This is a genomic window from Sphingomonas humi, assembly GCF_039536725.1.
In the GTDB taxonomy this organism is placed as follows: domain Bacteria; phylum Pseudomonadota; class Alphaproteobacteria; order Sphingomonadales; family Sphingomonadaceae; genus Sphingomicrobium; species Sphingomicrobium humi.
This window is the reverse complement of record NZ_BAAAZD010000001.1, coordinates 1-57,671: the sequence shown is the minus strand read 5'-3', so window position 1 is coordinate 57,671 and position 57,671 is coordinate 1. Positions and strand designations below refer to the sequence as shown.

The 57,671-nt window shown below is 65.8% G+C and carries 44 protein-coding genes, 1 tRNA gene, 1 pseudogene and 1 riboswitch (1 of these 47 running past the window's edge); of the genes and pseudogenes, 15 read left to right on the top strand and 31 right to left on the bottom strand.

The window, feature by feature from the left end; genetic code table 11:
* Positions 1 to 1,278: the 3' portion of a catalase/peroxidase HPI gene (katG, locus tag ABD729_RS00230; protein WP_344708144.1), read on the top strand. 960 nt of this gene lie to the left of the window's left edge; the window shows 1,278 of its 2,238 coding nt (coding positions 961-2,238); its start codon lies beyond the left edge, outside the window; it ends in the stop codon at positions 1,276 to 1,278.
* A 164-nt stretch (positions 1,279 to 1,442) separates the two neighbouring features.
* Here katG and ABD729_RS00225 read toward each other — a convergent pair whose 3' ends face one another.
* Together ABD729_RS00225 and ABD729_RS00220 are read right to left on the bottom strand one after the other, a co-directional pair.
* On the bottom strand, positions 1,443 to 2,336 hold the full coding sequence (locus ABD729_RS00225; RefSeq protein WP_344708143.1) for a hydrogen peroxide-inducible genes activator: 894 nt from the start codon (positions 2,334 to 2,336) through the stop codon (positions 1,443 to 1,445).
* A 349-nt stretch (positions 2,337 to 2,685) separates the two neighbouring features.
* Positions 2,686 to 3,279 (bottom strand): TetR/AcrR family transcriptional regulator, encoded by a 594-nt coding sequence (locus ABD729_RS00220; protein ID WP_344708142.1) that lies wholly within the window; start codon positions 3,277 to 3,279, stop codon positions 2,686 to 2,688.
* A gap of 48 nt (positions 3,280 to 3,327) precedes the next feature.
* Here ABD729_RS00220 and ABD729_RS00215 point away from each other — a divergent pair, with 48 nt between their 5' ends.
* Positions 3,328 to 4,218 carry a metal-dependent hydrolase gene (locus ABD729_RS00215; RefSeq protein WP_344708141.1) on the top strand — a complete coding sequence of 297 codons (891 nt, stop codon included), beginning with the start codon at positions 3,328 to 3,330 and terminating at the stop codon, positions 4,216 to 4,218.
* Between the two features lie 3 nt (positions 4,219 to 4,221).
* On the opposite strand, the gene ABD729_RS00210 is transcribed toward ABD729_RS00215, so the two are convergent.
* The 4 genes and pseudogenes from ABD729_RS00210 to ABD729_RS00195 form a co-directional block, all read right to left on the bottom strand.
* On the bottom strand, positions 4,222 to 4,758 hold the full coding sequence (locus ABD729_RS00210) for a GNAT family N-acetyltransferase (protein ID WP_344708140.1): 537 nt from the start codon (positions 4,756 to 4,758) through the stop codon (positions 4,222 to 4,224).
* A 168-nt stretch (positions 4,759 to 4,926) separates the two neighbouring features.
* Positions 4,927 to 5,211 carry a 50S ribosomal protein L27 gene (gene rpmA, locus ABD729_RS00205; RefSeq protein ID WP_344708139.1) on the bottom strand — a complete coding sequence of 95 codons (285 nt, stop codon included), beginning with the start codon at positions 5,209 to 5,211 and terminating at the stop codon, positions 4,927 to 4,929.
* Positions 5,212 to 5,373: 162 nt separating this feature from the next.
* Positions 5,374 to 5,733, bottom strand: a pseudogene (gene rplU / locus ABD729_RS00200) (50S ribosomal protein L21); the annotation flags it as partial.
* Positions 5,734 to 5,844: 111 nt separating this feature from the next.
* A complete protein-coding gene (locus ABD729_RS00195) occupies positions 5,845 to 6,318 on the bottom strand; it encodes an Lrp/AsnC family transcriptional regulator (RefSeq protein ID WP_344708137.1) in 474 nt (157 codons plus the stop codon).
* A 406-nt stretch (positions 6,319 to 6,724) separates the two neighbouring features.
* Between ABD729_RS00195 and ABD729_RS00190 the strand changes: the two genes are divergently transcribed.
* The gene (locus ABD729_RS00190) at positions 6,725 to 9,529 is read left to right on the top strand and encodes a TonB-dependent receptor plug domain-containing protein (RefSeq protein WP_344708136.1); all 2,805 of its coding nucleotides are present in this window, start codon (positions 6,725 to 6,727) and stop codon (positions 9,527 to 9,529) included.
* A gap of 72 nt (positions 9,530 to 9,601) precedes the next feature.
* Here ABD729_RS00190 and hspQ read toward each other — a convergent pair whose 3' ends face one another.
* Both hspQ and ABD729_RS00180 read right to left on the bottom strand, forming a co-directional pair.
* The gene (gene hspQ, locus ABD729_RS00185) at positions 9,602 to 9,949 is read right to left on the bottom strand and encodes a heat shock protein HspQ (protein WP_344708135.1); all 348 of its coding nucleotides are present in this window, start codon (positions 9,947 to 9,949) and stop codon (positions 9,602 to 9,604) included.
* A gap of 68 nt (positions 9,950 to 10,017) precedes the next feature.
* Positions 10,018 to 10,692: an SDR family NAD(P)-dependent oxidoreductase gene (locus ABD729_RS00180; protein WP_344708134.1), complete on the bottom strand. Its 675-nt coding sequence runs from the start codon at positions 10,690 to 10,692 to the stop codon at positions 10,018 to 10,020.
* 140 nt (positions 10,693 to 10,832) lie between these two features.
* Between ABD729_RS00180 and ABD729_RS00175 the strand changes: the two genes are divergently transcribed.
* From ABD729_RS00175 to ABD729_RS00150, 6 genes are all read left to right on the top strand, one after another.
* Positions 10,833 to 10,922 (top strand) — tRNA-Ser (locus ABD729_RS00175).
* A gap of 176 nt (positions 10,923 to 11,098) precedes the next feature.
* Positions 11,099 to 11,845 carry a TorF family putative porin gene (locus ABD729_RS00170; RefSeq protein WP_344708133.1) on the top strand — a complete coding sequence of 249 codons (747 nt, stop codon included), beginning with the start codon at positions 11,099 to 11,101 and terminating at the stop codon, positions 11,843 to 11,845.
* Positions 11,846 to 11,861: 16 nt separating this feature from the next.
* Positions 11,862 to 12,200, top strand: coding sequence for a P-II family nitrogen regulator (locus ABD729_RS00165; RefSeq protein WP_344708132.1), 339 nt, complete (start codon positions 11,862 to 11,864; stop codon positions 12,198 to 12,200).
* 13 nt (positions 12,201 to 12,213) lie between these two features.
* Entirely contained in the window at positions 12,214 to 13,620 is a 1,407-nt protein-coding gene (locus ABD729_RS00160) for an ammonium transporter (RefSeq protein WP_344708131.1), read from the top strand.
* A gap of 249 nt (positions 13,621 to 13,869) precedes the next feature.
* On the top strand, positions 13,870 to 18,288 hold the full coding sequence (gene gltB, locus ABD729_RS00155; protein WP_486387596.1) for a glutamate synthase large subunit: 4,419 nt from the start codon (positions 13,870 to 13,872) through the stop codon (positions 18,286 to 18,288).
* A 4-nt stretch (positions 18,289 to 18,292) separates the two neighbouring features.
* Positions 18,293 to 19,702 carry a glutamate synthase subunit beta gene (locus tag ABD729_RS00150; protein WP_344708129.1) on the top strand — a complete coding sequence of 470 codons (1,410 nt, stop codon included), beginning with the start codon at positions 18,293 to 18,295 and terminating at the stop codon, positions 19,700 to 19,702.
* Positions 19,703 to 19,705: 3 nt separating this feature from the next.
* Here ABD729_RS00150 and leuD read toward each other — a convergent pair whose 3' ends face one another.
* From leuD to ilvC, 7 genes are read right to left on the bottom strand one after another with little or no spacing between them, the layout of a single operon-like run.
* Positions 19,706 to 20,278, bottom strand: coding sequence for a 3-isopropylmalate dehydratase small subunit (leuD, locus tag ABD729_RS00145; protein WP_344708128.1), 573 nt, complete (start codon positions 20,276 to 20,278; stop codon positions 19,706 to 19,708).
* Positions 20,275 to 21,729 (bottom strand): 3-isopropylmalate dehydratase large subunit, encoded by a 1,455-nt coding sequence (gene leuC / locus ABD729_RS00140; protein WP_344708127.1) that lies wholly within the window; start codon positions 21,727 to 21,729, stop codon positions 20,275 to 20,277. The genes leuD and leuC overlap by 4 nt, the downstream gene beginning before the upstream one ends.
* Positions 21,726 to 22,820 (bottom strand): 3-isopropylmalate dehydrogenase, encoded by a 1,095-nt coding sequence (gene leuB / locus ABD729_RS00135; protein WP_344708126.1) that lies wholly within the window; start codon positions 22,818 to 22,820, stop codon positions 21,726 to 21,728. The genes leuC and leuB overlap by 4 nt, the downstream gene beginning before the upstream one ends.
* Positions 22,817 to 24,403 carry a 2-isopropylmalate synthase gene (locus tag ABD729_RS00130; RefSeq protein WP_344708125.1) on the bottom strand — a complete coding sequence of 529 codons (1,587 nt, stop codon included), beginning with the start codon at positions 24,401 to 24,403 and terminating at the stop codon, positions 22,817 to 22,819. Before ABD729_RS00130 ends, leuB begins: the two co-directional genes overlap by 4 nt.
* Complete coding sequence (locus ABD729_RS00125; RefSeq protein ID WP_344708124.1) at positions 24,400 to 24,654, bottom strand: ACT domain-containing protein; 255 nt, start codon at positions 24,652 to 24,654, stop codon at positions 24,400 to 24,402. The genes ABD729_RS00130 and ABD729_RS00125 overlap by 4 nt, the downstream gene beginning before the upstream one ends.
* Positions 24,651 to 26,342 (bottom strand): acetolactate synthase 2 catalytic subunit, encoded by a 1,692-nt coding sequence (gene ilvG, locus ABD729_RS00120; RefSeq protein WP_344708123.1) that lies wholly within the window; start codon positions 26,340 to 26,342, stop codon positions 24,651 to 24,653. Before ilvG ends, ABD729_RS00125 begins: the two co-directional genes overlap by 4 nt.
* 3 nt (positions 26,343 to 26,345) lie before the next feature.
* Positions 26,346 to 27,392: a ketol-acid reductoisomerase gene (gene ilvC / locus ABD729_RS00115; protein ID WP_344708122.1), complete on the bottom strand. Its 1,047-nt coding sequence runs from the start codon at positions 27,390 to 27,392 to the stop codon at positions 26,346 to 26,348.
* Between the two features lie 375 nt (positions 27,393 to 27,767).
* Here ilvC and ilvD point away from each other — a divergent pair, with 375 nt between their 5' ends.
* On the top strand, positions 27,768 to 29,468 hold the full coding sequence (gene ilvD / locus ABD729_RS00110; protein WP_344708121.1) for a dihydroxy-acid dehydratase: 1,701 nt from the start codon (positions 27,768 to 27,770) through the stop codon (positions 29,466 to 29,468).
* On the opposite strand, the gene thrC is transcribed toward ilvD, so the two are convergent.
* From thrC to ABD729_RS00090, 4 genes are all read right to left on the bottom strand, one after another.
* Positions 29,439 to 30,737: a threonine synthase gene (gene thrC, locus ABD729_RS00105; RefSeq protein WP_344708120.1), complete on the bottom strand. Its 1,299-nt coding sequence runs from the start codon at positions 30,735 to 30,737 to the stop codon at positions 29,439 to 29,441. The genes ilvD and thrC overlap by 30 nt on opposite strands.
* Positions 30,734 to 31,696 (bottom strand): homoserine kinase, encoded by a 963-nt coding sequence (locus ABD729_RS00100; RefSeq protein WP_344708119.1) that lies wholly within the window; start codon positions 31,694 to 31,696, stop codon positions 30,734 to 30,736. Before ABD729_RS00100 ends, thrC begins: the two co-directional genes overlap by 4 nt.
* Entirely contained in the window at positions 31,696 to 33,453 is a 1,758-nt protein-coding gene (locus tag ABD729_RS00095) for a homoserine dehydrogenase (protein ID WP_344708118.1), read from the bottom strand. The genes ABD729_RS00100 and ABD729_RS00095 overlap by 1 nt, the downstream gene beginning before the upstream one ends.
* A gap of 95 nt (positions 33,454 to 33,548) precedes the next feature.
* Positions 33,549 to 33,674 (bottom strand): hypothetical protein, encoded by a 126-nt coding sequence (locus ABD729_RS00090; protein WP_344708117.1) that lies wholly within the window; start codon positions 33,672 to 33,674, stop codon positions 33,549 to 33,551.
* A 216-nt stretch (positions 33,675 to 33,890) separates the two neighbouring features.
* Here ABD729_RS00090 and ABD729_RS00085 point away from each other — a divergent pair, with 216 nt between their 5' ends.
* On the top strand, positions 33,891 to 34,577 hold the full coding sequence (locus ABD729_RS00085) for a GntR family transcriptional regulator (RefSeq protein WP_344708116.1): 687 nt from the start codon (positions 33,891 to 33,893) through the stop codon (positions 34,575 to 34,577).
* Here the strand turns inward: ABD729_RS00085 and metB are convergent.
* Together metB and metX are read right to left on the bottom strand one after the other, a co-directional pair.
* Complete coding sequence (metB, locus tag ABD729_RS00080; protein ID WP_344708115.1) at positions 34,568 to 35,761, bottom strand: cystathionine gamma-synthase; 1,194 nt, start codon at positions 35,759 to 35,761, stop codon at positions 34,568 to 34,570. The genes ABD729_RS00085 and metB overlap by 10 nt on opposite strands.
* Positions 35,758 to 36,741, bottom strand: coding sequence for a homoserine O-succinyltransferase MetX (metX, locus tag ABD729_RS00075; RefSeq protein WP_344708114.1), 984 nt, complete (start codon positions 36,739 to 36,741; stop codon positions 35,758 to 35,760). Before metX ends, metB begins: the two co-directional genes overlap by 4 nt.
* Positions 36,742 to 36,822: 81 nt before the next feature.
* Positions 36,823 to 36,943: riboswitch (SAM riboswitch) on the bottom strand.
* Between the two features lie 262 nt (positions 36,944 to 37,205).
* On the opposite strand from metX, the gene ABD729_RS00070 reads away from it, so the two are divergent.
* From ABD729_RS00070 to ABD729_RS00060, 3 genes are all read left to right on the top strand, one after another.
* Positions 37,206 to 38,930, top strand: coding sequence for a 3-deoxy-7-phosphoheptulonate synthase (locus ABD729_RS00070; protein ID WP_344708113.1), 1,725 nt, complete (start codon positions 37,206 to 37,208; stop codon positions 38,928 to 38,930).
* Positions 38,927 to 39,496: a prephenate dehydratase gene (locus tag ABD729_RS00065; protein WP_344708112.1), complete on the top strand. Its 570-nt coding sequence runs from the start codon at positions 38,927 to 38,929 to the stop codon at positions 39,494 to 39,496. The genes ABD729_RS00070 and ABD729_RS00065 overlap by 4 nt, the downstream gene beginning before the upstream one ends.
* A 93-nt stretch (positions 39,497 to 39,589) precedes the next feature.
* Positions 39,590 to 40,870: a cation:proton antiporter gene (locus ABD729_RS00060; RefSeq protein WP_344708111.1), complete on the top strand. Its 1,281-nt coding sequence runs from the start codon at positions 39,590 to 39,592 to the stop codon at positions 40,868 to 40,870.
* On the opposite strand, the gene eda is transcribed toward ABD729_RS00060, so the two are convergent.
* The 10 genes from eda to ABD729_RS00010 are packed head-to-tail and all read right to left on the bottom strand — an operon-like array spanning position 40,859 to position 56,460.
* A complete protein-coding gene (eda, locus tag ABD729_RS00055; RefSeq protein WP_344708110.1) occupies positions 40,859 to 41,467 on the bottom strand; it encodes a bifunctional 4-hydroxy-2-oxoglutarate aldolase/2-dehydro-3-deoxy-phosphogluconate aldolase in 609 nt (202 codons plus the stop codon). The two genes, ABD729_RS00060 and eda, sit on opposite strands and share 12 nt — an antisense overlap.
* Positions 41,464 to 42,435, bottom strand: coding sequence for a glucokinase (locus ABD729_RS00050; protein WP_344708109.1), 972 nt, complete (start codon positions 42,433 to 42,435; stop codon positions 41,464 to 41,466). Before ABD729_RS00050 ends, eda begins: the two co-directional genes overlap by 4 nt.
* Positions 42,432 to 44,249, bottom strand: a complete 1,818-nt coding sequence (gene edd / locus ABD729_RS00045) for a phosphogluconate dehydratase (RefSeq protein ID WP_344708108.1) — start codon at positions 44,247 to 44,249, stop codon at positions 42,432 to 42,434. The genes ABD729_RS00050 and edd overlap by 4 nt, the downstream gene beginning before the upstream one ends.
* Positions 44,242 to 45,702, bottom strand: a complete 1,461-nt coding sequence (zwf, locus tag ABD729_RS00040; RefSeq protein WP_344708107.1) for a glucose-6-phosphate dehydrogenase — start codon at positions 45,700 to 45,702, stop codon at positions 44,242 to 44,244. The genes edd and zwf overlap by 8 nt, the downstream gene beginning before the upstream one ends.
* Positions 45,702 to 46,610 (bottom strand): alpha/beta hydrolase, encoded by a 909-nt coding sequence (locus ABD729_RS00035; protein ID WP_344708106.1) that lies wholly within the window; start codon positions 46,608 to 46,610, stop codon positions 45,702 to 45,704. The genes zwf and ABD729_RS00035 overlap by 1 nt, the downstream gene beginning before the upstream one ends.
* Entirely contained in the window at positions 46,607 to 48,640 is a 2,034-nt protein-coding gene (locus tag ABD729_RS00030; RefSeq protein ID WP_344708105.1) for a glycoside hydrolase family 97 protein, read from the bottom strand. Before ABD729_RS00030 ends, ABD729_RS00035 begins: the two co-directional genes overlap by 4 nt.
* Positions 48,637 to 50,262, bottom strand: a complete 1,626-nt coding sequence (locus tag ABD729_RS00025) for an alpha-amylase family glycosyl hydrolase (protein WP_344708104.1) — start codon at positions 50,260 to 50,262, stop codon at positions 48,637 to 48,639. Before ABD729_RS00025 ends, ABD729_RS00030 begins: the two co-directional genes overlap by 4 nt.
* Positions 50,237 to 52,030, bottom strand: coding sequence for an alpha-amylase family glycosyl hydrolase (locus ABD729_RS00020; protein WP_344708103.1), 1,794 nt, complete (start codon positions 52,028 to 52,030; stop codon positions 50,237 to 50,239). Before ABD729_RS00020 ends, ABD729_RS00025 begins: the two co-directional genes overlap by 26 nt.
* Before the next feature lie 5 nt (positions 52,031 to 52,035).
* Positions 52,036 to 53,556, bottom strand: a complete 1,521-nt coding sequence (locus tag ABD729_RS00015) for a tryptophan halogenase family protein (protein ID WP_344708102.1) — start codon at positions 53,554 to 53,556, stop codon at positions 52,036 to 52,038.
* 60 nt (positions 53,557 to 53,616) lie between these two features.
* Positions 53,617 to 56,460: a TonB-dependent receptor gene (locus ABD729_RS00010; RefSeq protein ID WP_344708101.1), complete on the bottom strand. Its 2,844-nt coding sequence runs from the start codon at positions 56,458 to 56,460 to the stop codon at positions 53,617 to 53,619.
* A gap of 142 nt (positions 56,461 to 56,602) precedes the next feature.
* Here ABD729_RS00010 and ABD729_RS00005 point away from each other — a divergent pair, with 142 nt between their 5' ends.
* Positions 56,603 to 57,628: a LacI family DNA-binding transcriptional regulator gene (locus tag ABD729_RS00005; protein WP_344708100.1), complete on the top strand. Its 1,026-nt coding sequence runs from the start codon at positions 56,603 to 56,605 to the stop codon at positions 57,626 to 57,628.
* The last annotated feature ends 43 nt before the right edge of the window (positions 57,629 to 57,671 follow it).

Below are 57,671 nucleotides of genomic sequence, written 5' to 3'. Positions count from 1 at the left end.
AACCCGACCAAATGGACCGGCGACTATTTCCGCCTGCTCTTCAAATATGACTATGAGCTGGTCGAGAGCCCGGCCGGTGCCAAGCAGTGGCAGCCGGTCAATCCCGATCCGGAGGACATGGCCCCCGACGCACGCGACCCCAACAAGCGCGTGCCGACGATGATGACCACCGCCGACATGGCGCTGAAGATGGACCCCGAGTTCCGCGAGATCTCGCTTCGCTTCAGGGACGACCAGGCGGCGCTCGACGACGCCTTCGCCCGCGCCTGGTTCAAGCTGACCCATCGCGACATGGGTCCGAAGATCCGCTACCTCGGGCCGGAAGTCCCGGAAGAGACGCTGATCTGGCAGGATCCGGTTCCCGAAGGCCGCGAGCCGGCCAAGGCCGAGATCGAACGCTTCAGCAAGGCGATCCTCGATTCCGGCCTGACCATCGGTCAGCTGGTCAAGACCGCTTGGGCCTCGGCCTCGACCTATCGCCGTTCGGATCACCGCGGCGGCGCCAACGGTGCCCGCATCCGCCTCGATCCGCAGGTCAACTGGGCGATCAACGAGCCGGAAGAGCTGAAGACGATCCTCGCCAAGATCGACGAGCTGCGCGGTGAGCTCAGCATGGCCGACGCCATCGTCCTCGCCGGTACGGCGGCGGTCGAAAAGGCGGCGCGCGATGCTGGCTTCAACGCCACCGTCCCCTTCACCGGGGGTCGCGGCGATGCCACGCAGGAATGGACCGACGTCGACAGCTTCAAGTGGATGGAGCCGCAGGCGGACGGCTTCCGCAACTATCTGAAGACGCACCAGCCGGTGCGGACCGAAGAGCTGCTGCTCGACCGTGCCGCGCTGCTCGGCCTTTCGGCACCCGAAATGACGGTGCTGGTCGGTGGCCTGCGCGTTCTCGGCGCCAACCACGGCGATATCCCCGAAGGCGTGTTCACCGACCGTAAGGGTCAGCTGACCAACGACTTCTTCGTCAATCTCCTCGACAACGACACCTTCTGGGAACTGGTCGACACGTCGAGCGACGAGGAATTCATCGGCTTCACCCGCGCCGGCAAGACCCCGAAGTGGAAGGCCACCCGGACCGACCTCATCTTCGGCTCCAACTCGCAGCTTCGCGCCACCGCCGAAGTCTATGCCGAGAAGGGCAATGAAGAGCTGTTCGTGCGGCACTTCATCAATGCCTGGGTCAAGGTGATGAACGCCGATCGCTTCGACCTGCTGCCGACCCGCAAGGTCTCCGCCGACCAGGCCGGCGACGCCTCCTACGTGGGCGCGTAAGAGGCCCCAGAACTGAAACGGGACCCCGGACTTGAGCCGGGGTCCCGTTCTCATTCGTCATTGCGAGCCGCAGGCGAAGCAATCCACGGCGCATTCCACCGACTGCCCCACCACCCGCGTCATCCCGGCCACGTCGCATCGACGAAGACCGGCGGCCCTCGACTCTAACGAAGCCGCCTCAATTCCTCGGCCAGCAGACGGAATTCGGCTTCCCGCCCGCTGCCACGCCGCCAGATCAGCGCGATGTCGCGTTTCGCATCCTCGGACTCCAGCGGCCGCGCCTCGACGCTGGTCCCCTCCAGCAGGCCCGCATCGACCGCCATCTGCGGCACCAGCGTCAATCCCAGCTTGTTGTCGACCATCTGCACCAGCGTGTGCAGGCTGGTGCCGAGCATCATCGCCGACGCGCGCAGGTCGGGGCGGCTGCACGCGCTCAAGGCATGATCCTTCAGGCAATGCCCGTCCTCGAGCAGCAGCATCCGGCTGGCGGTGATCTCGTCGGGCCGAACGCTGGCGCCCGACATCTCGCCCCCGGCGGAAGCGACCAGCAGCCGGTCCTCGAACAGGACGTCGACCTCCACGTCGCCGCAGTCGAACGGCATCGCCAGCAGCACGCAATCGACCGCGCCGCGCTGCAATCCGTCGCAGGCAGCGCCGCTGGTCTCCTCGCGCAGGAACAGCTTGAGGCTCGGGTGCGCGGCCCTGAGCCTGGGCAGCAGCGGCGGAAGCAGGAAGGGAGCAATGGTCGGGATCACCGCCATCCTGAGGTCGCCGGTCAGCGGTTCGCGCTCGGCTTCCGCCATCTCCGCCAGCTCTTCGGCCGAACGCAGGACAAGCCGGGCCTTGGTGACGATCCGCTCTCCCAGCGGCGTGAAGCGCGTGACCCGCCGCGACCGCTCGACCAGTGTCGAGCCAAGCAGCGTTTCCAGCTCGCGCAGCGATGCGGACAGGGTCGATTGCGTGATGAAGCAGCTCTCCGCCGCGCGGCCGAAATGGCCGTGGTCGTGGAGGGCGACCAGATATTGCAGCTGGCGAAGAGTAGGAAGGAAAGTTGTCATTGGCCCGATCGATCAATGAGGCCGTCTTAAGTCATTTGATTGTTCAAGGCAAAGTACCCAAATGCTGATCAACGGAGCGGTCGTTCCCCCCTGTCGTATCGCTCCGGGCCGCCGCCGCTTGAACCCGTTTCGGTCTACCCCTTGGACCAGCGCTTTCGCGGCGGCGGCTATTTATGCGACCGATCGGCGCACGACCGTCCACTTCGCCCGTCAGTCTGGCCTTGTAGGATATTCTGGGTTACTAACCAGAATGGTTATCGATGAGCCTTGGTCCGACGTCACGCACCTGCAATTTTGAAAGTGGACGAACTGGACGCGGCCGCTTCCTTCTTTATTTTCCGAGGGCCGGTCAGTCCCGCAACGGGCTTCCTGCAAGGCCTTCGATCGTGGCCGCCGCCACCTCGCGAATCGCCCCGCGGTCGAGGCCGCAGGCGCGCGCCACTTCTTCCCCGGCCAGGCTGTCGCCGATCGCCAGCAGGGTCAGCGCAAGGGTCATCCGGTCGACCGGCCGCGGGTCGCCCAGCGCCCGCATGGTGCGGATGATCCGCTCGATCGTCGCCACCACCGGCTCCAGCGCCTCGCGCTGGCGGGTCAGCGCGACCCAGCCGATCAGTTCGCCGGCCCCTTCGCGGCGGAACGCTTCGAACATCGCGTCGATCACATCCCGCTCGGTCGCCTGGCCCGCCCGGCGCTCCTTGATCACCCCTTCGATGGAGGAGGAGACGGTCAGCGCGATATCTTCGGCCAGCGCCCGCTGCAGTCCGGCTGCCGAACCGAAATGATGGAGGAGGTTGGCATGCGTGCGCCCGACGCGCGCCGCCACGGCCTGCAGCGTCACCGCCGCCGCGCCCTCGCTTTGCAGCAAGGTGCGCGCTGCCGACAAGGCCGCAGCCCGGCTCTCTTCCGGCGATACGCGCCGCCGCGTCAGTGGACTTATTGACATTATTGTAAGTTATCGCCAGTTATCGTTGCCGAGAAGGAGTGGAGAACGATGGTGAGCGTGGCAAGCCTTGAGCGTGTTTCGGTGACCCCGGAAGACCTCACCATTACGCCGCGCGACCGTCGTTTTGGCCGGGACGAGAAAACCCCGCGCTGGTGGCTCAACAACTCGCCCTTCGAAACCGCGCTCTACAATGCGCTGTCGGCAACCTTTCCCAAGGGCGAGGCCTATTTCATCGAAAGCATTCGCGCCTTCCGCGATCAGGCCGACGAAAAGCTGGCGGGAGAGATTCGCGCCTTCACCACGCAGGAAGTGATTCACAGCCGCGAACATCTCGCCTTCAATCGCCGCGCCGTGGAGTCGGGCTACGACCTCGCGCCGCTCGAACAGACCGTGCAGGAAAGCCTCGACCTGCTGAAGGGCCGCCCGCCAATCCTCGACCTCGCCGCGACCATGGCGCTGGAGCATTTCACGGCGATCATCGCCCACGAACTGCTCGCCAATCCGCGCCACCTTGCCAATGCCGACCAGGCGACGGCGGACCTGTGGCGCTGGCACGCGGTCGAGGAGATCGAGCACAAAGGCGTCGCCTACGACACCTGGCTCGCCGCGACCAAGGGCTGGACCCGCTACAAGCGCTGGAAGGTGAAGAGCATCCTGATGCTCCTCGTCACCCGCAATTTCGTCCAGCACCGGACCGAAGGCGTGCTCGAACTGCTCCGCCAGGACGGCATCACCGGCGTCCGCGCCTGGGCCGGTGCCCTGTGGGTGATGTGGGGCAGGCCCGGCATCTTCCGCAAGGTCGGCGCGGCGTGGCTCAGCTACTTCCTACCTGGCTTCCACCCCTGGAAGGAAGATGACCGCAAGCTCATCCAGGGTTGGGACGCGACCTACGACTATCGCCAGGAACCGCCCGCGCGCCGGGTGCGGCGGGCGGCCTGACCTTCAAGCCGCCATCACCTCGTCACCCGCCGCGAGGTCGAGGCTGAACAGCTTGCACGGCGCCTCGGCATTGCGGGCGCAGCTGTGCCGCGGCACGGTCCGCCCGATCGGCCGGAAGCCGAGCTTCTCCAGAACGCGCCCGCTCGCGGCATTGTCGGCGAAATGCCCCGCCTCCAGCCGCTGCAGGCCAAGGGTGCGGGCGATCTCGATCAGCTGCCGGCCAGCCTCATAGGCATAGCCATTGCCCCAGTGCGCGCGGGCGATCCAGTAGCCAATCTCCACCGCGCCATTGGCCTTGCGCGCGAACCCCGCGCCGCCGACCAGCTCGGGATCGCCGCTGGTGCGCCGGAACAGCAGGAAGCTTGGCAGGAGGTCGTCGGCAGGCTTCGCCAGGAACGCCCGCGCTTCCTCGAGGCCGTAGGGCCAGGGTGCGAGCGCGAGGTTGCGGACGATCGCCTCGTCGGCAATCGCCCGCGCCAGCGCCGGCGCGTCTTCGGCCCAGCCGGGCCGCAACAGCAATCTTTCGGTCCGCGCGAACATGGTTATCTCCCCTGAGCGAGACCCCTGACAGGGCCTCGTGACAATTTCGGGAGAAGAAAAAGAAAGGGAGAAGAGGGGGCTTCCCTCTTCTCCCTTTCCAAGTCCGCTGTTGAGTTCGGTCTTGTGCTGGGCTGCCCCCTCATGAGGCGGCCCTTTATCGACCAACCCCTATTCGGCTGCGTCCGCCATCGGCGCATTAATAAGCGCCGCTACGTGGACGTACTTGCGGCCTTGGCGGCCGTCGCGGAACTCGACTTTGCCGTCGGTCAGCGCGAACAGGGTGTGATCCTTGCCGAGGCCGACACCGGCACCCGGGTACCAGCGCGTGCCGCGCTGACGCACGATGATGTTGCCGGCGACGACAGCTTCGCCACCGAACTTCTTCACGCCGAGACGCTTGCTCTCGGAATCACGGCCGTTACGCGACGAGCCGCCTGCCTTCTTATGTGCCATGGTGTTTTAAGCCTTCGGAGTCTTCTTGGCCTTGCCCTTAGCAGGCGCAGCATCCTGAGTCGAGTTGGTGGCGTCCTGGGTGGCCTCGATGCCGGCGTCGGCAGGAACCACGCCTTCGCTCGAAGCAACCTTGCTCTCGTCGATATCCGACGGAGCCGGAGCGGCCTTGGCCTTCTTGGGTCCAGCGGCCTTGGCTTCGCCGTCGGCGGCCTTCTGCTGCTTCTCGCCGCCGATCGATACGATCTTCAGGATCGTATGCTGCTGGCGATGACCCTTCTTGCGGCGATAGTTGTGACGACGGCGCTTCTTGAAGACGATGACCTTCTCGCCCTTGGCCTGCGCGACGATCTCGGCGGCGACGGTCAGGCCATCTGTGCCCTTGAGGTCGCCACCGTCGCCGGCGAGCAGGACGTCGGAGATAGTGATGCTGTCACCGGCATTGCCGTCCAGCTTCTCGACGACGATCTTGTCTCCCGGTGACACGCGATACTGCTTGCCGCCGGTGCGCACGATAGCGAACATGGGCCTCTTCTCTTTTCTTTTGCTCAAGAGCGTTGATTTCTTGACCCATGCGGCAGCGTGGCGCCGACCCGCGCGGGAAAGGGTGCCCCCTAGGTTAGGATGGCGGACACGTCAACCGAGTGGTTGCGTCAGGACCGGATAGGCGGTCGAAGTCTTGCAGCGTTCCATAGCGAACTTGGACGTGACGTTCTTGAGCGGCCCGGCGGCGATCAGCTTGCCGTAGAAATCGTCGAAATGCGCCATGTCGCGCACCGCCACCCGCAGCCAATAGTCGGTTTCGCCCGCCATCCGCACCACTTCCAGCACTTCGGGCAGCACCGACACTCCGGCGAGGAAGCGCTGTTGCCACTCCGGGCTGTGGTCGCGCGCCTCCACCTCGATGAACACGATTAGCCCGAGGCCGAGCGCACGCGGATCGACCAGTGCCACCGTCTTCTCGATCACGCCGGCCGCGCGAAGCTTCTGAATTCGACGCCAGCAGGGGGTGGGGGACAGGCCAACACGCTCGCCGACCTCGGCGACGGGCAGGGTCGCATCCTCCTGCAGGATCGCAAGGATTTTGAGATCGGTCTGATCCATTTTCATCGTGCGCGGGTTTTGAGCATGAAGTTGCACAAACGCAAGGGCGCCTGCATCCTGCTTGTTATTTGCTGCGGCCCCTTGCCTGCCTCTATATTCGAAGGCATTTTGAGGATGTTCCGAGCGGATGAAGTCTTGATCAGAGCACGCAAGATTATTCCAACTTGGGATGGCAGGCCGCCGCGGTCACCTCCGCGGCGGCCTCCCTCTGTCTTCGTACCCTTGAGATCACTGGCCCCGACACATCCCCGTGATGTGCCGGGGCTTTTTCATCGCTACCCGGCGCCGCTACAATGTTGCTGTTGTGCTACAACGTGGCCGAAAGCGACGCTCCGGCGCCGTCATGTATTGGCGGCCCGTTCACTTAGTCCATTGTCTGGTCATTCCGCCGCGCCCTGCGTGCGGCCAATTAATGATCGGGGGCTCCATCATGACCAGCCGGCTTTCCGCCTTCCTCTTCACCATCAGCCCGCTGGCGCTGCTCGCCGCCGCGCCTGCCGCTGGCCAGACGGCGCCCGCTCCAGCGCCGACGCCGGAAGCCGCCGCGCCCGTGACCGATCCGAGCCCGGCGCCCGACAGCACGATCGTCGTCACCGGCACCCGCCGTACCGACCGCACCGTCGCCGAGTCGCCCGTGCCGGTCGACATCATCGGCTCCGACCAGCTCACCTCGTCGGGCCTCGGCGAAACCAACAAAATCCTCAACAACCTGGTCCCGAGCTTCAACTTCCCGCAGCCGTCCATCGCCGACGGCACCGATGCGGTCCGCCCGGCCTCGCTGCGCGGCCTGTCGCCAGACCAGGTTCTGGTGCTGGTGAACGGCAAGCGCCGCCACGTCGCGGCACTGCTCAACATCAACGGCACGATTGGCCGTGGTTCGGCCGCCGTCGATCTCAACAATATTCCCGGCCTCGCCATCGACCGGATCGAAGTGCTGCGCGACGGCGCTGCCTCGCAATATGGCTCGGACGCCATCGCGGGCGTGATCAACGTGCGGCTCAAGAGGGCGTCGTCGGGCGGCAAGGCGCAGGCCAGCTTCGGCAAGTACATCACGACCCTCGACGGCGTCGCCAACGTCACCGGCCTGGTGCTGACCGGCGGACAGCCGAGCCTCGACCCGACCGACAACCGCTATCTCGCGGTCACATCGAACGGCGAGCGCAAGGTGCGCGACGGTGAACTGTGGACCATCGGGGCCAACATCGGCATTCCGATCATGGCCGACGGATTCATCAACCTCACCGCCGAATATCGCGATCGCGGCCTGACCAACCGCCAAGGCTTCGACATCCGCCCCAATTACGTTCGCCCGACCTCGACTACCTTCGATCCACGCGAGGTGAGCTTCAATCGCATCAACTTCCGCTACGGCGACGCGAAGACCGAAGACTTCGGCTTCTTCGCCAATGCCGGCCTGCCGCTTGGTGGGGCCGAGCTCTACGCCTTCGGCTCCTACAACAAGCGCGACGGCGAGAGCGCGGCCAACTGGCGCCAGCAGTCGAACGGCGTGACGGGCGCCGGCGGTGCCAACCGCGACTATTCGACCATCACGCCGAGCACGACGCCCACGGCCGCCAACTTCACGGCGCTGACGCCCGACGGCTACCTGCCGCTGATCCAGACCGACTATGAGGATTATTCCGCGACCGGCGGCGTGCGCGGCGAGATCGCGGGCTGGAAGGCGGACGGCTCGATCCAGTACGGCAAGAACACCTTCGACTACACGATCGCCAACACCATAAATGCTTCGCTCGGCGCATCCTCGCCGCGGGTCTTCGACGCAGGCGGCATCGGTTATGGCCAGCTGGTCGCCAACCTCGACTTCAGCCGGGAGCTGAACGCGGGCTTTGCCAAGCCGCTGAGCGTTGCCGTCGGTGCCGAGTTCCGCCGCGAGGATTTCCAGATCCGTCCAGGTGAACCCGCCTCCTACGCCGCCGGGCCGCTCTACATCGCGCCGATCCTCAACTCGAACGCCGCCTCCTGCACTGCGGCGGGGGGCGTCCTTTCGGGTACCACCTGCACCTTCCCGGGCCGTGCGGCCGCCCCGCGCAGCCAGGGCTTCGGTGGCTTTCCGGCGAGCGCCAAGCGCGACGTCGATCGCAACAACGTGTCGGCCTATCTCGAGCTCGACACCGACCCGCTTCCGGGCTGGACCACGACCGTTGCCGCCCGGTTCGAGCGCTATTCGGACTTTGGCGAGCAGGTGACGGGCAAGTTCGCTACCCGCTTCGAAATCACGCCCGGCTTTGCGCTGCGCGGCGCGATCTCGAATGGCTTCCGCGCACCATCGCTGCAGCAGCAATATTTCACCACGGTTTCGACCAACTTCATTTCGGGTGTGGCGGTCGACATCCTGACGCTCGGTGTCGGCGATCCGGTCGCGCAACGGCTCGGGGCACGCGCTCTGAAGCCTGAGAAATCGACCAATCTGTCGATCGGCGCGACGGCCAATCCCCTGCGCGGGCTGACGGTCACCGTGGACGCCTACCAGATCAAGCTGAAGGACCGGATCGTCCTGACCGAGAACCTCGGCGCGTCGGGCAACACGCCGACCGACAATCTAGCCCGGTCGCTCATCAATGATACGTCGATCGGCGCCGCCCGCTTCTTCATCAACGGTCTCGATACCACCACCCGCGGTGTTGACGTCGTCGGCACCTACCGTCTCGGGATCGGGCCGAGCCGCTGGTCGCTGACCGCAGCCTATAACTACAACAAGACAGAGATCGACCGCCGCATCGTTGACCTGGGACCGCTCGCCGCCGCCCAGAACATCGTGCTGTTCGGCCGCGTCGAAGGCATCCGCTTCGAAAAGGGCCAGCCACGCGACAAGATCGTGCTGTCGGCCGACGGGCGGCTCGACATGTTCGGGCTGACCGCGCGCACCACGCGCTACGGCAAGGTGGTGTCGCCAAACACGGCCAATCCGATCAGCAATCCGACCAGCCTGACGGACTATGGCCCCGACGATATCTTCCTCAGCCCCAAGTGGATCACGGACCTCGAAGTCCGCGTCTCGCCGGTCAAGGCAATCGAGCTGGCGCTGGGGGCGAACAACCTGTTCGACGTCTACCCGGATCGCCTTCCGTTCGGCCCGCGTCCGGCAGCGGTCGGCGGCGTCTATCCGGTGACGCAGGCCTTCCTGCCCTATTCGAACTTCTCACCCTTCGGCTTCAACGGCCGCTTCCTCTACGGCCGGGTAAGCTTCAACTTCTAGGCCGGTATAAATGGGGCCGGGATCGCTGCTGCGGTCCCGGCCCTTTTGCATTTCACTATGACGGCGACGTCCCTAGTGGCGATGCTCAGGCCGAAGCTTGTAGCGGCCGGGCTCGAACGCTTCGAAGAGGTTGTCGATCGCTGGATGGTCGACCGGCTCATCCTCCTCGTCCGCTACGAGATTCTGCTGCGACACATAAGCGACGTAGCTGCCCTCCCCATTCTCGGCGAGCAGGTGGTAGAAGGGCTGGTCCTTGGAGGGCCTGATCTCGGCGGGGATCGCCTGATACCATTCCTCGCTGTTGGCAAAGACCGGATCGACGTCGAAGATCACGCCCCGAAAATCGAGCAGCCGGTGGCGGACCACCTCGCCGATGCCGAACCTGGCAGAGGCGATGGGAGGGGCGGAAACCTCGTCCATGAACAAAGAACGCGTCGAAAGCGGCATGGCTGCAACTTAGGGCATCGGCCACGCTCTGCAAGGGAGCATCAGAAGGGGATGGGTTCGCCCTTCCAGTCGAAGAACCCGCCGCTATCGCGGGCGGTGAGCTTATCCAGCACCCCGGCCAGGCAGGATGCCGATTGGGCGGCGGAGAAGAGCTTGCCCTCCGCGACATTGGCCTGGAACGGCTGGCTCATCGCGGTATCGACGGTACCCGGGTGCAGCGCCACCATCACCGCTTCCGGCCGTGACCGCGCAAGTTCGACGGCGGCGGTCCGCACCAACTGGTTGAGTGCTGCCTTGCTTGCGCGATACCCGTACCAGCCGCCTAGTCGGTTGTCGCCGATGCTGCCGACACGAGCCGAAAGGCAAGCGATCTCGACCCGGCCCGATCGCGCGACCTTCGGCAGGAAGTGACGCAGGACCAGCGCGGGTCCGATCGTATTGATGAGAAAGCTCCGCTGCAGTCGATCGGCGTCCAGATCGCGCAGCGAGCGTTCGGGAGCGACGCCCTCGCCGTGCAGCAGCCCCGTCGCGACCACCAGCCGCTCGACGGCGGCAAAGGGAACGGCTTCGGCCGCGGCAGTGATGCTACCGGCATCGGCAAGGTCGATCCCGCCATCGCGTCGCGACAGGCGGTGCACCTGATCACCGCGGCTTTCATACAAATCGCTCAGCGCGGCGCCGATCCCGCCGGATGCACCGATGATCACCGTGTCCATGCCTGCGTCATGGCGCGCAGGCTTCGTCGCGCCAACCTGTCCCGTCGGCCCGTTTTGCCGCTAGGCAAGTCCGGAAGGCGCTGCTAGTGAGCCGCCCGCGACCCCCGGCGGACACGCCGGGTCCACGTCTTGATCCTTGCGGAGAGGTGGCTGAGTGGTCGAAAGCACCGCACTCGAAATGCGGCGTGCCCTAACGGGTACCGTGGGTTCGAATCCCACCCTCTCCGCCATTCCAATGACTTAATCGCCCATACGTCGCGACGGCCAACGAAGCCGTCGTGCGAGATATTCGCACGCGGTCGCAGCATTATTGTGCAGTGCAGCAAGGCTGTGCATCATCGCGCCACTGACAATGACGAATGTCGCAATTGCGCGATTCTCGATCGGTCAGCGACAGGGGTGAACGATGCGAGGATTTGCAACGGCATTGACCCTTGGCGCCTTGCTTGGTGTTCCCGCCGTGGCCCGCGCCGCCGACGAGGAAAGCAAGGCTCCAGCAGTAACGGTGAGCGGGGGCGCCACCTTGGTGAGTGATTATCGCTATCGCGGCGTTTCGCAGAGCAACCGCCGGCCCGCGGTCCAGGCCAGCCTGACACTGGCGCACACGAGCGGGATTTATGGAAGCGTGTGGAGCAGCTCGATCGATGATTATGTCGCCAATGGCGGCGACCAGGAAATCGACCTGACGCTTGGCTTCCGCAAGAGCTTCGGTGCGACCACCGTCGATACCGGGGTGCTGTATTATTACTATCCGGGCTCCGGCGGGGCTAACACGGACTTTGCTGAACCGTTCGTCTCGGTCAGCCACACGGTCGGTCAAGTCACCGCCAAGGCCTTTGCCGCCTACGCTCCCAAGCAAAAAGGGCTGTCGGTCGGTTCCGGCGCCGAGGACAATCTCTACCTCGCGGGGGATCTTGGCTTTGCGGTGCCCAAGTCGCCGATCACCCTGTCCGCCCACTTGGGACGCAGCTTCGGGCCAAGCTATATCACGCTCGGCAAGGCACACACCGACTGGAGCCTCGGCGCCAGTGCGATGTGGAAGAGCCTGACGCTCGGCCTCGCCTACGTCGATACGGACGCGACCTTCATCACGCCGAGCGGCCGGAACGCCAGCAAGGCCGGGCTGGTCGCATCAATTGGCGCGGCATTCTGACGGAGGGGGCGCAGCCATGAAGTTCATCATTGCCTTGATTAAGCCATTCAAGCTCGAACCGGTCCGCGAGGCCCTGCAGGATGCCGGGGTCGAAGGCATGACCGTGTCAGAAGTGCGCGGCTTCGGGCGTCAGAAGGGCCAACCGGTGTTCTACCGGGGCGCCGAGTACAACACGACCTTCGTGCCGAAGATCAAGATCGAAGTCGCTGTGTCCGACGACCTCGCGCCGCGCGTCATCGAGATCATCACCGAAGTCGCGAAGACCGGCTCGATCGGAGACGGGAAGATCTTCGTTCTCGACCTCGAGAGCGCGCTTCGCATCCGCACGGGGGACACTGACCATGATGCGCTGTGAGGGCAGGGGGGGAATGAACGCTGCGAAGCTCGTTGGCGGCGGTGCGGCGATGCTCGCGCTGGCCGCCTTTACCGCCTCGCCGGCACTGGCGCAGGAAGCCGCGGCGGCAGCGGCCGCGACGCCGGTACCCGACAAGGGCGACACGACCTGGATGCTGATCTCGTCGGCGCTGGTGCTGATGATGTCCGTGCCGGGCCTTGCGCTCTTCTACGGCGGGCTGGTCCGCGCCAAGAACATGTTGTCGGTACTGATGCAGGTGCTGACGATCGTCGCCATCGCGGCGCTGGTGTGGGTGGGATGGGGCTACAGCCTCAGCTTCACCGGGGGCAGCCCGTATATCGGCGGGCTCTCCAAGGCGTTCCTCAAGGGGGTCGATGCGACCACGCTCGCTGCGACCTTCTCGAACGGCGTGTACATTCCCGAATATGCCTATGTCGTCTTCCAGATGACCTTTGCCTGCATCACGCCGGCGCTGATCGTCGGTGCGTTCGCCGAGCGGGTGCGTTTCTGGCCGCTGATGCTGTTCGTGGTGCTGTGGCTGACGGCGGTCTATTTCCCGCTGGCACACATGGTCTGGTACTGGGCGGGTCCCGACTTCCTGCCGACGCAACCCGGTGATTATGGGCTTCTCTACGGCTGGGGCGCGCTCGACTTCGCGGGCGGCACGGTGGTTCACATCAATGCCGGCATCGCCGGCCTGGTCGGCTGCCTCGTGATCGGCAAGCGTATCGGCTATAACAGCGAGCCGTTGGCGCCCCATTCGCTGGTCATGACCATGATCGGCGCGTCGCTGCTGTGGGTCGGCTGGTTCGGCTTCAACGCGGGTTCAAATCTCGAATCGAACGGCGTTACCGCACTCGCCTTCATCAACACCTTCGTCGCGACGGCGGCGGCGGCGCTCGCCTGGGCGCTGATCGAGCAGATCGTCCATGGCAAGTCGTCGCTGCTCGGGGGCGCGACCGGAGCTGTCGCGGGTCTTGTCGCCATCACCCCGGCGGCAGGGTTCGGGGCGCCCGGCACCTCCATCCTGCTGGGAGCGGTGGCATCGGCCGTCTGCTTCTTCTTCGTCGCCAAGGTCAAGAACCGCCTCGGCTACGACGATTCGCTTGACGTCTTCGGCGTTCACTGTGTCGGCGGGATCGTCGGGGCGATCGCGACGGCCATCGTCGCCGATCCGGCGCTCGGCGGGCAGGGCTTCTTCGACTATACGGTGATGCCCGCGGTTCCGGGGACCTACGACATGGCGGCGCAGCTGCTCGTTCAGCTGAAGGCGGTGGGCGTGACCCTGTTGTGGTCGGGCGGCGTGTCGTTCCTGCTCTACATCGCGATCGACAAGACCATTGGCCTACGCCCATCGGTAGACGCCGAACGCGAAGGCCTCGACATCTCGTCGCACGGGGAACGCGCCTATAATCTGTGAAGCCAAGGGCGCCGGTCTGCATCCCGTCAGGCCGGCGCCACGCTTTGCGCGACAAGCCGTTCGCTCTGCCGTCGATCACAGCAAACTTTTTTGCTATGCGAACGGGATCCAATCGTGCACCTTTGCTGCGCTGCAACAACATGGGTGCAGGGCAGGAGCAAGGCTCGATTCGATAGGGACAAGCAGTTGGCGGAGCGGCACGCAGTGGGGGGACTGTACGACCCCAGGCACGAGCATGACAGTTGCGGTATGGGCTTCGTTGCGCATGTCAAAGGCGCTGCGTCGCACGACGTCATCACGCAGGGCCTCCAGATCCTCGCCAACCTTCATCACCGTGGCGGCGTGGGTGCCGATCCGGACATGGGCGACGGTGCTGGCTGCCTCATCCAGATGCCCGACGACCTCCTGCGGGCATGGGCCGATGCGAGCGGCCTGACGCTTCCGCCGCCGGGCGATTATGCGGTCGCCATGTGCTTCCTCCCGACGAGTGAGGAAAGCCGTGCGCTGGCGGACGAACGCTTCACGCATCTGGTCCAGAAGGAGGGACAGATCTTCCTCGGCTGGCGCGACGTGCCGGTCGACATCAGCGACCTAGGGCCGAGTGTCCGCAAGACGGTTCCCGTCATCCGCCAGGCGATCGTCGGGCGCGGCGTGGGGGTGCGCGATCAGGATGCGTTCGAGCGCAAGCTCCTCACCATCCGCAAGCAGACGCTCAATCCGCTGGCCGCCCTCGCCAAGGCCAGGGATCTGCAGGGCCTGACCGATTTCTACATCGCCAGCTTCTCGACCCGGACCCTCGTCTACAAGGGAATGCTGCTGCCCGACCAGGTCGGCGCCTTCTATCGGGACCTGCGCGATCCGCTGACGAAGTCGGCGCTGGCGATGGTCCACCAGCGGTTCTCGACCAACACCTTTCCCAGCTGGCGACTGGCCCACCCGTACCGGTTCATCGCCCACAATGGCGAGATCAACACGGTCCGCGGAAACGTCAACTGGATGAACGCGCGGCGCCGGACGCTCGAATGCCCGCTGCTCGGCGCCGACCTCGACAAATTGTGGCCGATCATCCCGCACGGCCAGTCCGACACCGCCTGCCTCGACAATGCGCTCGAGCTTCTGTTGGCGGGCGGTTATTCGCTGCCGCATGCGGTGATGCTGCTGATCCCGGAAGCCTGGGCCGGCAACGACACCATGGATCCCAAGCGGCGCGCCTTCTACGAATATCATGCCGCCCTGATGGAGCCGTGGGACGGCCCGGCAGCCATCGCGTTCACCGACGGCCGCCAGATCGGCGCGACCCTCGACCGCAATGGTCTGAGGCCCGCGCGCTTCCTCGTCACCGACGACGATCTTGTCGTCATGGCCTCTGAATCGGGCGTGCTTCCGATCCCGGAGGAGAAGATCGTTCGGAAGTGGCGGCTCCAGCCGGGCCGGATGCTGCTGATCGACTTTGCCAAGCAGCGCATCGTCGAGGACGAGGAGATCAAGGCCGAACTGGCGAATGCCGCGCCTTATGGCGAATGGCTGCGCGAGACGCAGTTCAACCTGAAGGACCTGCCGGCGGGCGATAACCCGCTGACTCATCCGCCGAGCGAAGAAGTGTTCCGCCGCACGCAACTGAGCTTCGGCTACACTGAGGAGGACGTGCGCCTGTTCTTGGGGCCGATGGCCGCGCAAGCCGACGATCCGATCGGATCGATGGGCACGGACACGCCGCTCGCAGTGCTCTCCGCCCGGCCGCGGCTGCTCTACGATTATTTCAAGCAAAGCTTCGCGCAGGTCACCAACCCGCCGATCGATCCGATCCGCGAGAGCATGGTAATGAGCCTGATCTCGATGATCGGGCCGCGGCCGAACCTGCTGGGCCGGAACGCCGGCACCCACAAGCGCCTGGAGGTGTCGCAGCCGATCCTCACCAACGAGGATCTCGAGAAGATCCGCTCGATCCACAACACGCTCGACGGCGCTTTCCGGACGGTCACGCTCGACGCCACCTGGCCGAGCGGCGGCGACACCCAGTCGCTCGAAGCGGCCGTCCAGCGATTGTGTTGGGAAGCGACCGAGGCGGTGCTTGCGGACAATAATGTCCTGATCCTGTCGGACCGCCGCGAGGGGCCCGAACGCATCCCTATTCCGGCCGCGCTGGCTACGGGCGCGGTCCATCATCACCTGATCCGGCAGGGGCTGCGGATGCAGACCGGCCTCGTCGTCGAGACCGGCGAAGCGCGCGAGGTCCATCACTTCTGTGTGCTTGCGGGCTATGGCGCGGAGGCGATCAATCCGTGGCTCGCCTTCGACGTGATCGAGGATCTGAGCGCGCGCGGCAAGATCGCGGTCCCGGCCGACAAGGCCTGCGCCAACTACATCAAGGCGATCGACAAGGGCCTGCTCAAGGTCATGTCGAAAATGGGGATCTCGACCTTCCAGAGCTATTGCGGGGCGCAGATCTTCGATGCGGTCGGGCTCAACAGCGGCTTTATCGAGCGCTATTTCACCGGCACCTCGACCAGCATCGAGGGCGCAGGCTTGGCGGAGATCGCGGCCGAAAGCGCCGAACGCCATCGCGAGGCGCATTCCCCTGCGGAGCGGCCGCTCGGTGTCGGCGGGCAATATGCGCTGCGCAAAGGCGGCGAGGCGCACGCCTGGACGGCCGAGGGGATCGGCAACCTGCAGCATGCCGTTCGGGGCAATCTGCCCGATCGCTACCGCGCGTTCGCCGCGGAAGTGAACGAGCAGAGCCGGCGCATGCTCAGCCTGCGCGGCCTGCTGGAGTTTCGGCCCGCGGGACCGGCGGTCACGCTCGACGAGGTGGAGCCGGCCTCGGCGATCGTGCGGCGCTTCGTCACCGGCGCGATGAGCTTCGGGTCGATCAGCCGCGAGGCGCATACGACGCTGGCCAAGGCGATGAACCGCATCGGCGGCAAGTCGAACACCGGCGAAGGCGGCGAAGAACGCGAACGCTTCACCACCGACGAGCGCTCGGCGATCAAGCAGGTCGCTTCAGGGCGCTTTGGGGTAACGGCCGAATATCTCGTCAACGCCGACGAGTTGCAGGTGAAGATCGCACAAGGCGCCAAGCCGGGCGAGGGCGGGCAGCTGCCCGGCCACAAGGTCGACGCGCACATCGCCGCGGTTCGCTATTCGACGCCGGGCGTGGGCCTCATCTCACCGCCGCCGCATCACGACATCTATTCGATCGAGGATCTCGCGCAGCTCATCCACGACCTGAGGCAAGTGAATCCCTCCGCGCGCATCTCGATCAAGCTGGTGTCAGAAGCCGGGGTCGGCACGGTGGCTGCGGGCGTGGTCAAGTGCACCGCCGACCACATCACGATCTCTGGTTATGACGGCGGAACCGGCGCGTCGCCGCTGACCAGCCTCACCCATGCCGGATCGCCGTGGGAACTCGGCCTTGCGGAAACGCAGCAGACACTTGTCCTGAATGGCCTGCGCGACCGTGTTGTGCTGCAGGCCGACGGCGGGCTTCGCACCGGGCGGGACGTGGCGGTGGCGGCATTGCTGGGTGCGGATGAATTCGGATTTGCGACCGCGCCGCTGGTTGCAGCCGGATGCATCATGATGCGCAAGTGTCACCTCAATACTTGCCCGGTCGGGATTGCAACGCAGGACCCGCGCCTCCGCGCCAAGTTCAGCGGGACGCCCGAGCATGTAATCAACTACTTCTTCTTCGTCGCCGAGGAGCTGCGCGGCATCATGGCGGAACTCGGCGTGCGCTCGCTCGACGAGCTGATCGGGCGCACCGACCTGTTGAGTCCGCGGCTTTCCGTCGAAGGCGCCAAGGCGGCGGGCGTGGATTTGTCGCATCTGCTGCACCGCGCTGATCCGCAGGCGCCGCGGCGCTTTGGTCGGACCGTTCGCGCGCCCATTCACCAGCGCATCGACGATGCGATCGTGGAGGCACTCGACGGGCAGTTGCCGACCCGGCTCGAACTTCCGGTCGGCAATGCCGATCGATCGGTCGGCGTCTTCGCCTCGGGCGAGATCGCGCGGCGTTTCGGGCACCACGGCCTTGCCGACGACAGCCTGCGGGTCCGCCTGACCGGGACCGCGGGCCAAAGCTTCGGCGCATTCCTTGCCCATGGCCTGACCCTGGAGTTGACCGGCGATGCCAACGACTATGTCGGCAAGGGCCTCAGCGGTGGCAGGCTGATCGTGCGCCAGCCCGTCGACAGCCCGCGCGAGGCGGCGGCGAACATCATCGTCGGTAACACCTGCCTTTATGGGGCGACGTCGGGCCGGGCCTTCTTCGCGGGCGTCGCGGGGGAACGCTTCGCGGTCCGCAATTCGGGGGCCATCGCGGTGGTCGAAGGCACCGGCGACCATGGCTGCGAATATATGACCGGCGGACACGTGGTGGTGCTGGGCGCGGTCGGACGCAACTTCGCGGCGGGCATGTCGGGGGGAATCGCCTATGTGTGGGATCCGCACCGACGCATCGAGGCGAAATGCAACCTGGCGGGCGTCGCGCTCGAGGCCATCGAGGACCCGGCGTTCGTCCGCGCCCTGATCGAGCAGCATCGCGACGCCACCGGAAGCAAGGTCGCGGACCAGATTCTCGACGATTGGGAGCGTGCCTCGGGCGAGTTCGTGCAGGTCATGCCGCACGAATATCGCCGTGCGTTAGCGCTCGCCGAGGCGGCGGAGTAGGATCATGAGCAACCCCACCGGCTTCCTCGACGTCGAGCGGCAGGACCGCGCCTATCGCCCCATCGCCGAGCGCCTCAAGAGCTGGGGCGAGTTCGTCGAGCCGCTTCCCGCCAACGCCGTCGCCCGCCAGGCGGAGCGCTGCATGGATTGCGGCATTCCCTTCTGTCACTCGGCTTGCCCGGTGAACAACCTCATTCCGGACTGGAACAGCCTTGTCACCGATGACGACTGGCGCTCCGCGCTCGACCGGCTGCACCAGACCAACAATTTTCCGGAATTCACCGGCCGTGTCTGTCCCGCCCCGTGCGAAGCGGCGTGCACCCTCAACCTCGAGGACCAGCCGGTCACCATCAAGACGATCGAATGCGAGATTGCCGATCGCGGTTTCAGGGAGGGCTGGGTGACACCCCGGCTCGCCCCGCGCGGGACCGGGCGGCGGATCGCGATCGTCGGGTCGGGCCCGGCAGGGCTCGCCTGTGCGCAGCAACTGGCGCGGCAGGGGCATAATGCGACCGTGTTCGAGAAGAACGACCGGATCGGCGGACTGCTGCGCTACGGCATTCCCGATTTCAAAATGGACAAGGCGCTGATCGATCGCCGCGTCGCGCAGATGGAGCGAGAAGGCGTACTGTTCCGCACCAATGTCGAAGTAGGCGGCGACCTGCCCCTCGACCGCCTGCTCGACGATTACGAGATGGTGGTCCTTGCCGTCGGAGCAGAGCTTCCGCGCGACCTGGACGTACCGGGCCGCCACCTGCCGGGCATCCACTTCGCGATGGACTATCTGGCCCAGCAGAACCGCCGGATCGCCGGCGATTCCGAGGAAAGGGCGGCGACCGGCGGCACGATCAGTGCGATGGGCAAGCATGTCGTCGTCATCGGCGGTGGCGATACCGGCTCCGACTGCATCGGCACCGCCAATCGTCAGGGCGCCGCGTCGGTCACGCAGATCGAGATCATGCCCCAGCCTCCCGTGCGCGAGAACAAGGAACTGACCTGGCCGCTGTGGCCGATGCGCCTGCGCACCTCCTCAAGCCAGGAAGAAGGCTGCGAGCGCGATTTCGCGGTGCTGACGAGCGAATTCCGGGGCAGCGACCACGTCGAGGCGCTGCGCTGCAAGCGGATCCGCTGGGAAGGCGGCAGGCTGGAGGAAGTCGAAGGCTCGGACTTCGAGATCAAGGCCGATCTCGTTCTCCTCGGCATGGGTTTTACCGGCACACCATTTCCGGTCGATGCGGCTGGACTTGCCGCCGAGAGTGGCGCGATCGCGGCCGATCCCGTCCGCTTCGCGACCAATCGCCCGCGTGTGTTCGCCTGTGGCGACGCGCGCCGGGGCCAGTCGCTGGTAGTGTGGGCGATCCGCGAAGGACGCGATTGCGCCGCCGCCGTGCACGAGGCGCTCAGCGCGGCCTGAGCGTCAGGCCGCCCAGTCCTTCCGCACCACCTCAAAGGCGCTGATCGCCGCCTCGCTCTTCAGGGTCAGGGCGATCTCATCCTGACCGGCGAGCAGGCATTCGCGCCGGAAGGGGTCCATGGCGAACGGGAAGGAGTGCCCGTTCCCCGATCGCACCAACTGCTGCTCGAGGTCGACGGTGATCGCATGATCGCCCGCCGCATCGATCAGCGCTACGACCGCCTGGGGCGCGAGAGTGATGGCCGCGATACCGTTCTTAAATGCGTTGCTGGCGAAGATATCGGAGAAGCTGACCGCTACCACGGCCCGGATGCCAAGGTCGGTAAGGGCCCAGGCGGCATGTTCGCGGCTCGACCCGCAGCCGAAATTGGCGAGCGCGAGCAGGATCGGCGCGCCGGCGAACCCCGGGTCGTCGAAGACATTGGCGGTATCCGCTCGCAAGGCCTGGAAGGCAAAGCGGCCAAGACCGCTGCGCGTCACCGTCTTCAGATGTTCGGCCCGGATGATGAGGTCGGTATCGACATTGTCGAGCGGCAGCGGATAGGCCCGCCCGGTCACCGTGGAAAAGGGCGTCATGCGGCGAGCACCTCTCCGGCCGGAGGGAGGTCGCGGACATCGGTCAGTCGCCCGGCGACCGCCGCCGCCGCCGCCATTGCCGGCGACATCAGGTGGGTGCGCGCGCCCGGCCCCTGCCGGCCGACGAAATTACGATTGGAAGTCGAAGCGCAGCGCTCACCCGCCGGCACCTTATCTGGGTTCATGGCAAGGCACATCGAGCAGCCAGGCTCGCGCCATTCAAAGCCGGCGTCGATGAAGATGCGATCGAGTCCCTCGGCTTCCGCCTGCCGGCGCACCAGGCCCGATCCAGGGACGACCAGCGCCTGCCGGATACGCGGATGGCGGCGGCGGCCCTCGAGGATGGCGGCGGCGGCGCGCAGATCCTCGATCCGGCTGTTGGTGCAACTGCCGATGAACACATGGTCGACGCTGATGTCCTGCAGTCGCTGTCCCGGCGCAAGGCCCATGTAGGCAAGCGCTCGGGCAACCTCCTGCCGGCGCACAGGGTCGCTGTAGGACGACAGGTCGGGAACACGGCCGGTGATCGCCAAGGCCTGATCCGGGGAGGTCCCCCAAGTGACCGTCGGCACTACCTCCTCGGCGGCGAAGCACAGCGACTTGTCGAACGTTGCGCCCTCGTCAGTACGTAGTTCGCGCCACTTCGCCACCGCGCGGTCCCATTGCGCGCCCTTCGGCGCCTTCGGCCGCCCCTTTAGATAGGCAAATGTCTTCTCGTCGGGCGCGATCAGGCCCGATCGCGCGCCCGCCTCGATCGCCATGTTGGCGACCGTCAGCCGTCCCTCGATGCTCATCGCTTCGAAGGTCGAGCCACGAAATTCGATGACATGACCAGCGCCGCCGCCGACCCCTAGCCGGGCGATGATTTCGAGGATTAGGTCCTTGGGCGTCACGCCGGGCCCCAGTTCGCCGTCGACCCTTACTTCAAGCGTGCGTGAAGGCTTGAGCTGAAGGGTCTGGGTGGCCAGCACGTGTTCGACCTCGGTCGTGCCGATGCCGAATCCCAGCGCGCCGAGTGCGCCATGCGCAGCCGTGTGGCTGTCGCCGCAGACGATGGTGGTGCCCGGAAGCGTGAACCCCTGTTCCGGGCCGACCACGTGAACGATGCCCTGCTCGGCCGCGAGCGCGTCGATATGGGGGATGCCGAACTCAGCGACATTCTCTTCCAGCGCCTGAAGCTGCGCCGCGCTTGCAGGATCCTCGATCAGTAGGGGCCCACCATTGTGCCGCTGGCGCGTGGTGGTGGGAAGGTTGTGATCGGGGACCGCAAGCGTGAGATCGGGACGGCGCACCTTGCGTCCGGCCGCGCGAAGCCCTTCGAAGGCCTGCGGCGAGGTGACCTCGTGAATGAGGTGGCGATCGATATAGAGGAGGCAGGTGCCATCGGCGCGCCGCTCCACCACATGGGCGTCCCAGATCTTTTCGTAGAGCGTACGGGGACGAGCGGTCATCCGCAGCATCCCCGGTCGGTCATGAACAGGTTCCTGAGGCCATGATCGCGCCGCGAGCGGACCCGAAGCCGGTCGCGGACTTCCTCGCCGAACCCGCTGGTGCTGGCATCGCCGCCGAGGTCGGGGGTGCGGCAGCCCGCCATCAGCGTCGCCTCCAGCGCTTCGTGAAGCACCGCGCCGCCATCGCCGAGCCCCAGTTCGTCGAGCATCATCGCCGCGCTGGCGATGGCGCCGGCCGGATTGGCGATGTTGAGCCCGGCGATCTGCGGGGCCGAACCGTGGATCGGTTCGAACAGGCCGGGCCCGCCATTGCCCAGGCTGGCCGAGCCGAGCAATCCGATCGACCCGCCGATGACCGAGAGCAGGTCGGAGAGGATGTCGCCGAAAAGGTTCTCGGTCAGCACAACATCGAAGCGGCGCGGTTCGGTAACGACCGCCATGGCGCAGGCGTCGACGTAGAGGTGATCGAGCGCGACGTCGGGATAGTTTCTTGCGACATCGGTCACCGTGCTCCGCCACAGCTTGGAGGTGGCAAGGACGTTGGCCTTGTCGACCTGGGTGACCTTTCCACTGCGCGCGCGGGCAGCCTTGAAGGCGACGTGCGCGACGCGCTCGACCTGCTCACGCGTGTAGGTACAGAGGTCGGATGCCTCGCCCGGGGCCAGCCGATGCTCGCCATAATAGATGCCGCCGGTCAGCTCGCGAACGACGAGAATGTCCGAACCGGCCGCGACGTCGCTTCGCAGCGGCGACCATTGCCCGCCCTGCATCACCTTTACCGGGCGCAGATTGGCATAAAGGCCGAGCTGCTGGCGGATCTCGAGCAAGCCGGCTTCGGGGCGCACAGGGCAGTCGTTCCACTGGTCGCCGCCCACTGCGCCGAGCAACACCGCATCGGCCGCGAGGCACGCATGCAGCGTCGCTTCGGGCAGCGGCGTGCCGTGGTGATCGATCGCGACGCCGCCAAAATCATGCTCGGTGAAGTGCAGCCCGAGATTGCGCCTGGCCGACAGCAAGCGGAGGCATTCGACCGCCTCGCGGGTGACTTCGGGCCCAATTCCGTCACCGGGCAAGACTGCGATGTTGATCATGCCGCCTGCTCCTGCGGGCAGGAGCGCCCCGCCGCCGAAAGTGCCTGGATGGCCTGCGCGTTGCTGACGGCGTCGATATAGGCCGACACGCAGCATGGGAGGATGTCTCTGGCTCGGGCGCGGCCTGCATAAACGTCGCCGTCAACCTCGACCGTCATTTCGACCAGAACGCTCGCGCCCTGTCCGTCGGTCGAGGGCACGTCACGCTCGGCTGCGATATATTGCATCTCGAGGCTGTCGACGCGCGCCGCCATTCCCATCATCTGGCTGACCGCCGCGAAGGCCGCGTCGAGGGCGCCAGGCGCGCTGGCAATGTCGGTAACCCGCCCGCGTTCGCCATGATCGAGCTCGACCCGGGCGACCGGCCACGCGTTGGCGGCGATAGGGCTGCGGATATCGACCTTGGTCAGCTTCCACAGGGCTTGCGGGCGCTGCGTGCTGACTTCGGCCAGCAACGCCGCGAGCTTGGCGGTGTCGACGATGCCGACCTCGTCCGCGACCAGCTTGAAGGCGGTGAAGGTCCGGTCGAGTTGCTCGCCTTCCAGCACCACACCGAGCGCCCGCGCCCTCGCCGCCAGCGCGTGGCGACCGCTGTGCTTGCCCAGCACGATGCTCTCGGTGACGAGGCCGATGTCCTCGGGCTTCATGATCTCGTAGGTTGCGCGATTCTGCAGCACGCCGTGCTGGTGGATGCCCGCCTCGTGCGCGAAGGCATTCGCGCCGACGATCGCCTTGTTGCGCGGTGGGGGCGCGTTGGTGATCTGCGAAAGCGTTCTGCTTGCCGTGATGATGCGGGTGGAATCGATGTTGGTGTCGGCGCCGTAGAAATCCTGCCGGGTCCGCAGCGCCATCACCACGTCTTCCAGCGCGCAATTGCCCGCTCGCTCGCCGATGCCGTTGACCGCGCATTCGATCTGCCGCGCACCCCCGCGGACCGCGGCCAGCGAATTGGCGACCGCCATGCCAAGGTCGTCGTGGCAGTGGGTGGAGAAGATCACCTCATCCCGGCGATCAACCGCGCCGTCGAGGAAGCGGTACAGGTCAATGATCTCTTCGGGCGTGGTGTAGCCGACCGTATCCGGGACATTTAGCGTCGTCGCCCCTTCCGCCGCGGCGACCGAAAGCGTCTCGGCCAGATAGTCGCGCTCGGTCCGGATCGCGTCTTCGGCGGAGAATTCCACGTCCTCGAAATGGTCGCGGGCAAAAGCGATGGAGGATCGGATGGCCTCGAGCACCTGCGCGCGGCTCATGCTCAGCTTGGCCTCGCGGTGGAGCGGGCTAGTGCCTATGAAGACGTGGGCTCGCTTGCGCGCAGCGGGGGCGAGGGCGGTCGCCGCGGCGAGGATGTCGGACCTCGTCGCCCGCGCCAGCGAGCAGATGATAGGTCCCTCGATCGCAGCGGCAATGTTCATGATCGACTGCGCGTCGGCGGGCGAGGAGGCGGCGAAGCCTGCTTCGATCACGTCGACCCTGAGCGCGGCGAGCGCGCGCGCCATCCGCAGTTTGTCATCCGGCTGCATCGAGAAGCCGGGAGCCTGCTCGCCGTCGCGCAGCGTGGTGTCAAAGATGAAGATACGGCTCATGCGGGCACCATGGTTTGACTGGGAGTGACTTCGACCGCCGAGACGTCGCTTAGCCCGGCGATCTGACGCGCGACGACCTCGACCTGTCGACCGGCGTCACGCGCTTCGATCAGGATGGAGAGCGACGAGGAGGATTGCCGTTCACCGAGGTTGAGCTCGCGGACCCGGAACCCACGTCGCTCGATCAGGCCGAGGATGCGCAGCATTGCTCCCTCGGTTGGGACGAAATCCACATTCAAGCGCGCGGTCACCAGCGTTTCTCCAGCATTTCGACATTGGGACTGTTGGGCGGAACCAGCGGCCAGACATTCTCGCGCGGGTCGATCCGCACGTGCATCAGGATGGGTCCGCTGGTGCCGAGCAGGCGGTCGATTCCGCCAGCCACCTGCGAGCGCCGGTCGATGGTGAACGCCTCGATCCCGAAGGCGTGCGCAACTTCGGAGAAATCGGGATTGTCGCTGAGGTCGATCTCCGAGAAATTCTCCTCGAAGAACAATTCCTGCCACTGGCGAACCATGCCGAGCTGCGAATTGTCGATCAGTACGATCTTGAGCGGAAGGCGATAGCGCCGAAGCGTGGCAAGTTCCTGCACGTTCATCATGAACGAGCCGTCGCCCGACACGGTGATGACGGTCGCATCCGGCTCGGCGAGCAGCGCGCCCATGCCGGCCGGGACGCCGTAGCCCATCGTCCCCAGCCCGCCGCTCGTGAGGTGCGCCTGCGGCCGCGAGAAGCGGCAGTGCTGCGCGACCCACATCTGGTGCTGACCCACATCACAGGTGAAGATCGCCCGTTCGCCCGCGCGGTCGGCCAAGGTCTTGAGCAATGCCGGAGCATAGACGCCCTGCCCGGGCGCGTCGTAGCGCGGTGCCCACAACCGGCGCTGCCCCTGGCAATGCGCCAGCCATGCGGCGACGTCTGGCCGCGCTTCGAACGCATCGAGCGCTGCGCGGATGTCGCCGGCAAAGCCGACTTCGGCCCGGCGCAACTTCCCGATCTCAGCCGGATTGGCGTCGAGATGGATGACCTTGGCATTGGGGGCGAAGGTGTCGAGCTTGCCGGTTGCACGGTCGTCGAAGCGGGCACCGACGCAGATCAGCAGGTCGCACTCGTGAACCGCATTGTTGGCGGCGCGCGTTCCGTGCATCCCGAGCATACCGATGAAGGTGGGGTCGTCGGTCGGAATGCTCCCCAAGCCCTTCAAGGTCGCCACGGAGGGTATCGACGTCCGCTCGACGAAGCGGCGCAGCGACGCCTCGGCCTTTGCGATGGCGACGCCGCCGCCGACGTAGAGCAGGGGCCTGCAGGCCGAAGCGATCAGCGCGTCGGCCGCCGCAATCGCCTTGGCATCGAACGGCATCTTGTCGGCAGGCTGCTCCACAGCCTCGCTCCGCTCCGCCATGCCGTTGGTCACGTTCTTCGGCAGGTCGATCAGCACCGGCCCCGGCCGTCCCGAACTGGCGATACGAAAGGCCTCGGCGAACACCGTGGGGATGTCGGCCGCATCACGAACGATGAAGCTGTGCTTCACGATCGGCAGCGTGATCCCGAAGATGTCGATCTCCTGAAAGGCATCCGTGCCCATCAGCGGTGTCGCGACCTGACCGGTGATCGCCACCATCGGCACGCTGTCCATGAAGGCATTGGCGATGCCGGTGATGAGGTTGGTCGCGCCGGGTCCCGAGGTTGCGAGGCAGACGCCTGGACGGCCGGTGACCCGCGCGTAAGCGTCCGCCGCCAGCGCCGCAGCTTGTTCATGCCGGACCAGGATGTGCTTGAGGGGTGACCCCGTCAGCGCATCGTAGACCGGCATGATCGCGCCGCCCGGATAGCCGAAGACGTAATCTACCCCCTGGCGCTCCAGCGCCTCGACCACTAGCCGGGCGCCCGACACCTGTTCGGGCTGCGGAGCGGGCGAATGATGCGCTGGAGAAGCCATGAGTCAGGCCGCCTTTGCTTGAGGTTGGTGCGCCTTGCCCGGCGCGTCGGCTGAACGTTCCTGCTGCAGCCACGCCATCTGCTTGCGCATCTTGGCTCCGACCTGCTCGATCGGCTGCTGGAGGTCGGCGTCCCACATGCGCTGATATTCGGACTTGCCGGCCTCGTTTTCCGCGATCCACTGGCGGGCGAAGGCGCCACTTTGGATATCGGCCAGCACTTCGCCCATGCGGGCGCGGGTCTCGTCGTTTATGACCCGCGGTCCCGAGACGAAGTCGCCATATTTCGCCGTCTCGGACACGAAGTGCAGCATCTTGGTGAAGCCGCCCTCGTACATGAGGTCGACGATCAGCTTCAGTTCGTGGAGGCATTCGAAATAGGCGACCTCCGGCTTGTAACCGGCGTCGACCAAAGTCTTGAAGCCGGCGGCGACCAGCTCGGTCGCGCCGCCGCACAGGACCGCCTGTTCGCCGAACAGGTCGGTTTCGGTTTCCTCGCGGAAGCTGGTCTCGATGGCGCCGGCGCGAGTGCCCCCGATGCCCTTGGCATAAGAAAGGGCACGGGCGCGGGCTTCGCCGCTCGCATCCTGCTCCACCGCGAAGATGCAGGGCACGCCGCGACCGATCTCATATTCGCGGCGGACGAGGTCGCCGGGCCCCTTCGGCGCTACCAGGATGACGTCCACGTCCTCGCGCGGCGAGATCTCTCCATAAAGGACCGAGAAGCCGTGGGCGACGAGCAGGGCATCGCCCGGCTGAAGATTGGGTGCGATATCCTCCGCATAGACCTTGCGGTGGCTCATGTCGGGGGTGAGCAGGCAGACCAGCTTCGCCGCCCGCGCGGCTTCGGCTGCGGGATAGGTGTCGAAGCCGTCAGCCCAGGCGCGGCGCTCGGCCTCGCCTCCGGAACGGGCGCCGACGATCACGTGATAGCCGCTGTCGCGCAGATTGCGGGCGTGAGCGCGCCCCTGGCTGCCATAGCCGATGACAGCGATGGTGGCGCCGTTCAGCGCATCGGTGCGGGCGTCGTCGTCGGAGTAGATGCGTTCCATCGGGCTTTCCTTTGCGCAAAAGAAAACCCCCGCTCCGGTGAGGAGCGGGGGCCTTGAATTCCGTGTGTCCGGTCGGACTGGGACTTCAGGTCGCTCCTCTATGTCGGCTGGTAAGTACAAGCGTGACGAGGGGAAGGCGCACGTCGACTGTCGCAAAAATCGTAATATTCGAGGCGGCAGTCGGCTTGTGCACCAGTGCGATCCAGTCCTTGAATTCAGGCCCGTTTGGGATCCCGAATGAAGATCGTATGCGGGTGAATGCCGCAAGTTGCAAGCGCGTAGTTAAGTAATCGTGTCCCGTTTGGCTCTTTCCAACCCGACCGTTGCCGTGCTTCAACAGCCCTGAAGCCGACTTCGAAGGGTGAACTGACGATCATGACACAGGACAGGCAGCTTCCCTCGCGGGAGATGGTGGAGGGACCAGCACGCGCGCCGGCCCGGGCAATGCTGCATGCCGCTGGTTTCGACGCGGCGGCGCTGGCCAAACCGATGGTCGCGATCGTCCACAGCTACTCCAACGTCACGCCGTGCAACATGCACCTGCGCGACCTTGCGGCGCACGCGGCCGAGGGGATCAAGGCTGCAGGCGCCACTCCGATCGAGTTCAACACCATCGTCGTCACCGACGGCATCGCCATGGGAACGCGCGGAATGCGCGCCTCGCTAATGAGCCGCGAGGTGATCACCGACAGCGCGGAACTCGCTGTGCGCGGTCATTCGATGGACGCGGTGCTGTTCATCGTCGGCTGTGACAAGACCATCCCCGCTGCCGCAATGGCGGCCGCCCGCCTCGATCTGCCGAGCGTCATCCTTTACGGTGGCTCGATCCTGCCGGGCCGCCACGCCGGCAAGGCGATCACCATCCAGGACGTGTTCGAAGCGGTCGGATCGCATAGTGCCGGGAAGATCGACGACGCGGAGTTGGCGGAAGTCGAAGCCGCCGCCTGCCCGGGGGCGGGGGCGTGCGGGGGCCAGTTCACCGCCAACACGATGGCGCTGGCGATGAGCTTCCTTGGCCTTTCGCCGATCGGCCTCAACGACATTCCGGCGGTGCTTGCCGAAAAGGCCGCGGCAGCGCGCGAGGCGGGGCGGATGACCGTCGAGGCGCTGCGGGCCGGGCGCAATGCGCGGCAGATGATCACCGCGGCGGGCCTTCGCAACGCAGCTGTCGCGGGGACGGCAACGGCGGGTTCGACCAACCTCATCCTCCACCTCCTTGCCATCGCGCGTGAGGCCGGCATCGCTGCGGCCCACTTCGGGATCGATCTGTTCGACGAAGTGTCGCGCGCAACCCCGGTGATCGCCGACCTCAAGCCCGGCGGCCGCTTCATGGCGCCCGACATGTCAGCGGCGGGTGGGACGGCGCTGCTCGGTCAGCGGTTGATGGAGGCTGGCCTGATCGAGGACGCGCCGACCGTCACCGGCCGCAGCCTGTTCGATCATTTCCGGGACGCGGCCGAAACGCCCGGCCAGGAAGTGATCGTCACCGCCGACCGTCCGATCAAGGAGCGCGGCGGCTTCGGCATCTGCTACGGCAATATCGCGCCCGACGGCTGCGTGGTGAAGCTCGCCGGCCACGGCAAACTGCGCTTCGAGGGGCCTGCGCGGGTATTCGACGGAGAGGAAGCCGCTTTCGCCGCCGTTACTGCCGGTTCCATACAGGCGGGCGACGTCTTGGTCATTCGCGGCGAGGGGCCGGCGGGCGGGCCCGGCATGCGCGAAATGCTGGGCGTCACCGCCGCCATTCAAGGCAGGGGCCTCGGCGACGAGGTGGCCCTCATCACCGACGGCCGCTTTTCGGGCGCGACCTATGGGTTCATGGTCGGCCATGTCTCACCCGAAGCAGCACGTGGCGGCCCGATCGCACTGGTCGAGGACGGCGACACGATCCTGATCGATGTCGAGCGGCGGGTGGTCGAGACAAGCGCCGACCTCTCCGCCCGGCCGACGCGGCAGTGGCCGGTGTCGCCAGAAGCAACGGGTGCCTTCGCTAAATATGCCGCAAGCGTCGGCTCGGCCTCGTTGGGGGCGGTGACCCTTCCGGGGCTAGGCGGCGACCTTTTCCCGGTCGAGTAGCTCGGCAAGCGCCTCTAGCCGCGCCGGGATGTGCTGCTTGGCCGTCGATCGGCCTTCGATCGAGGCAAGGGCAGGGCTCGGTTCGACCGCGCTGCCGATCAGGGGTTCAACGGTTTCGGCGAACTTGAAGGGGTGGGCGGTGGCGGCCGTGACCCACGCCCGCTCACCCTGCCGCTTCGCCCCGAGCCGATGCCAGGTTTCGGCGGCAATTGCCGAGTGCGGGCACCAGACATAGCCGCTGGCGGCATAATCGGCCGCGATGCGCGCCTTGATCGCATCGTCGTTGACGAGCTCAACGGTCACCTCGGCGGCGCCGGGATCGAGTGCGGCCACGCGTTCGAAATTGCTTGGATTGCCGACGTCCATCGCGTTTGCGAGCGTCGCTACCGATGGCCGGGCTTCGTAGCGGCCGGTTCGGTGCCATTCGAGAAGGGTGCGGTTCGCATTCGTCGCCAGGATCACCGGCCCCACCGGCGCCCCCATCGCCCGGGCCAGAAGAAGCGCGAAGCCGTGACCAAGGTTGCCACTGGGGACAATAAAGCCCGGTAGCTCCCCACTGTTCTCGGCGGCACGGAATGCGGCATGCGCGCAATAGGCCGCCTGCGGGAGCAACCGCCCGAGGTTGATCGAGTTGGCCGATGTCAGTCGATGCGCGGCGCTCAAGTGCGGCTGCGCGAACGCCGCCTTCACGAGGCGCTGGCAGTCGTCGAAATCGCCCTCGACCTCGACCGCGGTGACGTTGTCCGCCCAGCAGGTGAGCTGGCGCTCCTGGAATGGCGACACGCGACCGGCGGGAAACAGAATAACGGCGCGGGCCGAGCGGCGATTTTCCGCTGCGCAGCCGACTGCGCCCCCGGTGTCCCCGGAGGTTGCGGCGAGCACGGTCAGCGGCTCGGATCCAGCAAGCCGGTCAAAGCAGCCCATCAGGAAGCGCGCGCCGAAATCCTTGAACGCACCGGTCGGCCCGTGGAACAGCTCGAGCGCGCGAAGGCTCCTGTCGGTCCCGAGCGGCGCGACCAACGGGACAGGAAATGTGAAGGCCTCGGCGCAGATGGCGTCCAACTCGCCTTCCAGGGTATCGTCAGCGAAGAAAGGGCGAAGCCAGTCTGCGGCAAATTCCGCGAGCGACCGGTCGGACGGCACGCTGCCGCGAACGTGGACCGGCACATGTGCAGGCATGAACAGCCCGCCGTCTGGCGCTGCGCCAAGCCGAAGCGCCTCCGACAAGGAAAAGGCGGCGTCGCGGTCACAGGTGCTAAGCAATTTCATGCCGCAGCGCGTCCATCGTCCCGCGCAAGAACCTTGACCCCGGCCCCACCCAGCGCGCCGCGATAGGGGGTGGCGGGCATGCCTGCGTCGGCAAAAACGCTTGCCATCGCCCGTTCGACCGCGCCGGCGTGCCGGGCTTCGGCAAGCGCGAAAACCGAGGGGCCCGAACCGGAAAAGGAGCAGCCGAGCGCGCCTGCGCCATCGGCCGCGGCCTGGACGTCCGGAAGAAGCGGCAGGAGGTGTTGTCGCTGCGGCTCCACCAGCAGGTCCTCGAAGCCTGCGCGAACGAGGTCAATGTCGCCAGTCGCGCAGCCCGCGACAAAGGCCGCCACGCGGCGGCTATGCTCGACCGCGACCTGCATCGGGACTTCTGCCTTCAGCAGTGCGCGGGCCGAGCGGGTTTCGATCCTGGTCGCAGGATGAAACAAGATTGCCACCAGCCCCGGCGGGATCGGCAGGCGGCGGATCAGCGGCGGTGCTTCGCGGCCGGCGAGGACCAGTCCGCCAAACAGGCTCGCGATTACGTTGTCCCATGGCGGCGGGTCCGACGAGGCCCGCTCGCCTTCGATGGCGAAGGGGAGCAGTTGCTCGGTCGAGAACGGGTCGCCGAGAAGCGCATTCACGGCCGCCGCGGCCGCGACCGCCGAGGCTGCAGAACCCCCCATACCTGCCGAAAGCGGTATGCCCTTGGTGATCACCAGCGACACACCGAACGGCGAGCCTGCCGCTTCCAGCACTGCCCTGGCAGCGGCAAGGGCGGTGTTCTTCGCGGGCTCCTCAGGCAGGCTGGACAGCAGGCCCGTCACCTCGGCGAGGTGCACCCCGGGACGCTCGACCTCCTCCGCGGTGACGATGTCGTGGGCGGACGGGAAGGCGAGTCCAAGGATATCGAAGCCGACGCCGACATTGCCGATGCTTGCCGGCGCGCTGGCCGAGGCCGAACGAACCGTCACAGGCATCACGCGCTCAGCTTGAGCGGGCTTCTTGCCGGCTTCGCCTTGCGCAGGATCGCGGCCCGCGCGTCGAGCACGTCGGCCAGAACCGCAGTTGCCGTCGGCCATCGGCCAGCACCCTTCCCATGAACCTGGTGCAGATTGCCCGCCCGGTCTTCGACAAGAAAGCGGTTTTCTTCATTGTGCACGTTTGCCAGCGCATGGCTCGCGGGGAGCGCCACCACCCGCACTTCGGCCAGCGGCGAACCATCCTCGCCGAGCCAGCAACGGCCGACCTGTTTCAGCACCTCGCCGCGCTGTTTCGCTTCGGCCGCCGCGCTAGGAGCAAGGTCGCGCAGCGATTGCTTGGCGATCTGTTGGGGCGGCAACGCCACGCCGAACGCCTCGCGCACCAGGATCGACAGCTTGTCCGCCGCATCATTGCCATCGACATCGCCCGACGGATCGGCTTCGGCAAAGCCAAGCTCCTGCGCGACGGCAAGCGCGCGGTCGAACTCCCAGCCTTCGCCAAGGCGGCTCAGCAGGAAATTGCAGGTGCCGTTCATGACTCCCTCGACCGAAGCCACCTCGCCTTCGAGCCGACGCAGGGTCTCGACGATCGGGGCGCCGCCGCCCACTGCTGCGGAGAAGCGCAGGCCGCCGCCATGCCGCGCCGCGCAGGCGTGGAGCGAATCCCAGTGACGCGCGAGTGCCGCCTTGTTGCCGGTGACCACCTCGGCTCCGCGTGAAAGGGCCTGGTGCATCGCGTCGGCAGCAAGGTCGTTCCCGCCGATCAGCTCGACCAGCAGTTCGGGTTCGCCCGCGAGGGCTTCATCAAGGTGGTGGGTAAACTCGCCGGGCTTCGCGTCCCGGGGCTGCTTGACCAGCACCGGGCCGACTTCGAACAGTTCGGGCTGGTCCTGCAGCAGCTGGAGCACGCCGCCACCCACCGCCCCGCAGCCAAGCAGGGCGACGCGTACCACATCGGCGCGGACCGGCTTCGAGTGCTTGGCGGCGACGTCGGAGATGGTGGTCGCCTCACCCCCGCCGAGCGCCGCGACCTCGATCAGCACCTTCTTTTCCGCCGCGACGCGGATCGCCTTGTCCTGGATCAAGCCGTCGCTGGCGACCTCGGCCTCCGCATAGCTCAATTGCTCAAAGCGGTGGGCGCCGGCGGCGGAGGCGGGATCGGCGTCGTAGACCCCGTCGACATCCTTGATCAGGCGAACCCTATGCGCCGCCAGACGATCGGCGAAGAAGACCGCGCTGAGGTCGGTGCCCCCGCGGCCCAAGGTCACGACGCCGTGCTCGGCATGATCGGCAATGAAGCCAGGCACCACCACCACCTCGTGGCGCGCGAGCTCGTCGAGCACGTGCGCTGCATCGACATCGACGAGGTTCGAATCAAGCGCCGGGCCCTCGGCCACCAGCTTCATTTCGTGTGGATCGAGGGTTGCGACGCGCACCCCTACCTTGGCCAGTGCAAGTGAAAGAAGCGCGGCGGAGCGCAATTCCCCTACCCTCGCCAGCCGCGCCACCAGCGGCGCAGGCGCGCCTTCGCCTCCGACCCTCAAGGCCTCGGCAAGCAGCGCATCGGTTTCGCCGGCGAGCGCCGAAACCACCGCGACGACCTTTTCACCCTGGCGTACGTGGGCATAGATTTCCTGCACGACGCGGGGGAAATCGCGCTCGTCGCGAACGACCGAGCTTCCGAATTTGAGTACGCACAAAGCGGCGGCGCGTTTGGCTTGTAGCTGGGCCTGGCAATCGAGGGAGTGAAGCATCGTCTGGGTTCGCTTTCGGTGGCAAGAAGACAAGAAAAAACCCGCTCTCCGGGTGGGGAGCGGGTCGGTTGAGTTTCCGGTTCTTTAGACCTGGATCAGCCGCTCGCGCCCCACGGGTGCGATGTAATGATCATGGTCATGATGAAGGCGGCCGCAGCGGCGCGCGAACCCATGGCGCCGGTCGGCGCGGAGACAAGAGCGAGGAAAGGCTGGCCTTGCATGGGATCCCAAACCTGTCAGTCGGCCGATGGCCTGTCAACCCACGTCCGGCGTTTTTCTCTTTTGGAAGGCTTATCGTCCTGAAGATGCCCACAAATCTGGGATCCCTATGGACCGCGCCACAGCATGGACGGATAGCGGTGGTCCGCCTAAGAAGGGCAACAAGTTAAGGGTTTTGATCGCTTATGACACTGGAGGGGCATGGTGCGGCCGGCCGCGTGGCCCGGCACATCCGCCAACTGATTGTCGAAGGAACGCTGGAGCCGGGAACGCGGGTCGCCGAAGCGGCGCTGGCGGAGCGGCTCGGCGTGTCGCGGACCCCCGTCCGAAACGCGCTTCCGGTACTCGCCAGCGAAGGCCTGCTCGAGCCGGTCGGCAAGCGCGGTTTTGCGGTTCGCGCCTTCACCAAGGAAGAAAGCTATGCGGCGACCGAGCTTCGCTGCGTCCTGGAAGGTTATGCCGCCCGCAAGCTCGCGCTGCGCGAAGACCGCGCACCAATCGTCGCCGACCTGCGCGCGGCCATGACCGACGGCGAGGCCATCTTTGCCAAGGGCTATGTCGAGCGGGAGGACGAGGATCGCTACGCCGCGATGAACCGCCGCTTCCATCACCTCGTCGTCAGCGGGGCGGGCGACAGCCTTCTCCAGGACATGATCGAGCGGGTCTATTCGATCCCCTTCGTCGCGCCCGACGTGGTCGCCTTCAACCGTATTCCCGCCGACGAGATCTTTCCGATCCTGATGTCGGCGCAGCATCAGCACCATGCGATGATCGACGCGATCGAGGCCGGCCAGGCCGATTTCGCCGAAAGCCTGATGCGCGGTCATTCGGCCGCCGCCCGCCGCAGCCTCGGGCTTGAAGAGCGCTTCGACGAGCCCAAGCAGAAAGGCGCCGCTCAGGCGTAGCGGCGGTCCGCCGAACCCTGCGACCACGCTGCCGCCCGGTCGAGGGCCGCGCCAAGGTCGGCGCGAAGATCGCCAAGGTCTTCGATCCCGACCGACAGCCTCAACAGTCCAGCGCCAATCCCTGCTCGTTCGCGCGCATCCGCGCTCATCGCCGCGTGGGTCATCGTGGCTGGATGGGCCACCAGGCTTTCCACCCCGCCGAGCGATTCGGCGAGGCTGAAGAAGTGCAGGCCATCGACGAAGGCGCGGACGGCCTGCTCACCACCAGCAAGTTCGAAGGAGATCATCCCGCCTGGCCCGCGCTGCTGGCGCGCGGCGATGGAATGACCCGGATGGTCGGCAAGTCCGGGATAGTGGAGCGCCGATACCGTCTCATGCGCTCTCAGCACTTCGACCACGCCGGCGGCATTCTCCTGATGGCTGCGGATACGCGCGGGGAGGGTCCTCAACCCTCTCAGCGTCAGGAAGCTGTCGAACGGCGAGCCGGTGACGCCAAGCGCATTCGCCCACCAGCTGATCAGCTCCAGCACCGCCTTGTCTTTGGCGACCAGCGCCCCGCCCACCACGTCGCTGTGGCCGTTGATGTATTTGGTCGTCGAATGCAGCACGAGGTCGGCGCCAAGGGCGATCGGCTGCTGCAGGGCGGGCGACAGGAACGTGTTGTCGACAATGGTCAGCGCGCCGACGGCGTGGGCGGCGGCAATCGTCGACTCAAGGTCAGTGATTCGCAGCAGAGGATTGGACGGGGTCTCGATCCACACCAGCGCCGGCCGCTCCGCCAGGGCTCGGCCGAGTGCCTCGGCATCGGTGAAATCGACCGTCGACAGCGCGAATATCCCCCGCTTCGACAGCGCGTCGAACAATCGCCAGCTGCCTCCATAGCAATCGTGCGGAACGAGCAGCCGGTCGCCCGCCTTCAGCAGCGCGTGGAGCGCAAGCGTCTCGGCGGCAAGACCGCTGGCGGTCACCACGGCGCCGACGCCACCCTCCAGTTCTGCGAGCGCATCGGCGAGCTGGTCGCGGGTGGGGTTGCCGCTTCGGCTGTAGTCGTAGGCCCTTTTCTCCCCGAAGCCCGCGAAGGTGAAGTTCGACGAAAGGACGATCGGCGGCGTGACCGCTCCGAACGCAGTGTCGCAATCGATGCCGGCGCGGACCGCCGCAGTCGAAAATTGCCGATCGGTCATGCGTCGCACTCCAAGGAGTTGAGAAAATCGTGAAGCAGGGCAGTGATCAGCGTCTGTTCCTTCAGAAAGCTGTCATGCCCAAAGCGCGTCGGCAGCGGCACGAAGCGTCCGTCCGGCACTCTGGCAGCTAGGTCGGCAATATCCTCGTGCGGGATAAGCCGATCGTCCAGCGCCGCCGCGAAGACCGCTGGTATGACGATGCGCGCAGGGTCGATGCGGTGCAGGTCGATCGATTCCGACAGGCGGCGATAGGCCACCGCGCTGACCCGCGCCGCATGGCGTTCGCCCTGTGCATCGAGATAAGCTTCAGCGCCGCACCTCACCCGCGCATCATCGGCCAGCGTCGGCGGACCTTTGAACCGATCGGCGAACTCTTCCGGCGTGCGGTAGCCCAGCATCGCGATCTTGCGGGCGAGCGCGACCCCGGCGCCCGGGCCACCAAGCCGCTCGCCAAGCTCCACCGCCTGACGCTGTAGGGCGCGCTGCGCGCTGACGAATGGATGCGCGCGATGCGCCGCGCTGATCGCCAGCAGCTTGCCGATGCGTTCGGGTGCCATCGCGGCAAGCTGCATCCCGGTCATTGCCCCGTAGCTTGCACCGATGAAGACCGCCGCGCGGTCGATGCCGAGATGATCGAGCGTCAGCAGGATGGCCCGCGCCTGATCCTCGGGATGGATCGGCCGGTCGAGCGCGCCGTCCGCCCCCACCCAGTCGATGGCTAGCCGCCGATATAGACTCAAGACGGTCGCCTGGCACTCCCACCAGCCGCACGCCGCCGATGCTTCGCTCGCGATGACGTGGCGATCCGCTGAGATCCCGCCGGCCAGGATCAGCAGCGGTGCGTCGGGGTCACCGCTTAGTTCGTACCGAATGGTGACGGGCGCGGCCGGACCGGTGACGAACGGCAGCCATGCGATACACTCGCCCTCATAGCTGGGCGGCGCGCCTACTTCCTGCCTGGTAAGAGCATTGGCTGCCATCACGTTCGTCACTCCCTCGTCCTCCGAGGGTCCGAACGGATCGGCATCTGGACGGAACGCGCCCCTTCATCGGAGCGATCCGGACCATCTGCCGGCAAGCCCGAGGGCTCCCGCAGGACTTGGCACCTTTGGTCCGGACTTGCGTCCGTCCCCGGTTGCCCCGGCTTCTTCGGGCCTGTCCCTCAGCCGGTCTCGATGGATGCGCCTTATTGGCCACATCTGACCCACCGAGTCAATTTGGGATCCAATTTTTGTGTCGGACCTCTTGCGCCTTCCCGCAAAAGAAGGCAGCTTTGGGTCAAGGCAGCCATTGCGGCGGCCGAGGGACCAACGAGCACGATGCTTCGATACCGGGTCATGGTGAACTTTACAGGCCGGCATTCCTACGGGGTGCCGGACGTGATGCTTAACACCTGATCTGAGCGCTTGCCTCCCGCCGCGGACAAGCGTGGCGAGGCAAGAAAATGAGTCCCAATTCGCAAAATATCATCAATCCCATCCCGCCCGTCCTCGACGTGCTACGGCGAGATATCGACTGGATCGACGACCAGATCCTCGACCTCCTCGAGCAACGCTACGCGGTGGTGAAGCGGGTCGCCTGGGCCAAAACCCGCGACGGCGACCAGGCACTCGCCATCCGGCCCGAGCGGGAAGCCAGCATCCTCGACCGGCTGACTGCCCGCGCCATCCATGTTCCTCTTGGCGATGTGACGCAGATCTGGCGTTCGATCCTCAGCCTCAGCGCGCATCACCAGCGCGCCTACCGGGTTCTAGCGGTGGGGCCGGAATCGGCGCGGCTAGCACTGCTGACGCTGGCGGCTGCGCGCTATGGCGAGGGCATTACCGCCCAATGGACCAATGACCGCGAGGCCGCGCTCGTTCATGCCTTGCGCGGCGAAGCGGTCGTACTGGTCGCCACCGATGATAACCGCACGTCCGAGTTCGCCGATCTCGACCTCATCGGCCAGCACCCGACGGGCTGTATCGAACATCCCTGGGCACTTGAGCTTGGTCGCCTTGACCGGGACGGGCAGGGGATCCGGCCATGGAGCCCGACCAGCTGGAAGGGCAAGGTCCACCACCAGCTACCCGCCTATCCCGACCCGCGGCTTGCTGCTGAGGCCGAGGCGGAGCTAGCCGGTTGCGGGGCCATCGTGGCGCTTGACGAGGTCGAGCATCTGCAGTCGCTCGTGGCCGAGGCACAAAGTGGCCACCGAGTCCTGATCCAGGCCGGCGATTGCGCCGAAAGCATCACCGCCTCCAGCGAGGAAGTGACCGCCATGGCGGCGCTCGTCGGCACGCTAGGCGATCAGCTCGAAGCGTTGTCCAGCCTTCCTGCCATCCGTCTTGGGCGAATGGGCGGCCAATGGGCCAAGCCGCGTTCGCAGGCCACCGAAGGGGACGGCGAGGCTCGCCTTGCCACTTACCGCGGCGATGCGGTCAACGGCGCTGCGGCCTGCCCCGGCGAACGGACGGCCGACCCGCACCGCCTGCTGCTGGCGCGTGAACAGGCCCGCCGGGTCAATGGCTGGCTTGGCGGATCGCGGGTCCACACCAGCCACGAAGGCCTGCTGTTGAACTACGAAGCCGCCCTCACGCGCAGCGCTAGGGGCCGCAATTGGGCCGGCTCGGCGCACAGCCTGTGGCTGGGCGAACGGACCCGCGATCCTTCCGGCGCGCATGTCGAATATCTTCGTGGTATCGCCAATCCTCTCGGCATCAAATGCGGCCCGCGGATGACGCCCGAACAGCTGCTGGCGCTGCTCGACAGGCTCGATCCTCAGCGCGTTCCCGGGCGGATCATGCTTGTCGCACGGCTCGGGCGCGACCTGATCGAGCAGCGCCTCCCCCTGCTGATCGCCGCTGTCGCGCAAGCCGGCTGCCCGGTACTCTGGCTGTGCGACCCCATGCACGGCAACAATCACGCCGCCAATGGCACCAAGGTTCGCCTTGTTCCCGACATCATCGCCGAGGCCGAGGCCTTCGCTCGCATTACCCGGCGGATGGGGATCCACGCGGGCGGCCTCCACCTCGAGGTCACCCCGCGTCCCGTCCTCGAATGCGTCGACCGAATCGAGGAGGCGACCACCGACCGTCCGTTCGACAGCCTGTGCGATCCGCGCCTCAATGCCGGGCAGGCGGCCCGCGTCGTCGCTGCCTACGCCTCCGCACTGGGGTGCGCCGCGTGAGCGCCGCCGCGTCGTCCCGCATCGTCGCTTACCTTGGCGGGCACGGCAGCTTTTCCGAGGAGGCGTGCCGCCGGTTCGTGCCCTCCCATGCCCTCATGCCACTTGGCGATTTCGCGGCGGTCACCCGGGCCGTCTGCCAGGGGTCGGCGGACATCGCCGTGCTTCCCGTCTCGAACAGCCGGGTCGGCCCGATTGCCTCCGTCCAGACGTTGCTTGCCCATCCCGAATTGCGCGTCGTCGGGGAAGAAGTACTCGGCGTGCGCTTGCACCTGCTTGCCGCACCGGGAACGACCATCGACCGGATCCGGCGCGTGTCGAGCCATCCGGCCGCGCTCGGCCAGTGCCGCGCCTATTTGTCACAGCACCCGTGGAAGCTGATCGAGACCGAAAGCACCGCCGAAGCCGCGCGGCAGGTGTCCGCGGCCAGCGATCCGACGCGCGCAGCGCTAGGCTCGGACGCCGCCGCCGCCATCTACGGTCTCGATATCCTTGCCCGCGATCTCCAGGGAGAAGCAGAAAATGTGACCTGCTTCGCCATCGTCGAACGCCGCGACCAATTCGCCTGAACTACGCTGACGCATTTCTGCCGCGGTAGCCCGGGAAAGCTTGGCTGCCCCCAGGGAGATATTCCGCCTCCGCTCTTCAGTGGCTAACGACTGATGCAGGGGGAAAGCGTCGTGTCGCCAGCCGAACTGAGCATCATCTTCTTTGGCCAGCTGTGCCTGATCGTCGCGGCGGCGCGCGGCGTGGGCTGGCTATGCCGCCGCTTCCTCGGCCAGCCGCAGGTGGTCGGCGAAATGGTGGCGGGCGTGGTGCTCGGGCCCTCGCTGTTCGGACTGCTGCTGCCGCACGTTCAGGCCGCCGTCTTCCCCGCCGAAACCAAGAGCATCCTGTTCGTCGGGGCCCAGCTCGGCGTCGGGCTCTACATGTTCCTGGTCGGCCTCGGCTTCGACCGCTCGCATTTCCGCAGCAACGTGAAGAGCGCGGGCGCGGTGTCGATCTCGGGGATGGCCATGCCGTTTCTGGTCGCGGTGCTGCTGACCCCGTGGTTGATGCGCCGTGAGGGCCTTTTCGCGCCCAACCTCGGCACCTTCCAGGCGACGCTTTTCCTTGGCGCATGCATCGCCATCACCGCATTCCCGATGCTCGCCCGGATCATCCATGAGCGCGGATTGTCGCGCTCTCCGCTCGGCTCGTTGTCGCTGTCGGCCGGCGCGATCGACGATGCCGCGGCGTGGATCATGCTTGCGATCGTCCTAGCGACCTTCGGCGGGGACTCGAGCCTTGCGATCAAGGCGATTGCCGGCGCGTTTGGCTTTGCGCTGTTGGTGCTCGGCCCCGGCCGCGCCCTGCTTCGTCCGCTCGGCGCTAGGGCAGAGCGCCAGGGACTGGACCAGGGCCTGCTCGCGATCGTCCTGATGGCCTTCCTCTTCGCCGCCTTCGTTATGGACTGGGCGGGAATGCACGCGGTGTTCGGCGGCTTCCTCCTCGGCATCGCCATGCCGCGAGGCCGTCTCGTGAACGAGTTGAAGGAGAAGCTGGAGCCGATCACCGTCGTTCTGCTGCTGCCGATGTTCTTCACCTACAGCGGCCTCAACACCAAGCTAGATCTGCTTGCCAGCCCGGCGCTGATCGGGGTGACGATCGTGCTTCTGACCGCCTCGATCCTAGCCAAGTTCGGCGCCTGCTGGGCGGCGGCACGGCTGACGGGTCAGGACAACGACACCGCGCTCGGCATCGGCGCACTGATGAACGCGCGTGGGTTGATGGAACTGATCATCCTCAACATCGGCCTTCAGAAAGGCGTGATTGGGGTCGAGTTTTTCTCGATCATGGTGCTGATGGCGGTGATCACAACGCTCATGGCCTCGCCCCTGTTCGAGGCAGTCTATGGTCGCAAGGCTCGCGCGCGGGGCGAGCTGGGTGCACTACCGGGCTAAGCTCGCCGCGCGTCGTGCCGCCTCGCCGATGGCGGCAAGGCTCATGCCTTTCTTCACCATCCAGCTGCCGCCGATACAGCTGACTGCCGGCTCGGCGAGATAGTCGGGCGCGGAGGCTTCGGTTATTCCGCCCGTCGGACAGAAGCGCACATTTCCGAACGGAGCGGCCAGCGAGCGGATCGCCGGGAGCCCGCCAGAAGACTCGGCAGGGAAGAATTTGAAGCGGTTCAGCCCGTGCTCCAGCCCGCGCATGATGTCGCCGGCGGTAGCGACCCCGGGAAGATAGGCGAGGCTGGTCGCCACCGCCGCGCGGGTAAGCGCTTCGGTCAGCCCCGGGGCGACGATGAAGCGCGCCCCTGCTTCCCTCGCTTCGAACAATTGCCATTCGTTGAGGACCGTGCCCGCGCCGACGATCGCGCCGGGCACGCGCGACATCGCCCTGATCGCGTCGAGCGCCTGCGACGTACGAAGCGTCACCTCCAGCACCGGTAACCCCGCTTCCACCAGCGTTTCGGCGAGCGCGACCGGATCATGCTCTCCGTCTAGGACCAGGACGGGGATCACCGGCGCAGCCTGCATCACGTCTTCGATCGTCATGCAAACTTCCTAGCAAAAGCCGCCGCCGCGCCGAACAGGCCCGGTTGCGGATGGGTGATGAGCTTGACGGGCAACGCGTCCATGCGCCGCTCGAAGCGTCCTTTTGCAATGAAGCGATCCCGGAAACCAGAGCGTGGTAGATGATCCTTGAGACGATATCCAAGCCCGCCGCCAATCGCTACGGCCGCCGCGCCCTGCGCCAAGGCGAGATCGCCCGCGACCGCGCCCAGCGTCAGGCAGAAGCGGTCGAGCGCGGCAGCGGCAAGACTGTCGCTCCCGGCCATCGCAGCCGTCCACAATTCTTTCTCGTCGTGAATCGTCGCTGGCCGTCCTTCGATACTTGCGAGCGCCTCATAGAGGTTCATCAACCCGCGTCCGGACAGGATCCGTTCAACCGACACGCGGCGAAAGCTCTTGCGCAGTTCGGCAAGGATGCGGTCCTCCAGCGCGTCGAGCGGAGCGAAGTCGACGTGCCCGCCCTCGGTTTCGATGACCTGCGCACCATTCGTGCCAAGCAGCAGCCCGGCCACGCCAAGCCCGGTGCCGGGACCAAGGATGGTGACCATTCCCTCCGCCGGGAGCGGTTCGTCAGGGCCGCACAGATGGGTATAAGCGCTGCCGTCGAACGCGGCGACGGCGGAGGCCACGGCACCGAAGTCGTTGACGACGATATAGTCGGTGACGCCAAGCTTTTCCGGGATCAGGGCAGGGCGGATCACCCACGGATTGTTGGTGAGCTTCAACAGCTCGCCGCCCACCGGGCCCGCAAAGCTGATAGCAAGCGCAGGCGGCAGCGGCTCCGCGCTGAGGCGAGCGAATTCCTCCCAGGCGAGCTGGAAGCTGCCATGGTCGGCAGTGCGCAGGGTCACCGGCTCGTCCAGTGCGACCACCTTGCCGCCGTCGATGGTGGCAAGCGCGAAGCGGGCGTGCGTGCCGCCGATGTCGGCGCTGACGATCCGGCGGCTCATGCTTCTTCGGTCTCCATCGCGTGAAGCATGGCGGAAGCGCCGCGCTCGGCATCGTCGGCGGTGCCGCGCATCAGCGCGAACAGTTCGCGCCCCGTGCCGATCGGCGGCGGTGGCGGCGAGACGGGCTCACGCGCGTCAAGGTTGACGCTCATCACCTCCAGCAGCCCCTCGTTGGCACAGACCCGCACCATGTCACCGTCCCGCAACCGGCTGAGCGGTCCGCCGCCCAGGGCTTCTGGCGATACGTGGATGGCCGCCGGCACCTTGCCGCTGGCGCCGCTCATCCGGCCGTCGGTCACGAGCGCGACGCGGAAACCCCGGTCCTGCAGGACGCCAAGCGGCGGTGTCAGCTTGTGCAATTCGGGCATGCCGTTGGCGCGTGGACCTTGGAAGCGGACGACCACCACCACGTCCCGCTCGAGTTCGCCGGCTTGGAACGCCCTCAGCACCTCATTCTGGTCGGAGAAGACGCGCGCAGGCGCCTCGATGGTCCAGCGGTCAGGATCGACCGCACTGGTTTTCAGCGTTGCGCGGCCGAGGTTGCCCTTGACCAGCCGCATGCCGCCATCGGGCAGGAAAGGCTGGGCGACCGGCCGAAGCATGGTGTCGTTGCGGCTTTCCTTCACCTCGCGCCAGACCAGGCTGTCGCCTTCCATCTCGGGGTGCGCGGACCATTCACTGAAGTCGTCCGCGCCCGCCGCCAGGATGTCGGTGTGCAGCAAACCCGCGGCGCCAAGCTCGCGCGCGACGAAGGCGATGCCGCCCGCATAGTGGAAGTCGTTCACGTCGCCCGATCCGTTGGGATAGACGCGCGCAAGCAGCGGCACCGCGGCGGAGAGGTCGTCGAAATCCTGCCAATCGATTTGGATGCCCGCCGCCCGCGCGATCGCCGGCAGGTGGATCGCGTGATTGGTCGACCCGCCGGTCGCCATCAGCCCGATCATCGCATTGACGATCGCACGCTCGTCGACGCACGCCGCCAACGGTCGCTCCTTTGCGCTGGCAAGCTCGACCACCCGGTGCACCGCAGCGCGGGTTAGCGCCTGGCGCAGGCCGGTGCCGGGCTGGACGAAAGCGCTGTTGGGGATGTGGAGGCCCATTAGTTCCATCATCATCTGATTGGAATTGGCGGTGCCGTAGAAGGTGCAGGTGCCGGGCGAGTGATAGCTGGCGCTCTCGGACGCCAGCAGTTCGTCGCGGCCGACCTTCCCCTCGGCATAGAGTTGGCGGATTCGCTGCTTTTCCTTGTTCGGCAGGCCAGAGGGCATCGGCCCGCCAGGCACCAGAAGCATCGGCAGATGGCCGAAGCGAAGCGCGCCGATCAGCAGTCCCGGCACGATCTTGTCGCAGATGCCGAGCAACGCCGCGCCATCGAACATCCCGTGGCTGAGCGCGACCGCGGTGCTCATGGCAATCACGTCGCGGCTGAAGAGCGACAGGTCCATCCCGTCCTGTCCCTGCGTAACGCCATCACACATCGCCGGTACGCCGCCAGCGACCTGCGCGGTCGCACCGACTTCGCGGGCAAAGATCTTCATCTGCTCAGGAAAGCGCGCGTAGGGCTGATGCGCCGACAGCATGTCGTTGTAGGCGGTGACGATGCCGATATTCGGGCCGGCGATGGTGCGGATACTGTCCTTGTCGCCCTCCGCTGCAGCGAAACCGTGAGCGAAATTGCCGCAACTCATTCGCCCGCGCGATATACCGCGCTCGGCCTGCTGCGCCATCAGGTCGAGGTAGCGCTTCCGCCCCGGCTTCGACCGCTCGATGATCCGGTCGGTCACCGCCGCGATGCGCGGATCAAGCCTAGTCATTCCAGCTTCTCCCGTCGCGCTCGATCAGCGCGATGGCCGCTGAGGGACCCCAATTACCGGCAGCATAGGGCCGGGGAGTGGCCCCCGCCTGCTCCCAGGCAGCACGGATCTGATCGACCCACTGCCACTGCGCTTCCACCTCGTCGCGGCGCACGAACAAGGTGGGATCGCCTTCGATGAGGTCAAGCAGCAGCCGCTCGTAGGCGATCCGCCGGCGCACGTCGGCGAACGCGTCGGCCTTTTCGATGTCGAGCTCAACCTCGCGCAGGCGGATTCCGCCACGGTCGAGGCCTGGCTGTTTGGCCATCAGCTCCAGCGTGATGTTCTCCTCGGGCTGGATGGCGATGATCAGCCGGTTGGGCGCCGCTTTGGCCCCGCCCGATGCGAACATCGAATGAGGCAATGCTCGAAACTGGATCGCGATCTCGGTCCGCCGCTGGGGCAGGCGCTTGCCGGTGCGAAGATAGAAGGGGACGCCCGCCCACCGCCAGTTGTCGACATGGGCCTTCAGCGCGACAAAGGTCTCGATGCCACTCGGCTTGCCCAATTCTTCGGCGTAGGCCGGGACCGGCTTACCGCCGACCGCGCCAGCGGTGAACTGCCCGATCACGCTGTCCTCTGCCCGCATCGGGCGAAGCGAGCGAAGCACCTTGACCTTTTCGTCGCGCACCGCGGTCGCGTCGAAGCTCGCGGGCGGCTCCATCGCAACCAGCGCAAGAAGCTGGAGCATGTGGTTCTGCACCATGTCGCGCAGCGCGCCTGCGCCGTCATAATAATCCGCCCGGCCTTCGAGCCCGACCGTCTCGGCGACGGTGATCTGGACATGGTCGATATGGGCGCTGCTCCACACCGGCTCGAACAGCAGGTTGGCAAAGCGCAGCGCGAGGAGATTCTGCACCGTCTCCTTGCCGAGGTAATGATCGATCCGGAACGTCCGCTCTTCGGGGAAAGCCTTGGCGACCGCGTCGTTGATCGCGCAGCTTGATGCAAGGTCGGAACCGAGCGGCTTTTCGAGCGCCAGGCGAACGTGCGGCCCAGCAAGACCGACGGCTTCCAGATTATCGATGGTCGGCTTGAACAGCGACGGCGCGGTCGAAAGGAAGATTGCGATCTCGCCGCCGCCCTGCACCGCGTCGGCCAGTCGCTGATATCCCGCCGCGTCGGTCGCATCGAGCGTGACGTAGCTCACCCGCTCGAGGAACGTCGCTGCGCTTCCGGTCTCGTAAAAGGCTTCTGGAACGTGAGCCCCCAGCGCCTCCCGCGCGTGGTCGCGGAAGCTCGCATCGTCATGCGCCGAACGCGAGGTGGCGACGATCTTCAACGCTTCGGGAAGCAGCCCGTCCCGGTGCAAACCGTAAAGCGAAGGAAGCAGCATCCGCGCGGCGAGATCGCCCGTCGCGCCGAACAGGATCAGCGTCGTCGCCTTGGTCGGCTTGTCGGACCCGCCGGGCATTAGCGCTTCCAGTCCGCGAGCAACCAGCCCAGCACTTCCGGAAGGCGGGCGGCCCAGGCGTTTTCTTCATGCGCCGCACCCTTGTAGACACAGCTCTCGAAATCCTTGCCGCGCACCCAGCCGGCGTCAGCCACGCCCTGGTCCAGCACCGCCTGATACGGATCGTAGAAGGCGTCCAGCGTCGCGGTGCCGTGGTCCATCCACAGCTTGCGGCCTTGCGGCGCGCCAAGGCGGGTCGACAGATAGCGCTTCCAGTTGGCCTTGACCCCGGCGGCCATCATCGGCTGCTTCTGCAGCAGCTCGGGGTCGATCAGCGGGGAATGGGTCGAGACCGCCGCTGCCTTGCCGAAGACGTCGGCGCGCTCGGTTAGCGCATACAGGCTGATCAGCCCGCCCATGCTGCTTCCCGCGACCGCGGTGTATCGAGGCTGCGGACGGGTACGATAGCGCGCGTCGATGACAGGCTTCAGCGTGTCACCGAGAAACGACAGATATTCATCGCCACCAAGCTTGCCCTTGGCAAAAGCCTCGGTGCCCTGCCGCAGCGGAGCGCTTGCGACCCGGGTCGGGAAATAGCGCAGGAAGCGAGAGGGACCGGGATGATCGACCGCGACGATCATGAACGGTGCGACCTTGCGGGCGTTAATGAGGCCCAGCGCCGCCTTGTCGGCCGCCCAGACCTTGTTGAAGTTCGATCGCTTGGGGAAGAAGGTGTTCTGCCCGTCATGCATGTAGAGCACCGGGTAACGCCGCCTCGTCTCCTTGTCATAGCCGGGCGGAAGCCAGACGGTGACATGGACCTGCCCGATATCGGCAGGCTGCTCGAATTCAACGAAGCGGCCCTGCGCGGTGGCGGGGGTAGCGAGGGCAGCGAACAGGGCGGCAAGCGCGAGAAGGATGCGTGTCATCGCCCCAGTCTTACGAAACGGATCGCAAACCCGCCACCCGGCGCCATGCGAAGTTTCATGGCATCGGCGGCGGTGACGGTGCGCTTCTCGATCGCGATGGCGCGCGGGTTCGTGCGGAAGTCGGCGCCATCGCCGTCGCGGTAGATTTCAGCCCGGTAGCGGGTGCCCGCGTCGAGAAAGCTTAGCGGAAGATCGATGTCGCGGCCTTCCTCGTCGGTGATCCCGCCCATGAACCAGGTCGGCTTGCCGCGCTCCTTGCGCGCGAAGACGGCATAGTCGCCGACCTCGCCTGCCAGCATGCGCGTATCGTCCCAGTCGACCGCCACGTCCTTGATGAACTGGAAGGGACCGGGATTCGCCTCGTAATTCTCGGGCAGGTCCGCAGCCATCTGGATGGGCGAGGCGATCGTCACATAATAAGCCAGCTGCCGCGCCAGGGTCGACGGGATCGGCGTATTGCCGCGTCCCATCAGGCTGAGGATGCCGGGAGTGAAGTCCATCGGTCCGCCGAGCATCCGGGTGAATACCAGTTCGGTGTCATAGTGCGGCGGGTTCTTGGGAACGCCCCAGGCGTTATATTCCATGCCGCGCTGGCCTTCGCGGCTGACCCAGTTGGGATAGGTGCGGCGAAGGCCGGTGTCCTTGATCGGCTCGTGCGGGTTGATCGCGATGTGGCGCCTGGCGGCCTCTTCCACCACTTTCAGGTGATGGCGGCTCATGATCTGGCCCTCGTGCCATTCGAAGGTCTTGCGACCGTTGCCGTCCACCGCCTGCACGCCGCCAGCATCTGACACGTAGCCGGTCTTGATCGCCTCCATCCCATGGTTGCGCGCAAAGTCGAGCGCGGGGCCGAGCTGCCGCTCATAATTGGCGATGTTGGCGCTGGTCTCGTGGTGACCGATAAGGTGCACGCCCTTCCTGCGTCCATAATCGGAGAGGAACTTGATGTCATAATCGGGATAGGGCTTGCTGAAATTGAAGTCGTCGCCGGTCGCGAACCAGTCGCCGTCCCAGCCGACGTTCCATCCTTCGACCAGGACTCCGCGGAAGCCGTTCTTCGCGGCGAAGTCGATCATTTTCTTGGTGTAGGCGGTCGTCGCTCCATGCTTCGGCCCCGAAGCCCAGCTTTGCGTGTCGAGGTGCATCCCCCACCACACGCCGACATACTTTTGCGGCCTTACCCAGCTGACGTCGCCAAGCTTGTTGGGCGCGTTCAGGTTCAGGAACACGGTATTCGCGTAATACAGCGACGGCGCATCCGGGGTGATCAAAATCACCCGCCACGGCGTTTCGAACGGCGTGTCGCGAACGACCTTGGAGCCGCTCGACGAAGGCGTCAGAACCGCCTTCATCAGCCCGTCCTGTACTCGCGCAACGTTCATGCCCGAATAGTCGACCAGCGCGGCTTCATGGATGGCAAGGTGGATGCCGTCGTTGCGCCGCATGGTAAAGGGCGTCTGCGCGGTGCCTATGCCGCTGATCGGGGTATCGTTGTAGAGATATTCCTCGCGGTTGCTTTCGAACGCGGGTGCCCACCAGGCACGGCCGTTGCCCAGCACGTTGAACTGGGTCAGCTCCTCGGCGATGTTGGCGGTCTTGAGATTGGCCTGCTCGGGCAATTCATAGCGGAACGACACCGCATCATCGAACAACCGGAAGCGCACGCGCATGGTGCGGCGAAGCTTGTCGCTTTCCTGAAAGGTCAGCGCGATCTCATTGTGGCGGTCGCGTACCTTGCGCCACTCGCCCCAGGGCTGTTCCCACGTTTCGTCGGTCGATGCCTTGGTCTCGCCCTTCAGCTGCATGTTGCGCAGCATCTGGGGTGCATCGCTGAAGAGGAAGCCGAGATGGCTTTCACCGATCACCGGCGTCGATCCGCGCGAGACCGCATAACCGACCCGGCCGTCCCCGCTGGTCGTGACGGTCAGGGTCAGGGTGCCCGACGGCGAGGATGCGGTGGCGACCGTGGTCTGCGCGAGCACTGGCGCCGAAAGGGTAAGGGCCGCAAGGCCAAGAAGGAAGCGCGTCAAATCGTCAATTCCTCGATCAAGGCCGCATAGGGCTTGAGTTCACTTCCGACCCGCTCGCCGGTGGAAAAGGTCGTCCGGCCTGCAGGCACGTAAGTCACCGGTCGTGCCGACAGGTTGAAGGTGCAGCGCAGCCGCTCGCCGCCACGCCGCCGCCGCTCAAACACCAGCTTCTGGTCGCCGGCTTCGATGATTTCGAGCGAGCCCCAGCGGAGCGCCGGATGGGCATTGCGAAGAGCGATGACGTCGCGCGTATGATGCAGCATCGAATGCCTGTCCGCAGCCTGCGTATCGACGCTCAAGGCCGCATGGTCGGCCCCGAACGGCAGCCAGGGGCGACCGCTGGTGAAGCCATATCCGGGCTCGCGGGCGCGCCACGGCATGGGCGTCCGAACGCCGTCGCGGCTCAAGGTCTGCGGCCAGTTGGCAATCGCTTCGGGATCCTGCAGCAATTCGAAGGGCACCTCTACCTGCGTCAGGCCAAGCTCTTCGCCCTGGTAAAGAATGATCGATCCGCGCAGCGCCGCGAGCAGGAGCATCTTGGTCCGCGCGAATTGCGCCGCATGTTCAGGTGCTACCCAGCGTGACAGCGCGCGCGGAGCATCATGGTTCTCGAACGCCCAGCTCGGCCAGCCCATATCGGGACGGTCAGGCCAGCGGCCGGCACTCTCGGCCACCAGCGCGGGGGTCAGCTGATCGGCATAGAGGAAATCGAAGCCGTAGGCGCTGTGGAGACGGCCGGGCGCGGTATAGTCCGCCATTTCCTCGCGCGCCTGTTCGCCGCCCACCTCGGCAAGCGCGAAGGCCGCGCCATGGCTGTCGCACAGGGCCCGCAAACGTTCGAGGAAGTCGAGGATTTCGGGCTGCGACTGGTTGTGAAAATGATGCTGGAAATCGAACGGGCGCGTCCGCTGCGTCGGGCTGGCGACGGGCGGATTATCCGTCAGCTTGCGATCGTGCATCATGAAGTTGACGGCATCGAAGCGGAAGCCGTCGACGCCGCGCTCCAGCCAGAAACGCACGATGTCGAGCAGCGCCTGCTGCACGCCGGGCGAATGGCCGTTGAGCTGCGGCTGCTCCTTCAGGAAGTTGTGATGATAATATTGCTCGCGCCGCGCGTCCCAGGTCCAGCTTGGGCCGCCGAAGACCGACTGCCAGTTGTTGGGCGGCGAACCATCGGCCTTGGGATCGGCCCAGACGTACCAATCCGCCTTGTCGTTGGCGGCGCTGCTGCGGCTTTCGACGAACCATGGATGCTGATCGCTGGTATGCGCGAAGACCAGGTCGATCAGGACCTTCAGCCCAAGCCCATGCGCCCGCGCCACCAGTGCGTCGAAGTCTGCCAGCGTGCCAAAGGACGGATCGACATTGCGGTAGTCCGCAACGTCATAGCCGAAGTCCCGCATCGGTGAGGTGAAGAAGGGCGACACCCACACTGCATCGACACCCAGGTCCGCAACGTGATCCAGCCTGGCGGTAATACCCCTCAGGTCGCCAATCCCATCCCCATCGCTGTCGCAGAAACTACGCGGATAGATCTGGTAGATGGACGCGCCGCGCCACCAGGGTTCGACGGCCGTCGCCACGCGCTCGAGCGGCTCAGCGTGAGGCGCGGCAGATGACATGGCCGAAGGCGGGCAAAGTGACGCGGACAGTCCCCGGGGCAACCGGGGCGGCGGGGCAGGGGCCTGACAGCGATGCAAGGCCCGTGATGTTGGTCGGAACGGCAATGTTGCGCGTGATCGGCTCGGCCGAGGTGTTGATCGCGATCACCACCTGCTCGCTCTCGCTCGTGCGGGAAAAGGCCAGCAGGCCCGGCTTGTCCTCGGTCGCCAGCAGCGCCGTGTCACCGCGCCGCAATGCTTCACTGCCCCGGCGGATCGCCGACAGTTCCGCGACCAACTTGTAGAGCGGATGCTGCGGATTAAAGTTTTCGGTCGCGGTGGTGCGGTCGCTGCCAAGCAGCACATTGTCATTGTACGACGCGACCTTCGACGCAAACAGCGTCTCGCGCGCATCCTGGTCGCCGCCATCGCTCACGAACCCCTGCTCGTCGCCGTAATAAACGGTCGGAACGCCGCGCCAGGTGAACAGCAGGACGTGGCCCAGCATCACTCGCTGCAGGAGTTCCTGCGGGGTTGCCTTGAGATTGTCGCGCTTGACGAACCCGGCGAAGCGGCCCGCGTCATGATTGCCGAGGAAGGTCGGCAGTTGCTTCGCCGTCGCTTCGCCGTTGGCATAAAGAACGTCCTGCAGCTGCAGGTTGCGGAACAGCTCGGTCGGAGCCTTGCCGGCAATCGTCTTCTGCGCAGTAGCAAAGAAGGCGAAATCCAGCACCGCCGGCAGCCGGTCGCGCTTGGTGTAATGCGCCAGCCGCCCCGCTTCGCCGCTGTCGTCATAGACTTCGCCAAAGATGTGGAAGTTCGCGATACCCCTCGCCTTTGCGCGCTCCATCATCGCCGGTGCGAACGCCTGCCAGAATTCCGTATTGACGTGCCGCGCGGTGTCGATGCGGAAGCCGTCGATTCCGAACCGGTCGATCCAGCTGCCGAACACGTCGATGAAGCCGGCGACGACTTTTGGATGCTCGGTCATGAGATCGTCAAGGCCGACGAAATCACCCTTGGTGGTGCTTTCCCCGCTGAAGGTCGAATCGCCACGATTGTGGTAAAGCATCGGATCGTTCAGCCAGGCCGGCACCTTCACGTTCAATTCGGACTTGGGCGTGCTAATCGTGTAGGCGTAATTGGGGTCGGTCAGCCTGGCGAAATTCTCCGCGGTCTGCACCCCGTCACCGGCAAAGCCGGGATTGATCGGAGCGCCGCTCGGACCGCCGCGGCGCTGATAGGGATAATCGGCGACCGACCGGTACGGACACGCCTTGGCCGCCTCGCACTCGGCGAACTTGATGACGTCCGCGGTGTGGTTGGCGATGATGTCCATGTAGACCTTCATGCCACGCGCATGCGCCGCGTCGACGAACGCCTTGAAATCCGCATTCTCGCCAAAGTGCGGATCGACACGGGTGAAGTCGGTCACCCAATAACCGTGATAGCCCGAGCTTTCCTGGCCCTTGGGTCCCTGCACCGGCTTGTTCTTGAAGATCGGCGCGAACCAGATAGCGGTGACGCCCATGTTCTGCAGATAATCGAGCCGCTTGATCAGCCCCTTGAGGTCGCCGCCATTGTAGAAGCCCTTGCTCGACGGATCGAAGCCCGTCGCCAGCCGGTCGCCTTTAAGGCCCCCGCGGTCGTTCCTGGAATCGCCATTCTCGAAGCGGTCGGGCAGCAGGAAGTAGATGACCTCGTCTTGCGGCAACCGGCTGCGAAAGTCGGCTGCCGGGACGGTCGCTTGAGCCAGCGCCGACGCGGCGGCAAGTGTCGATAGGATCATGGGTTTTACGAGGCCTGCTTCATCATGGTCTTCATCGGCGCGAAATGGGCAACAAACTGGCCGTGGTCGGGCATTCGCGCGGCCTCCTGGATGTAGGCGCCCTCGGTCAGGTCGAAGAATTCGGCAAGCCGCGCTTCCTCGACCTGATTGGCCAGCGGATGCCAGCGTTCGGGCATTATGTTCTGGCCGATCAGCACCTGCACCCAGCCGCGCTGGTCGAACAGTTCATCAAGGCTTGGCGCGACGTTACCGGTGGCGCGGAACAGCTCGATCCGGTGCTGCAGGCTGTCCGGCAGCTGCATCGCGCGGACCATGTCCCAGAACGGCTCCCCGACCCGCTGGTTGGCATGATAGTGAAGAATGACGAAGTCTCGGATGGACTCGATTTCGCGGTCGAAGCGTGCGTTGAAATCGTCGCGCGCACGGTCGCTCACCGGCCCGCCCGGAAGCAGCTCCAGCAGGCGGTTGATGCCGGTCTGGATCAAGTGGATGCTGGTCGATTCCAGCGGCTCGATGAACCCCGACGACAGGCCGATCGCGACGACGTTGCGGACAAACGCCTTACGCCGCTTGCCGGTGGTGAAGCGAAGGGTGCGGGGTTCGGCGGCCGGCTTGCCGTCGAGGTTGCGCAAAAGCTCCGAGGCGGCCTCATCCTCACTGAGGAATTCAGACGAAAAGACGCGCCCGTTGCCGATCCGGTGCTGCAACGGAATGCGCCACTGCCAGCCGACCTTGCGTGCGGTCGCCATCGTGTAGGGCGTGACCGGCTGGACCGAACTGCACGGCACCGCGACCGCGCGATCGCACGGAAGCCAGTGCGTCCAGTCCTCATAGCCTGCCTGCAGCTCCTGCTCGATCAGCAGGCCGCGAAAACCCGAGCAGTCGACGAACAGGTTGCCTGCGACCCGCGTGCCGTCCGCGAGCAGCACCGCGGCGATGTCGCCGCTCTCGCCATGCCGCTCGACACCGGTGATCCGGCCTTCCAGCCGCACCACGCCGCGCTCTTCGGCATAGGAGCGGAGGAAGCGGGCATAGAGCGACGCGTCGAAATGGAAGGCATAGGGCAGGGGCGGCAGCGGATTGCCATCGGCCCGCGTCACATGCGCGAAGCGATTGCCCGCCAGCACCACCGTGTTGAAGAGGTAATGCCCGAACGGCTTGGCATAGCCGAGCGCGCGGCCACGCAGCCAGTAATGGTGGAAGGGCAACAGGCCGATGCCGCGGCCGACCTGCCCGAAGGCATGGACATAGCCCTCGTCCGGCTTGCCCCAGCCCTGGAAGGCGATGCCAAGCTTGTAGGTGCCGCCCGTCGCCGCGACGAATTCGGCTTCGTCGATCTCCAGCGCCTGGTTGAACTGCTGGATCGCCGGGATGGTCGCTTCGCCAACGCCGACCGTCCCGATCTCGTCGGACTCGACCAGTGTGACCTTGCCGCCCGGCAGGCAAAAACGGGCAAGCGCGGCCGCGGTCATCCAGCCGGCTGTTCCGCCGCCGACAACCACGATGTGCGGCAAGCGCACGTCCATCAGCTTAGTCCTTTCGCTCGTATGCCGGCGCCGCCCCGAGCGACGCCGGCCACGAAGAGCTTAGAACCGGTAGTTGAAACCGGCCAGGAAGCGACGACCGTAACGCTGGTAGTCGATCACCTGGTTGTCCGCATTCGGGTTTACCGTCGCGAACGGCTCGTTGGTGAGGTTCTGGCCCTGGAGGAACAGGGACAGCCCGCTCAGCGTACCGGTCTGCCCGAAGTCATAGCCGACCTGGCCGTCGATGATCGTCTCCGGACGGGCGCGACGGTTGAAGCGCTCGCCGCCGAAGCCGGTGACTTCGCCGATGAAGCTCGAGCGGTGGCGGGCGCTTGCGCGCAGGCTGAACCCGTTATTCTCATAATAGGCCGTGCCGTTCGCGACCCACCGGCTGTAGCCCGGAAGATCCGTCGCCGGAGCACCCGGCGCCGGCGAAACCTTGGTCTTGGTGTAGCTGACGCTGCCCGTCACGCCGAAGCCCTGGAGCACCGACACGAAGGTGTCGAACGGCAGGGTGCCGGCGGCCTCGATGCCGTACAGCTTGCCGCCCTTGCCGTTGATCGGCTGGTTCACGCGTCCGAACGGATTGATGATGATCGGCAGGTTGTTGTTGTCGGTGCCCGGGTTCGCAAAGGTGAAGCCGGTGTAATTATACGGGGAATCGAGCTTGTAGATGTAGCTCTGGAGGTCCTTGTAGAAGCCCTGCAGCGCCAAATAGCCCTTGGTCCCGAAATACTTCTCGAACGTCACGTCGACCGCATTGGCGCGGAACGGCCGCAGCGACGGATTGCCGAGGTTGCCGGTGACGGTGCGGCAGACCCGTCCGGTCGGGCAGGTGAACCGCGCGGGATCGCCCGGATCGCTGTTGCTGACGCCGTAGTCGAACGAGTTGCGCAGGTCGACGAGGCGCGGACGGATGATCTCGCGCGCGGCGCCGATGCGGACCACGAAGTCACCCGGCATGCGCAGCGACAGGTTCGCGCTTGGCAGCACGTCCCAATAGGTGTCGCCGTCGGTGTTGCGGGTCGACGTCACGTTCGGCGATCCATTGGCATTGAAGCCGAGGAGGGTCGCGCGGGTGCCGTTGGAACTCTGGTCGGTGTGATTGGCCTGAACACCGATGTTGCCGGTCAGCTCGGACGCGCCAACCATCGACTTGATGTTGACCTGGAGATACGGCGTCCAGACCTTTTCCGAGATGCTGTAGTTCTTGGCGACCACGTCCGGATAGACGTTGCGGACCAGGTTGTAGATGCCGCTGTTGACGAGCTTCAGCGGATCATAGCTGATCAGCGGACCAAGGCCGAGGAAGCCGAGGTCGCTGGTTCCGACCCGCGCATCGACAGGCACGGCAACGCTGGTGGTGCCGTTGGTGTTGGCTTTCAGCCCAAGGAAGTATTCGTCGGGACGCAGGCTCTTGGAGCGGTCGGTGTAGTTGAGGCCGAGCTGAACCGACTTGAGGAAGCTGTCGGTGAACTCCTTCTCGGCCTCGGCGCGACCCTGCCAGATCTCGTCGTTGACGATGCGGTTGTTGTAGTAACCGTCCTGGCTGCCGACGATGCGAAGGCCATTGGCGTCGGTCTGGTTGCCGCCCCAGCCCTGAGGAGAGGTGAGCAGGATCGTGTTGAAGTCACCATAGTTCAGCGTCGGCTTGAACACGGTGCCGTTCTTGCCGCTGGTGAAGCTGATGGTGTCCGACGCGCCCGCCGCCGCGCGGCCGGTGCCCGCATAGGTCTCGACGTTGAGCTCGTTGCGCTTGGTGCGCGAATAGCTGATGTCGCCGGTCAGGTTGAAACCGTTGTCGCCCTCGAAGCGGTTGTTCCAGCCGAACGAATAAAGCTTCGCCTTGCGCTGGAACGCGTCATTGCGGATCACGCCCTTGACGCCGGTGTATCGGCCGCTGGTGACGAGGCCGTCGGCAACGGTGAAGCCCGGCTGCAGCTGCGCCGCCGACCAGAACAGCGGAAGCTCGATGCCGCGCTTGATCTGATCGTCCTTGAAGTCCGAATAGAACGCATCGAGCGTCGAGGTGAAGCGCGGATCCGGGCGGAACTGCAGCGTTCCGTTGAGGCCGAGGCGGGTCAGCTGGGTCGAGGTGATGTACGACTTCGAACCGCCGATCACGACCGGGCCGTTGTTGGTGACGTTGGGATAGCCCCAGGCGTTGAATTCTTCGATCTGGTAGGGCTCGTCCACCCACGACGCGCCGAGCGCGACGCCAAGCGTGCCGGCGTCATTCTGGTCGACGAACAGGCCGTTGATGCGATAGCCCTTGTCGTCAGAGCCCGCATTAAGCTTGCCCAGATCGGCATAGCTGCCGCGCGCGCCGATCGCGATGACCCGCTTCTTGGTGTCGAGCGGACGGATCGTGCGCATATCGACGGTGCCCGACAGGCCCTGGCCGATCACGCTCGCCATCGGCGTCTTGTAGACGTCGACGCGGTTGATGATTTCGGACGGATACTGGTCGAACTCGACAGCGCGGTTGTCGCCGGTCGAGGTCTGCTCACGGCCGTTCAGCAACGTGGTCGAAAAGTCCGGGGCGAACCCGCGGATGGAGATGTTGTTGGAACGCCCCGAGAGACGCTGCGAGGTCAGGCCCGGAAGACGCGCAATCGATTCCGCGATCGACGCGTCGGGCAGCTTGCCGATGTCTTCGGCCGACACCGACTCGACGATCTGCTCGGAGTATTTCTTCTTGTTGATCGCGTTCTCGAGCGCGCGGCGGAAGCCGGTGACGACGATCGCGTCGTCCTGCTCGGGCTTGGCGGCGTCCTGCGCGTTCTCCGCAGTGGAAGCGCCGGTCGCGTCTTGCGCGGCAGCCGGGGTCGCGATCAGCGCGGCGCCCAGCGCCAGCGAGCTCGCCGCCAGCCAAAGGCGGCCATTCATGGTCGAAGCAGTCATTGTCTCGTCACCCTCCTCGGACGTGGCGCACGCCTTTTGGCGGCAGCCATGTCACCGGTTTGAAACCTACCAGCCATTTTCAGGGTGAACAGAATGACAGGAAGCTATACATACGTATTCAGCACGTTACACTGTGGCAGCAATGACGCAGCGGCGCCCAACATCGTTCGATATCGCCGCTTTGGCGGGGGTTTCGCAGCCGACAGTGAGCCGCGCCTTGTCCGGAAATCCGGCGGTCAGTGCCGACACCCGCGCCCGAGTCCTCGCGGCTGCCGAACAGCTTCATTACAAGGTCGACAAGAACGCCTCGGGCCTTCGCCGGCAGCACAGCCGCACGCTCGCCCTGCTGTTTTTCGAGGACCCGACGCCCGACGAAACGCTGATCAATCCGTTCTACCTGTCGATGCTCGGATCGATGGTCCGCGCGTGTGCGTCGCACGGCTATGACCTGCTGATCAGCTTCCAGCAGCTGAGCGACGACTGGCACGTCGATTACGAAGACAGCCGCAAGGCCGACGGCATCATCTTGCTCGGCTACGGCGATTATCTGCAATATCGCCCGCGGCTCGAAGCGCTGGTCCGCCGCGGCACGCATTTCGTCTGCTGGGGCAATCCCAACAACAGCGAATACGGGTTCATGATCGGCTCTGACAACGAGTCCGGTGGCTATCAGGCGACCACTCACCTGATCGAACTCGGCCGGCAACGCATCGCCTTTATCGGGTCGGTAAGCCCCGCTTACCCCGAGTTCCTCGACCGCTACCTCGGCTACAATCGGGCGCACGAAGAGGCCGGGCTTTTGCGCATCGAACGGCTGCGCGTTGACGCCGGTCCGAGCGAGGAAGAAGGACGCGCCGCGATCGCCGAACTCGAGCGGCGCGGGCAGGATTTCGATGCCCTGTTCGCGGTATCGGACCTTGCCGCGATCGGCGCGATGAAGGCGCTTCAGGAACGCGGTCGCAGGATCCCCGAAGACGTGGCGGTGGTCGGCTTCGACGACCTCGCCGCCGCCGGTTACGCCAGCCCACCGCTGACCACGATCGCACAGGATGCGCGCGCTGCGGGGGCGGCCCTCATCGAAGCCCTGATCGAGCAGATCGACGGTCAGGAAAGCGAGCCGCGCCTCCTTCCCGTCACCTTGAAGGTCCGCGGTTCAAGCCAGGTCTGACGCGGGCCGCCGCGCATAGAAGCCGTAGGCGGCGATGATCGCA

Coding starts and splice junctions, on each gene's coding strand:
- ABD729_RS00100 (WP_344708119.1), bottom strand. CDS start 31,696: ATGCCTGTGACGGTTCGTTCGGCCTCGGCCAGCGCGCCGGCAAGCATC.
- ABD729_RS00010 (WP_344708101.1), bottom strand. CDS start 56,460: ATGACTGCTTCGACCATGAATGGCCGCCTTTGGCTGGCGGCGAGCTCG.
- ABD729_RS00220 (WP_344708142.1), bottom strand. CDS start 3,279: ATGTCAATAAGTCCACTGACGCGGCGGCGCGTATCGCCGGAAGAGAGC.
- leuC (WP_344708127.1), bottom strand. CDS start 21,729: ATGACCGCTCGTCCCCGTACGCTCTACGAAAAGATCTGGGACGCCCAT.
- ABD729_RS00025 (WP_344708104.1), bottom strand. CDS start 50,262: ATGTCATCTGCCGCGCCTCACGCTGAGCCGCTCGAGCGCGTGGCGACG.
- eda (WP_344708110.1), bottom strand. CDS start 41,467: ATGACGATCGAAGACGTGATGCAGGCTGCGCCGGTGATCCCCGTCCTG.
- ABD729_RS00165 (WP_344708132.1), top strand. CDS start 11,862: ATGAAGTTCATCATTGCCTTGATTAAGCCATTCAAGCTCGAACCGGTC.
- ABD729_RS00160 (WP_344708131.1), top strand. CDS start 12,214: ATGAACGCTGCGAAGCTCGTTGGCGGCGGTGCGGCGATGCTCGCGCTG.
- metX (WP_344708114.1), bottom strand. CDS start 36,741: ATGGCAGCCAATGCTCTTACCAGGCAGGAAGTAGGCGCGCCGCCCAGC.
- ABD729_RS00095 (WP_344708118.1), bottom strand. CDS start 33,453: ATGCTTCACTCCCTCGATTGCCAGGCCCAGCTACAAGCCAAACGCGCC.
- ABD729_RS00070 (WP_344708113.1), top strand. CDS start 37,206: ATGAGTCCCAATTCGCAAAATATCATCAATCCCATCCCGCCCGTCCTC.
- ABD729_RS00130 (WP_344708125.1), bottom strand. CDS start 24,403: ATGAGCCGTATCTTCATCTTTGACACCACGCTGCGCGACGGCGAGCAG.
- ilvD (WP_344708121.1), top strand. CDS start 27,768: ATGACACAGGACAGGCAGCTTCCCTCGCGGGAGATGGTGGAGGGACCA.
- zwf (WP_344708107.1), bottom strand. CDS start 45,702: ATGCCCGGCGGGTCCGACAAGCCGACCAAGGCGACGACGCTGATCCTG.
- ABD729_RS00020 (WP_344708103.1), bottom strand. CDS start 52,030: ATGATCCTATCGACACTTGCCGCCGCGTCGGCGCTGGCTCAAGCGACC.
- ABD729_RS00015 (WP_344708102.1), bottom strand. CDS start 53,556: ATGGACGTGCGCTTGCCGCACATCGTGGTTGTCGGCGGCGGAACAGCC.
- gltB (WP_486387596.1), top strand. CDS start 13,870: ATGGGCTTCGTTGCGCATGTCAAAGGCGCTGCGTCGCACGACGTCATC.
- ABD729_RS00225 (WP_344708143.1), bottom strand. CDS start 2,336: ATGACAACTTTCCTTCCTACTCTTCGCCAGCTGCAATATCTGGTCGCC.
- ABD729_RS00050 (WP_344708109.1), bottom strand. CDS start 42,435: ATGAGCCGCCGGATCGTCAGCGCCGACATCGGCGGCACGCACGCCCGC.
- ABD729_RS00180 (WP_344708134.1), bottom strand. CDS start 10,692: ATGGACACGGTGATCATCGGTGCATCCGGCGGGATCGGCGCCGCGCTG.
- edd (WP_344708108.1), bottom strand. CDS start 44,249: ATGACTAGGCTTGATCCGCGCATCGCGGCGGTGACCGACCGGATCATC.
- ilvC (WP_344708122.1), bottom strand. CDS start 27,392: ATGGAACGCATCTACTCCGACGACGACGCCCGCACCGATGCGCTGAAC.
- ABD729_RS00190 (WP_344708136.1), top strand. CDS start 6,725: ATGATCGGGGGCTCCATCATGACCAGCCGGCTTTCCGCCTTCCTCTTC.
- ABD729_RS00035 (WP_344708106.1), bottom strand. CDS start 46,610: ATGACACGCATCCTTCTCGCGCTTGCCGCCCTGTTCGCTGCCCTCGCT.
- ABD729_RS00215 (WP_344708141.1), top strand. CDS start 3,328: ATGGTGAGCGTGGCAAGCCTTGAGCGTGTTTCGGTGACCCCGGAAGAC.
- leuB (WP_344708126.1), bottom strand. CDS start 22,820: ATGATCAACATCGCAGTCTTGCCCGGTGACGGAATTGGGCCCGAAGTC.
- thrC (WP_344708120.1), bottom strand. CDS start 30,737: ATGAAATTGCTTAGCACCTGTGACCGCGACGCCGCCTTTTCCTTGTCG.
- hspQ (WP_344708135.1), bottom strand. CDS start 9,949: ATGGACGAGGTTTCCGCCCCTCCCATCGCCTCTGCCAGGTTCGGCATC.
- ABD729_RS00090 (WP_344708117.1), bottom strand. CDS start 33,674: ATGCAAGGCCAGCCTTTCCTCGCTCTTGTCTCCGCGCCGACCGGCGCC.
- metB (WP_344708115.1), bottom strand. CDS start 35,761: ATGACCGATCGGCAATTTTCGACTGCGGCGGTCCGCGCCGGCATCGAT.
- ABD729_RS00170 (WP_344708133.1), top strand. CDS start 11,099: ATGCGAGGATTTGCAACGGCATTGACCCTTGGCGCCTTGCTTGGTGTT.
- ABD729_RS00150 (WP_344708129.1), top strand. CDS start 18,293: ATGAGCAACCCCACCGGCTTCCTCGACGTCGAGCGGCAGGACCGCGCC.
- ABD729_RS00210 (WP_344708140.1), bottom strand. CDS start 4,758: ATGTTCGCGCGGACCGAAAGATTGCTGTTGCGGCCCGGCTGGGCCGAA.
- ABD729_RS00060 (WP_344708111.1), top strand. CDS start 39,590: ATGCAGGGGGAAAGCGTCGTGTCGCCAGCCGAACTGAGCATCATCTTC.
- leuD (WP_344708128.1), bottom strand. CDS start 20,278: ATGACGCCCTTTTCCACGGTGACCGGGCGGGCCTATCCGCTGCCGCTC.
- rpmA (WP_344708139.1), bottom strand. CDS start 5,211: ATGGCACATAAGAAGGCAGGCGGCTCGTCGCGTAACGGCCGTGATTCC.
- ABD729_RS00195 (WP_344708137.1), bottom strand. CDS start 6,318: ATGAAAATGGATCAGACCGATCTCAAAATCCTTGCGATCCTGCAGGAG.
- ABD729_RS00005 (WP_344708100.1), top strand. CDS start 56,603: ATGACGCAGCGGCGCCCAACATCGTTCGATATCGCCGCTTTGGCGGGG.
- ilvG (WP_344708123.1), bottom strand. CDS start 26,342: ATGGCTTCTCCAGCGCATCATTCGCCCGCTCCGCAGCCCGAACAGGTG.